Below are 57671 nucleotides of genomic sequence, written 5' to 3'. Positions count from 1 at the left end.
GCGGGCGTTCCTGCGCAACCTGGCCCGGGGTGAGGCGTACCAGGCCGAGGCGCCGACACTCTGGGACGTCGGTTTCGCCACCGCCGTGGCGCAGGCCGAACTGGAGGACCGGGAACGCCCCGGCGCGTACCACCGGTTGCGCTTCCACGCGCCCGGCGGGCGGGCGGTGCTTATCGACACCACCCGGCCGGAGCTGCTGCCGGCCTGCGTCGCGCTGGTCTGCCACCCCGACGACGAGCGGTACGCGGACCTGGTCGGCACGGCTGTGCGTACGCCCGTGTTCGGGGTGCAGGTGCCGGTGCGCGCGCACCCGCTGGCGGACCCGGCCAAGGGCACCGGCATCGCGATGGTCTGCACCTTCGGTGACCTGACCGACGTGACCTGGTGGCGGGAACTGGCCCTGGACACCCGGGTGGTGATCGGCCGGGACGGCCGGCTGTTGCCGGAGCCACCGGCCGGTGTGCCCCCGCAGCCGTACGCGGCGCTGGCCGGGCAGACCGTGAACGGCGCCCGACGAACGGTCGTGGAACAGCTGACCGAGGCGGATGACCTGGTCGGCGAGCCGCGCCCGATCAGCCACCCGGTGAAGTTCTACGAGCGGGGCGACCGGCCCCTGGAGATCGTCTCGACCCGGCAGTGGTATCTGCGCAACGGTGGCCGCGACACCGACCTGCGGGAGGAACTGCTGGCGCGTGGCCGGGAGTTGCGCTGGGTGCCGGAGCACATGCGGCACCGCTACGAGCACTGGGTGAGCGGCCTCACCGGCGACTGGCTGGTCAGCCGGCAGCGCTACTTCGGGGTGCCGGTGCCGGTGTGGTACCGGCTCGACGACGCTGGCGAACCGGACTGGGCCCAGGCTCTCACGCCGGATGAGTCCGCGCTGCCGATCGACCCGTCCGAGGACGCCCCGTCGGGGTACGACGAGTCGCAGCGCGGCGTGCCGGGCGGTTTCATCGGCGACCCGGACGTGCTGGACACCTGGGCCACTTCGTCGCTGACCCCGCAGATCGTCGGCGGCTGGGAACGGGACCCGGATCTGTACCGGCGGGTCTTCCCGATGGATCTGCGCCCGCAGGGGCACGACATCATCCGCACCTGGCTGTTCGCCACCGTGGTCCGGTCACACCTGGAGCACGGCGCGCTGCCCTGGCGGACGGCGGAGCTGTCCGGCTGGATCCTCGATCCGGACCGCAAGAAGATGTCGAAGTCCAAGGGGAACGTGGTGACCCCGATGGCGCTGCTGGAGCAGCACGGCTCGGACGCGGTGCGGTACTGGGGGGCCAGCGGCAAACCCGGCACCGACCTGGCCTTCGACCCGGCCCAGATCCGGATCGGCCGGCGGTTGGCCACCAAGCTGCTAAACGCGTCGAAGTTCGCGCTCGGGTTGGGCGCCGCCGACGCGCTGCGGGCACCCGCGACCACGCCACTCGACCGCGCCATGCTCGCCGAGCTGTCCGAGGTGGTGGCCACCGCGACAACGGCCTTCGAGGGGTACGACCACACGGCGGCACTCCAGGCCACCGAGTCGTTCTTCTGGCGGTTCTGCGACGACTACATCGAGCTGGTGAAGGAACGCGCCTACGGCAGCGGGGCCGGGGCCGACTCGGCCCGGGCGGCGCTGGCCACCGCACTGTCGGTGCAGTTGCGGCTGTTCGCACCGGTACTGCCGTACGCGACCGAGGAGGTCTGGTCGTGGTGGCGGTACGGTTCGGTGCACCGCGCGCCGTGGCCGACCACGTACGAGGTGGGTCGGACGATCCAGGGTGACGGCGACCCGCACCTGCTGCGGCTCGCCGGCGACGCGCTCGGGCAGGTCCGCCGGGCCAAGTCGGAGCGGAAGCTGTCGATGAAGGCGGAGGTGCCGCTGGCCGAGGCGCTCGGCCCGGCCGCGCTGCTCGACCAGCTCACGCTGGTCATCGACGACCTGCGCGCCGCCGGCCGCATCAACAAGCTCGACCTGCTACCCGACCGCACCCCGGAACTGGTAATCGCCTGCGCCTTCTGACCCACGCAAGCCCTCACGCAACGCGCAAGCCCCGCGCAACCGAGAGACTTGTGCGACATCGGGGGAAGTGCCGCCTCAACAGCCGGGGAGGCAGCACTTCCCCCGAAAGTGCTGCCTCCCGACGCCCGCCCACAGGTGGGTCAGCTGGTTTCGCCGGCTACCGAGAAGGAACGTAGACGGTCGATGGAGAGGAAGGTGGCGCCGATGATGATGAGCGAGGTCATCACTGCCGCCACCGACACGGAGACCGTGGTGCTGAGCAGGTTGGTCGGGGCTAGCCGGTCGGCCAGGGCGATCACGTAGTGCTGGATCGACAGCACCCGGGTGCCGGTGACCACGTTGCTGAGCAGCCCTTCCCAGATCAGCACGTAGACCAGACCGAGCAGTACCGGTCGCCGGGTGAGCAGGCTGGCCGCCACGAACAGCGCGGTGTAGGCCAGCGCACCGACCGACGCGGCGACGGCGAGTGCCACGCCGAGACGTACCGAGTCGGCCAGCAGGCCCGCCGCGAACAGCGGGACCGCGACGGTGACCGCGGTGGCCCCGGCCGCGACGGCCAGCTTCGGCAGGACGATCTGCCAGCGTGGCAGTGGCGTGGTGAGCACGTGCACCACGGTGCCGTCATCGATCTCGGCCCCGAGCACGCCGGTGCCGACGATCAGGGCGACCACCGGCAGCACCACGGCCAAACCGAGACCGACGAGCACCGGCGGCCCCCAGTCGGCGGGTGCCACCCCGAGCCCTCGGGAGAGCACGGCCAGCCCCACCAGCAGTACCGGCAGTGGAAGCAGCAGCAGGAACCGGCGACGGCCGAACAGGCCGCGCACGGTGATCCAGGAGACAGTGGACATCAGGCCTCCACCAGGTAGGAGAAGACGCTCTCCAGGGACTCGTCCTCGGGCACCAGTTGCTGGACCCGTATGCCCCGGGCCAGGGCGACCTTCGGCAGCATCCGGGTGAAGGCGCCGTAGTCACCGGCGCGTACGGTCAGGCCGTCCCGCCCCAACTCGACCCCGCTGACCGACGTCTCGGCCATCAACGCGACGGCCAGCGCCCGGTCGTCGGTGGAGCGGATGGCGAAGACGTGCGGCCGGTTGGTCATCAGCCGCCGGATGGTCCGGAAGTCGCCGGAGGCGGCGAGGCGGCCGGCGACCATCACCTGGACCGTGCCGGAGACCTGCTCGACCTCCTCCAGGATGTGCGAGCTGAACAGGATCGTCCGGCCCGCGTCGCCGAGGGAGTGCAGCAACTCCATCATGTGCAACCGCTGGCGCGGGTCCATGCCGTTGAACGGCTCGTCCAGCAGCAGCACCTGCGGGTCGTGCACCAGCGCCGCCGCCACCCGGGTGCGCTGCCGCATGCCCTTGGAGTACGTGCCGATGCGGCGGTCCTGGGCGTCGGCCATCTCCACCAGGTCGATGGCGCGGCGGGCGGCGGCCTGCGGATCCGGCAGCTTGTGCAGCTTCGCGGTGGCCAGCACGAACTCGTAGGCGGTGAGGAAGCTGTGCACCGCCTCCCGCTCGCTGACCAGGCCGAGTAGGCGGTAGACCTCCGGGTTGCGCCAGGTGGGCCGGCCGTCCAGGGTCACCTGCCCCCGGGACGGGGTGAGGAAGCCGGCCATCATGTGCAGCAGGGTCGTCTTGCCCGCCCCGTTGGGACCGAGCAGCCCGGTCACCCCGGGCCCGAGGCTCATGCTCACGTCGTTGACCGCGACCACGTTGCCGTACCAGCGGGAGACCCCGGCGAGGTCGAGGGTGCTGGTGGTGGCGGTGGCCGCCGGTGCGGCGGTACTCGTCGTGGTCATCGTGCGGCCACCTTCTTGTAGCGGGCCAGCAGCAGGGCGACGCAGCCCGCCACGAGCGCGACGGCGACCAGCGCGTACACCGGGCCGAAGGCCCCGAGGTCGAGGTCGGCGCTGTTGGATTCGGTGACCAGCAGGTCGCGCATCGTCCAGAGGCCGACGCCCTGCACCAGGGTGGGCGGCGAGGCGATGCCGGCGAGCTGGTTCGCCGCCTGCGAGGGCAGGACCGACAGGATGCCGACGATGGGCGTGGTCATCAGGAACACGGCGACGATTCCACCGGCGGCGAAGGCGCGCTTTCCGGTCATCGAGGCGATCAGCAGGCCGACCGAGGCGAAGACCACCGCCCACAGTCCGGCGTAGAGCAGCCCCGGCAGCAGGTCGAGCAGTTCGTCCCAGACCGCGCCCATGCCGTCGGCGGTGAAGGCACCGCCGAGGAACATCAGCAGTTGCGGCGCGCCGAGCAGCAGGAAGAGCGCGGTGACCAGGGCAAGCAGCTTGGCCAGCGGGTAGTCGGCGTGCGGCAGGGGCCGGGAGAAGTACAGCGGCAGCACACCGCTGCGCATGTCCCGGGAGACCAGCTCGGGCGCGGCCACCGCGACGAAGAAGATGACCAGCCAGCTCATCGCGTCGGCGAACTGGGCATACGTCATGATCACTTCGCCGATCTGGCTGCGGATCGCGGTGACCGCAGCGGCCACCATCAGCACGATGCCGACCACCAGCCAGGGAAAGATCTTGGCTTTGGCGCTGCGGCCCAACCCGAAGGTGGTCCGCAGCCCGTGCAGGTACAGCGCGCCGAAGACGTGCCGGCGACCGAGCCGAGGACCGGTGTAGCGCTGGTAGCCGATGTCGTGGATGACGCCGGTCGGCTCAGGCATGGCTGTGCTCCCTCCGGGCGAAGAGTTCGGCCACCCGGTGCCGGCGCTGGTCCAGCCGGTGCAGGGGTAGGTCCAGTTCGGCCACCGCACCGAGGATCTGGTCGTAGGTGCGCTCGTCGGCCAGCGGCACCAGCAGCAGCCTTCCCTCCCGGCCCACCGGCAGGTCGAGCGCGGCCAGCCGGGCGGCCAGCGCCTCGGTGCCCTCGCTGACCTCGACCGCGAGCACGTCGGTGGCCGAGGTCATGGCGGCTATGTGGTCGGCCCGCAGCAGCCGGCCACCCTCGATGGCGACCAGGGTGTCGCAGATCCGCTCGACCTCACCGAGCAGGTGCGAGCAGACCAGTACGGAGATGCCGAACTCGGTGCCGATCCGCTGCACCAGAGCGAGCATCGCGTCCCGGCCGGCCGGGTCGAGGCCGTTGGTGGGCTCGTCGAGCAGCAGCAGGTCGGGATCGTGCACCAGCGCCTGAGCGAGCTTGACCCGCTGCTTCATGCCGGTGGAGTAGCCGCCCACCGGCCGGTGGCGCTCCTCGTGCAGGCCCACGTGGCGCAGCGCCTCGGAGGCCCGTTCCCGGGCGACCGTGCGCGGTAGGCCGCTGATCCGCCCCAGATGGGTGACCAGTTCGGCGGCGGAAAGGTCGGGCGGCAGGCAGTCGTGCTCGGGCATGTAGCCGACCCGGGCCCGCACCGCCGCCGTGTCGGCGGTCGGGTCCAGGCCCAGCACCTGTATCCGGCCGCGGGTGGGAGTGAGCAGGCCGAGCAGCAGCTTGATCAGCGTCGACTTGCCGGCGCCGTTGGCGCCGACCAGACCGACGATCCCTGGTTCCACCGCAACCGTCAGATCGGACAGTGCGGTGACCCCGCCGCCGTAGACCTTCGTCAACGACTCGGTTGCGATCAGTGTCACGTCGTCAGCCTAGAGGTGTCGGACAATGCGCCGCGCTCCGGAAGCAACCCCCGTTTCCCCTGATACCGGTGCGCCCACGCCCCCTAGGGAGATCGGCCACCACGCCCCGGCAAGTCGGTTCGCAGTTCGTAAGATTTGCGCGGCTGACACGGTGCGATCATCCGCGACAGACTGGGACATGCTCAGTCGCCGCCTGTTCCGTACCCCGCTGACGTGGATCGCGATCACCGTGCTGGCCGCCGGTTCGGCCTTCGGCCTGTACTGGTTCCAGCCATGGAAGCTGCTGACCGACGCCGAGGTGGCCGAGCGGCTGACCACGGTCGCCACCCCGGCGAGCTCCGCCGCACCGACCAGTTCCGCCACGCCGACCAACTCCGCCGAGCCGACCAACTCCGCCACGCCGGCTTCCCCGGCAGGCCCCGACGCCGCGACGGCGACCCTGGTCAGCTCCGGTGACTTCATCAGCCACGAGCACGACACCTCCGGGAGCGCGCGGATCGTGCGCACCGCCGACGGGCAGCACCGGCTGGAGTTGGTCGGTCTGGACACCTCCAACGGCCCGGACCTGCGGGTGTGGCTGACCGACCAGCCGGTGATCGAGGGCCGGGACGGGTGGCACGTGTTCGACGACGGCCGCTGGGTCGAGTTGGGGCGGCTCAAGGGCAACCGCGGCGACCAGGGTTACGCGATCCCGGGCGATGTCGAGCTGTCGGACCTGACAAGTGTTTCCATCTGGTGCAAGCGGTTCGCGGTCTCGTTCGGGGCGGCCGCGCTGGGCTGAGCGGTCGGGCGCGTACGACGTCGCGAAGCGGCGGGTCCACAGCGGCCGGCAGCAGGGTGCCGCCAGCCCGGTTGCCGCCGCTGCACGCAGCCGGTTCGCGGGTCGGCAGGTGACGCCGTCGACAGCAGTGGCCCGGCGGGCGTGGTGGCGCTCTCGACCGATCGGCGACCGGCTGCGAAACTGTGTGCCGGTCGCCGGAGTTGGGGGTCTGATGAGCAACGGGTGGGTGCTGCCCGACGAGGTGCTGCGGGAAGCACCGACGTACACGCCGCGTCCCGGTGAACTCGCGGATCTCGAGCTGCTGTTGATCGGTGCGTACGCGCCATTGGCCGGGTTCATGACCCGGGCCGATCTGGTCTCGGTCAGCCGCCGAGGCCGGCTCGTCGACGACGCCCCGTGGCCGGTCGCCGTCCCTCTCCAGGTGCCCGCGACGTTGGTTCAGCAGCTCGACCTCGCCGACCCGGGCCGCCGGACGCTGGTGCTCACCGACAGCGAGGGCGCACCGATGGCGGCCCTGGAGGTGGCCGACGCCTGGACGATCCGCGACGGGGTGGCCGGGGTCGGCGGCACCGTGCGCCGGCTGGGCGACGGCGCTCACGGTCCGTTCCAGCGGCTGCGGCGTACGCCTGAGGAGATTCGCGCGTTGCTGCCGCCCGGCCGGGTGCTCGGGGTGGTCGCCGACCGGCCGCTGCACCGGCCGCAGCTGGCGCAGATCGCGCACGCCGTACGCACCCTGAGCGCCCATCTGCTGATCATGATCCCGGTGGGCGAGGACGGCACCGGTGGACTACCACCGGAGGCGCTGGTCCGCAGCGTGTTCGCCGCCCGGGACCGGATGCCTCCGGCGACCCTGGTCGCCGTGCCGTTCTCCCGGCGACGCGACGAGATCAGTGACGCCCTGCTGCTGGCCAGGGTCTCCGCCGCGTACGGCGTCACCCACCTGCTCTCCACCGGCGAGATGCTCTCCGGGGCCGGGCTGCGGGTGCTGGTGCCCCGCGAACTGGCCTACGACAACCGGGACGGCCAGTGGCGCTGGCGCGATGACATCCCGCCCCGCAACCGGCGACTGGCGTTGAGCCAGGCGGAGATCGAAGACCTGCTGGACCGGGGTTTCCCGCTGCCCGAGTGGCACACCCCTCCGGCGGTGGCGAAGGAGCTGAGCCGGGCCCGACCGCCCCGGCGGCACCGCGGCCTGGTGGTGTTCCTGACCGGGCTCTCCGGTTCCGGCAAGTCGACGGTCGCCCGTGGGCTCGCCGACGCGCTGCGCGAGGAGGGCGAGCGTACGGTCACGCTGCTCGACGGCGACGTGGTACGTCGCGAGCTGACCGCCGGGCTGGGCTTCAGCAGGGCCGACCGGGACACCAACGTGCGTCGGATCGGGTGGGTCGCCGCCGAGATCGCCCGGCACCACGGGATCGGCATCTGCTGCCCGATCGCCCCGTACGCCCAGGCCCGGGCGACCGCCCGGGAGATGGCCGTGGCGGCGGGCGCGGGGTTCGTGCTGGTGCACGTCGCCACTCCGCTGGAGGTCTGCGAGAAACGCGACCGCAAGGGCCTGTACGCCCGGGCCCGGGCGGGGCTGCTCACCGGGATGACCGGCATCGACGACCCGTACGAGGAGCCGACCGACGCGGATCTGGTGCTGGACACCACCGATCTCACCGTCGACGAGGCGGTACAGCGGGTCCTGCACCATCTGACCGAGACCGGCTGGGTGGAGCCCCGCCTGCCCGCGCTCTGACACCGGAGCACCTTCCCTTCCGGTGGTCGCTCCTGGCCGCTAGTGTTTGTTTCTGTTCGGATCTGTTCGCTCACGTGGAGTCTGGAAGGGGCCGATGCTCGCGCGGCAGCGCCATGCGGCGATCCTCGACCGGGTCCGCGTGACCGGCGGCGTACGCGTCGGCGAGTTGGCCGCCGAGTTCGGCGTCTCCGACATGACCATCCGCCGCGACCTGGACCTGCTGCATGAGCGTGGCCTGCTCGCCAAGGTGCACGGCGGCGCCACCGTAGCCGGCGCCACCGACGAGCCGGGCTTCCAGGCGAAGTCGGTACGCCAGCAGGCCGAGAAGGCGGCCATCGCGGCGCATGCCGCGAAGCTGGTCCGGCCCGGGGCCGCGATCGCGCTCTCCGCCGGCACCACCACCGCCGAACTGGCCCGGCAACTGGTCGACGTGCCGGCCCTGACCGTGGTGACCAACTCGCTGCCGGTGGCCGACATCCTGCACCAGCGGGGCCGCGCCGACCAGACGGTGGTGTTGACCGGTGGGGTGCGCACCCCCTCGGACGCCCTGGTCGGGCCACTGGCCGTCGGCGCCGTCCGCACCCTGCACCTGGACCTGCTCTTCCTCGGCGTGCACGGAATCACCGAGCGGACCGGTTTCACCACCCCGAATCTGACCGAGGCCGAGACGAACCGGGCACTGGTCGCGGCGGCGGACCGGTTGGTGGTGCTCGCCGACCACACCAAGTGGGGAACGGTCGGCATCTCGGCCATCGCCGACCTGGGCGCGGCCGACGTGCTGGTCACCGACGACCGGTTGGCACCGGAGGCCCGACGACTGCTCACCGACCGGGTCGGCGAGCTGATCGTCGTGCCGGTCACCGAAGGCGGGACATTGCGATGAAGCGTACGGCGATCAGCCTGGCCGACGGCCGCGAACTGATCTACTTCGACGAGCGTGACGACGCCGTCCGGGACCAGCCGGACCGGCGCCCGTTGCCGCCTCCCCCACCCGCCTCCCAACTGCGCTACGACCCGCTCACCGACGAGTGGGTGGCGCTGGCGGTGCACCGGCAGACCCGGACCTTCCTTCCGCCGGCCGACCAGTGCCCGCTCTGCCCCTCGACGGCGGACCGGCTCAGCGAGATCCCGGCCCCGGAGTACGCGGTCGCGGTCTTCGAGAACCGGTTCCCGGCGCTGAGCGGGCGGGTGGTGGCGGAACCGGCCGCGATCACCCCGTTCACCGCGGCCCGGCCTGGGCAAGGGCGCTGTGAGGTGGTCTGCTTCACCGACGATCACGACGCCTCGTTCGCCGCGCTACCGCCGCGCCGGGTGCGTACCGTGCTGGACGCGCTGGCCGACCGGACCACGGTGCTCGGCGGGCTGCCCGGCGTCGAGCAGGTCTTCTGCTTCGAGAACCGGGGGGTGGAGATCGGGGTGACGCTGCACCACCCGCACGGGCAGATCTACGCGTACCCGTTCGTCACCCCACGGACCCGGTCGCTGCTGGGCGCGGCCCGTCGGCACGCCGAGCGCACCGGCGGCAGCAACCTCTACGCCGACGTGCTGGCCGCCGAGCGCGCCACCGGCGAGCGGGTGGTGGCGACGAACCCGCACTGGACGGCGTACGTCCCGGCAGCCGCCCGGTGGCCGTTCGAGGTGCACATCGCGCCGCACCGGGCGGTGCCCGACCTGCCGGCGTTGACCGACGCGGAACGCGACGCGTTCGGACCGCTCTACCTGGACCTGCTGCGCCGCTTCGACGGGCTGTTCGACAGTCCCATGCCCTACATCGCCGCCTGGCACCAGGCACCGGTTCGCGTCGAGCGTGAGCTGGGGCATCTGCACCTGCAACTGTTCAGCGTCCGGCGGGCGGCGGACAAGCTGAAGTACCTGGCCGGCTCGGAGTCGGCCATGGGAGTCTTCATCAACGACATCGCCCCGGAGCGGGCCGCCGAGTTGCTACGCGCGGTGTGACGGACGGCCCTCGCAGGTCGCCACGCCGGGCGCGGCATCGGGCAGCAGGAGACGGGACAGCAGGGCGCGGGGGGCCCGGGACAGGGCCCCCCGCAGGGAAGGGACGGCTGGCTGTACTCGACAGCCGGGAAGGCTGGCTGCTGGGCACGCGCGTCGCGCGGTGGCGACGGTCAACCTTCCAGGACGGGACTGGCATCTCGTCCACCCGGGTCAACGAGGCGCGCCGGACGAAGTGACGCCGACTGGCGCGTCCGGTCGCGACACGCCGCTGTTCCGGTACGGAAACACCGAACCCGCCGGCGCTCGGGCCGGCGGGTTCGGTGAATGGGTCTCAGGCAGCGAGGCGGCGAGCCAGGTTCTCGTCGAGCGTGTTCATGAACTCGTCGGTGGTCTGCCACGGAGCGTCCCGCGAGATGAGCAGCGCGAGGTCCTTGGTCATCTGGCCGCTCTCGACGGTGTCGACGATGACCTGCTCCAGCGTGTTGGCGAACTCGCTGACCGCCGGGGTGCCGTCCAGCTTGCCCCGGTGGGCCAGGCCACGGGTCCAGGCGTAGATCGAGGCGATCGGGTTGGTCGAGGTCTTCTCGCCCTTCTGCCACTGCCGGTAGTGCCGGGTGACCGTGCCGTGGGCGGCCTCGGCCTCGACGGTGCGACCGTCGGGCGAGAGCAGGACCGAGGTCATCAGGCCGAGCGAGCCGAAGCCCTGCGCGACGGTGTCGGACTGCACGTCACCGTCGTAGTTCTTGCAGGCCCAGACGTAGCCACCCTCCCACTTGAGCGCGGCGGCGACCATGTCGTCGATGAGCCGGTGCTCGTAGGTGAGGCCGGCGGCGTCGAACTCGGCCTTGAACTCGTTCTCGAACACCTCGGCGAAGATGTCCTTGAACCGGCCGTCGTACGCCTTGAGGATGGTGTTCTTGGTGGACATGTAGACCGGGTAGTTGCGGTCCAGGCCGTAGCGGAACGAGGCCCGGGCGAAGTCCCGGATCGACTCGTCGTAGTTGTACATGCCCATCGCGATGCCGCCGCCGGGGAAGTTGGCGACCTCCATCTCGACCGGCTCGGAGCCGTCGGCGGGGGTGTAGGTGATGGTCACCGTGCCCGGTCCGGGGACCACGAAGTCGGTGGCCTTGTACTGGTCGCCGTGGGCGTGCCGGCCGATGATGATCGGCTTGGTCCAGCCGGGGACCAGCCGCGGCACGTTGGACATGATGATCGGCTCGCGGAAGACCACGCCGCCGAGGATGTTGCGGATCGTGCCGTTCGGCGACCGCCACATCTTCTTCAGGCCGAACTCCTCGACCCGGGCCTCGTCCGGAGTGATGGTGGCGCACTTGACGCCCACGCCGTGCTCCTTGATGGCGTTCGCGGCGTCGACGGTCACCTGGTCGTCGGTGGCGTCGCGGTGCTGGATCGAGAGGTCGTAGTAGTGCAGGTCGACGTCGAGGTAGGGCAGGATCAGCTGCTCCCGGATCTGCTTCCAGATGATCCGGGTCATCTCGTCGCCGTCGAGCTCCACGACCGGGTTGTTTACCTTGATCTTCGCCATCGGCCGGCGCTCCTCTCAGGGGACATGCTCAAGCAGTACGAGCGTACTGGATCGGCTCGGACAAGGAACGCCGCGCCCACCGGTCGGCCCGCGCCGGCAGGCCGGCGACACGGACGTGCGCCGGGCCCGGCGGAGCAATACCCCACCGCGCCCAGCGCACACCAGCACGCGGACCGCCTGGTTCAGCCGGCGGCCTCCGGCCCGTGCACCCACTGCACGAGTTGGAGGATCACCCCGTTGGGGTCTGCGACCTGGAAGAAGCGCTCCCCCCACGGCTCGGTCTGGATCGGAGTGGCGATCGGCACACCGGCGGCGGTGAGCCGGGCGTACTCGGCATCGATGTCGTCGACCACGAAAGCGACGATCACACCCTCGGTCCGCTGCGTCCGCAGGCTCTCCGGCTGAAGGCTGGCCAACCCGGTACGCAGAAAGATCAGGTTGAAACCGACCCCGTCCCGGGCCAGCGAGACGAAGCCCTCGGCCGACATCTGCTCCTGGAATCCGAAGTGCTGCTTGACGAACGCGGCCGAGGCCGGCACGTCCTCGACGTTGAGCGAGATCGCCGATGCAGTGATGTGCACGCGCACCCCCTGTGCGGAGACAATAACTACGTACATTGTACAACGTACTGCGTACGGCGATTCGACCTGCGAAGATCGGAGGGTGCCCGACCACCGCACCGGAGGCGGAGACCCCGCTCACACCCTGCGCCTGCTCTGGCGGCAGACCGACGATGTCCCTCGTCGTGGCCCCCGCCAGGGCCGCTCCCTGGACGACATCGTCACAGCCGCGATCGAGTTGGCGGACGCCGAAGGGCTGGACGCGGTGACCATGCGAGCGCTCGCCCAGGCCATCGGCGTGGCACCGATGACCCTCTACACCTACGTTCCGGGCAAGGCCGAACTGCTCGACCTGATGCTTGACGCGATCTACACCGGCATGCCCAGGCCGGACCGCTCCGGCGACCCGTGGCGGGCGCGGGTGGCGGCAGTGGCGACGGACAACCGGGACCTCTTCACCGCCCACCCCTGGGCCGCCGAGGTCGCCACCGGCCGCCCGCCGCTCGGGCCGGGTCAGATGACGAAGTACGAGTACGAACTGCGCGCCTTCGACGGCACCGGGCTGGACGACGTGACCCGCGACGCCGCATTGACCTATGTCCTCGACTTCGTCCGGGCTGCCGCCCGCTCGGCGGCCGAGGCACGCTCCGCCCAACAGGAGAGCGCCTGGACGGACGAACAGTGGTGGACGGCGAACGCGCCCCTGTTGACGCAGGTGCTCGACGAGCGACGCTTCCCGACCGCCGTCCGGGTCGGCGCCGCGGCCGGAGCGGCTCAGAACGCCGCATACCACCCCGACCACGCGTACGAGTTCGGCCTGGCCCGGGTCCTGGACGGCCTGACCACCCTGATCGCCGCCACCCCCACCACCCCACCGGCCCACCCCGCCGGGCAACCGCCACATTGACCAAGAGGTTTGCGTCTCGGATCAGCTTTCCCGAGACGCAAACCTCTTGATCGACTCAACTCGGTGCGGTCACATGGACGCGACGTCGGCCTGCTTGGCGCGGACGGCCTCGGCGGCCTCCTTGAGCGCGGCCAGCTCGTCGGCGTCGAGGTCGGTCTCCACCACGCGGTTGACGCCCTGGGCACCGATTTCGGCCTCGACACCCAGGTAGACACCGGAGATGCCGTATTCGCCGTCGACCCAGGCGCAGACCGGCATGACCTCGCCGGAGTCCTCCGCGACCGCCTTCGCCATCCGGGCCGCCGCCGCCGACGGGGCGTAGTACGCCGACCCCGTCTTGAGCAGCGCCACCACCTCGGCGCCACCGTTGCGGGTACGCACGACCAGGTCCTCGATCTGCTCGGCCGGCATCACCTCGCGCAGCGGCTTGCCGTTCACGCTGCTCTGCGACGGCACCGGAACCATGGTGTCGCCGTGCGAACCCAGGGTCAGCGTCTTCACCGACTTCACCGGCACCTGCAACGCCTCGGCGACGAAGTTGGTGAACCGGGCGGTGTCCAGCATGCCGGCCTGGCCGAGCACCCGGTTGCGCGGGAACTGGGTGGCGATCTGGGCCAGCGCGGTCATCTCGTCGAGCGGGTTGGAGACCACGATGACGACGGCGTTCGGGGCGTACTTGGCCACGTTCTCGGCGACCTGGCGGACGATCTTGGCGTTGGTCTCCAGCAGGTCCATCCGGCTCATCCCGGGCTTACGCGGCAGGCCGGCGGTGATGACGACCACGTCCGAGCCCTCGATGCCCTCGTAGCCCTCACCGTTCGGGCCGGTCGTGACCCCGACGACCTTGGTCTCGAAGCCCTCCACAGCACGCGACTGGTTGAGGTCGAGGGCGATGCCCGCGGGCTTACCCTCGATGATGTCGGTGATCACGACGGTGTCGAAGACGTCGTACTCGGCCAGGCGCTGCGCGGTGGTAGAGCCGTAGAATCCGGCCCCGACGACAGTGACCTTCTTACCCATGGTCGTCCCACTCCCTGATACCAGTCGGTTTTCCGGACCGTATCAGCCATCCTGGCACCGTTCGGGCCAGGGGCGGACGGTTATGGGCGTTCGGCCCGCTCCACGACGTTGGTGAGCAACATGGCGCGGGTCATCGGCCCGACCCCGCCGGGCATCGGCACCAGCTTGCCGGCCACCTCGGCCACCTCCGGGTCCACGTCGCCGGTGTAGCGGCCCTTGCCGTCGGGGCCGATCACCCGGGTGATGCCCACGTCCACCACGACCGCACCCGGTGTGATCATGTCCCCGGTGAGCAGACCGGGTACGCCCGCCGCCACGATCACGATGTCGGCGGCCCGGGTGTGCCCGGCCAGGTCAAGGGTGCCGGTGTGGCAGAGGGTGACGGTGGCGTTCTCGCTCCGCCGCGTCAACAGCAGCCCCAGGGGGCGCCCGACGGTGTTGCCCCGGCCCACCACCGCCACGTTGGCGCCGCGCAGCGGCACGTCGTGCCGGCGGAGCAGCTCCACGATGCCGCGCGGAGTGCAGGGCAGCGGCGCGTCGTAGCCGAGCACCAGCCGACCCAGGTTGACCGGGTGCAGACCGTCGGCGTCCTTGTCCGGGTCGATCAGCTCCAGCACCCGCTGCGTGTCCAGGTGTGCCGGCAACGGCAGCTGGACGATGTAGCCGTGGCAGGCCGGATCGGCGTTCAGCTCGGCGAGGACCTGGTCGACCTGCTCCTGGGTGGCGTCGGCCGGCAGTTCCCGGCGGATGGAGGCGATGCCGACCTCGGCGCAGTCCCGGTGCTTGCCGTTGACGTACGCCTGCGAGCCCGGATCGGACCCGACCAGCACCGTGCCGAGCCCTGGCACGGTGCCCCGTTCCGCAAGCGCCTTGACCCGCGCCCGCAGCTCGTCCTTGATCTCGGCCGCGGTCGCCTTGCCGTCCATAAGCGTCGCCGTCACGAGCAGATCGTCTCACGCCCGCCGCCACCGGCTCCCCCGACCTCGACGACCCGCCCGATCGGCCGAACAGACTACTTTGCGTGAGGTGTCATTAGTCACTTAGCGTAACATCTTGTGCAGCAGAGCACAGCAAATCAGGACGTCAGGACACAAATGCCTGCAATCCGGCGATCATGACGAGCAACCCCAGGCACCCCAGCGCCCCCCTGGTGCACCCCAACCAGCCACATCTCCGCACGTCAAGGCGGGGTATCGGCAGTGCGCGTAGCACGCGGGTGTCAACCCGACAAGGCTGGGGGTGGCGTTCCGTTACCCCTTCGCAACCGCTACGTTGCCGATTCGCGGCATACGACCTACCGTTGCCGGTCGTTGCGCAGCGTCACCCAATGCCGGGCCCGACTGCGCAGCGTAATGGAGATGAGGAGGCTAGATGCGCGTTCGTAGGCTTGCCGCCTGGACCGCCCTCCCGCTCGCGGTGACCCTGGGCCTGGTGGCCTGCGGCTCGGGCGGCGACGGTGGATCCGGCGAGAGCGACCCCAACGCGGCCGTGCGGATCGAGATCGCCGAGCCGCAGCACCTGGTGCCGACAAACACCAACGAGACGAGTGGCTCCCAGGTGCTCGCCGCCCTGTTCAGCCCGCTCGTCGACTACGACGAGGCCCACAAGCCGTACGAGGTGGCCGCCGAGTCGATCACGTCCGAGGACAACACCACCTGGACGGTCAAGCTCAAGGACGGCTACACGTTCCACAACGGCGAGAAGGTGACCGCCGACAACTACATCGACGCCTGGAACTACGGCGCGTACGCGCCGAACGGGCAGAACTCCAGCTACTTCTTCGAGAAGATCGCCGGCTACGACGACCTCCAGGGCGAGAGCCCGAAGGCCGACACGCTCAGCGGACTGAAGCAGGTCGACGACCTGACCTTCACCGTCACGCTCTCGCAGCCGTACAGCGAGTTCAAGTCGATGCTCGGCTACACCGCCTTCTACCCGCTGCCCGAGGCCGCGTTCAGCGCTCCCGGCGAGTTGGCTGAGGGTTACGAGCAGGCGCCGATCGGCCAGGGCCCGTTCAAGATGAAGGGCACCTGGCAGCACGACGCCAAGGTCGAGGTCGAGCGGTACGACGCCTTCCCCGGCGAGCAGCCGAAGGTGGCCGGCGTCGAGTTCCGGATCTACCAGCAGCTGACCGCGGCGTACGCGGACGTTCTGTCGGACAACCTCGACGTGATCAAGACCATCCCGACCGAGAACCTCTCCACCGCCGGCACCGACCTGGGCGACCGCTTCCTGCAGAGCCCGGCGTCCTCGCTGCACTTCCTGGCGTTCCCCACCTTCCAGGACGAGTTCAGCAACCCGGACGTGCGCAAGGCCATCTCGATGGCGATCGACCGCGAGGAGATCACTCGGTCGATCTTCAAGGATTCGCAGCAGCCGGCCCGCGCGTTCGTCTCCCCGGCCGTCGCCGGCTACCGGGAGAACACCGTCGGTGCCGCGGGCGAGTTCGACCCCGCCAAGGCCAAGGCGCTCTACCAGACTGCCGGCGGACCGTCGAAGATCACCCTGTCCTACAACGGCGACGGCGGTCACAAGGACTGGATCGACGCCACCTGCAACCAGCTCAAGGCCAACCTGGGCGTGGACTGCGTCGGCAGCGCCGAGCCCAAGTTCGCCGACCTGCTGACGAAGGTCAAGGCGAAGCAGCCGGTGGGCCTGTTCCGGATGGGCTGGATCATGGACTACCCGTCCATGGAGAACTACCTGGGCCCGCTGTACAGCACCAACGGCTCGTCGAACTACTACGGCTACAGCAACCCGGACTTCGACCGTCTGCTCGCCGAGGGCGCCAGCGCCCCCAGCGAGGAAGAGGCGATCAAGAAGTACCAGGAGGCCGAGGACCTGCTGGCCGAGGACCTGCCCGTCGTACCGCTACGGTTCGGCCAGAACAACTTCGGCCACTCGACCAAGGTCAAGAACGTCGAGATGGATCTCTTCGACCGGGTCAACCTGACCAAGATCGAAGCGATCAAGTAACACCCACGCCGGCGGGTCGGGTCATCGCGAGGTGACCCGACCCGCCACGCGGTTCGCCCCTTTTCAGGGAGACTGCCAATTATGTTCCGCTTCGTCGTGCGGCGTCTGCTCCAGATGGTCCTGGCCTTCTTCGGGACCACGCTGATCGTCTACGCGCTGATGTTCGCCGGTCAGGGTGACCCGATCCAGGCACTCGCCGGGGAACGCCCGGTCACCGCCGCGCAGCGGGCGTACCTCACGGAGAAGTACCACCTCGACGCCACCGGGATCGGCGGCTTCTTCTACCGGTACTTCGACTACATCTCGAATCTGCTCCGCGGCGACCTGGGCGAGTCGCTCACCGGACGGTCGATCGGCGACATCCTCGCCGCCGCCTGGCCCGTCACGATCAGGCTGGCCCTGATCGCCATCGCGGTCGCGGTCATCTTCGGTGTCACCGCAGGCGTGCTCGCCGGCATCCGGCGGGCCAGCATCTTCGACAACGCCACCCTGCTGCTGACCCTCCTGGTGCTCGGTATCCCGACCATCGTGCTCGCCCCGCTGGCGCAGTACTTCCTGGGTGTCAAGTGGCAACTCTTCCCGCCCACCGCCGGCGCCGACCCCGACTTCTTCGCGCTGCTGTTGCCGGGCATCGTGCTCGGCTCGCTCTCCCTGGCCACCGCGCTTCGGCTGACCCGTACCTCGGTAGCCGAGAACCTGCGCGCCGACTACGTGCGTACCGCGCGGTCGAAGGGCCTGCCGAATCGGCGGGTGGTAAGCGTGCACGTGCTGCGTAACTCGCTCATCCCGGTGATCACCTTCCTCGGCGTCGAGGTCGGCAACCTGATGAGCGGCGCGATCATCACCGAGGGCGTGTTCAACATTCCCGGCGTCGGCTTCAACCTCTTCCGCGGCATCCGCACCGAGGACGGCCCGCTGGTGGTGGGGATAGTCAGCGTGCTCGTCGTGGTCTACCTCGTCTCCAACCTGGTGGTCGACGTCCTGTACGCCGTCCTGGACCCAAGGATCCGCTATGAGTGAGCGCACCCTCAGCAGGTCGATCATGAAGTTCTTGCCCCGCCACGCCGCAGCGGCTGGCAACAACTTCATGATCGACGCTCGTGGTGGGGTCGACGGGATCGAGGTGGCGGCGTGAGCGACTTTGAGACGGTGGCGGCGTCGGAGAACCAGGCCGCCCGGCGCGGGCCCTCCGGGGAACCGGGTACGCCGAACCAGGTGGGTCAGCCCCGCAAGCCGCGCAGCCTGGCCGGCGATGCCTGGCGCGACCTGCGCCGCAAGCCGATCTTCTGGATCAGCCTGATCCTGGTGCTGCTGGTGACCGCGATGGCCGCCGTGCCGGGCCTGTTCACCAGCAACGACCCCGCCGACTGCATCTTGTCCCGGCAGCACGCGGCACCCTCCGGCGGAGCCATCTTCGGGTACGACTTCCAGGGCTGCGACACGTACGCCCGGGCGGTCCACGGCGCTCGCGCGTCGCTGCTTGTCGGCGCCCTGAGCGCGCTGTTCACCGGCCTGATCGCGCTGGTCGTGGGAATGCTCGCCGGATACTTCGGCGGCTGGGTCGACGCGGTGCTCTCCCGGGTGATCGACATCGTGCTCGGCATCCCGCTGCTGCTGGCCGCGATCGTCCTGCTCAAGCGCATCGGCAGCGACAGCGCCACGGTACGCGTCGCCGCGGTCATCTTCGTGTTGGCGGTGCTCGGCTGGACCACCGCCGCCCGGGTGGTCCGTTCCTCGGTGATCACCGCTCGGGAGCAGGACTACGTGGCCGCGGCCCGGATGCTGGGGGCCGGCAACGGGCGGATCATGTGGCGGCACATCCTGCCGAACGCGCTCGCCCCGGCAATCGTGGTGCTGACCATCGCGCTCGGCTCGTTCATCGCCGCCGAGGCGACGCTGTCCTTCCTCGGCATCGGGCTGCGGGAGCCGACCATCTCCTGGGGCATCGAGATCAACAACGGTCGGGTGCACATGCGGGAATCGGCGACCCCGCTGGTGGTTCCGTCGACCTTCCTGGCGCTGACCGTCCTGGCCTTCATCATGCTCGGCGACGCGATCCGCGACGCCTTCGACCCGAAGCTGCGGTGAGGCGATTCATGCGAGCGCGAGGAGTGAGCGCAGCGAGCCCCGCAGTCGCGAGCGAAAGGCAGGCACCGTGAGTCAGCACGCCGTCCGGCCGACGCCGGCCTCGCCCACCCCGCCCGGCGGGCACCTGCTGGAGGTACGCGACCTGCACGTCGAGTTCCGCACCGGCGAGGGTGTGGCCAAGGTGATCAACGGGGTCAGTTACCACCTGGACCCGGGCGAGACGCTCGCCGTGCTGGGCGAGTCCGGCTCGGGCAAGTCCGTCACCGCCCAGGCCATCATGGGCATCCTGGACACTCCGCCGGCCCACATCAGCTCGGGCGAGATCTGCTACTCCGGCCGTGACCTGCTGAGTCTGCCGGAGGAGCAGCGCCGGCAGATCCGGGGCAAGGAGATCGCGATGATCTTCCAGGACGCCCTCTCCGCGTTGAACCCGGTCTTCCCGGTCGGCTGGCAGATCGGCGAGACGCTGCGCCAGCGACTCGGAATGTCCCGCGCGGACGCCCGTCGTCGCTCGGTGGAGCTGATGGACCTGGTGCAGATCCCCGCGGCGGGGCGGCGTCTCGGTGACTACCCGCACCAGTTCTCCGGCGGCATGCGGCAGCGGGTGATGATCGCGATGGCCCTGGCGATGGAGCCGAAGGTGCTCATCGCCGACGAGCCCACCACCGCGCTGGACGTCACCGTGCAGGCCCAGATCATGGATCTCCTCGCCGACCTGCGGCGGGACCTGGAGATGGCGATGATCCTGATCACCCACGACCTCGGCGTGGTCGCCGACGTCGCGGACCGGATCGCGGTCATGTACGCGGGTCGGATCGTCGAGCACGCCGATGTCCGATCGCTGTACCGGGCGCCCGCCCACCCGTACACGAAGGGTCTGTTGAACTCGATTCCGCGCCTGGACCAGCGGGGCGGGAAGCTGTCCACGATCCGCGGCCTGCCGCCCAACCTGATGCGGATCCCCAGCGGTTGTCCCTTCCACCCTCGGTGCCCGTACGCGCAGCAGGTCTGCGTGGACGTGGTGCCGCACGATCTGGTCCTCGGTGACGGCCGGACCAGCGCGTGCCACTTCGCCCAGGAGGTACGTGATGACCGCGCCGGCTAGCCCCACCACCGTCCGCGGCGAGACCCTCCTCGACGTCAACCACGTGGTCAAGCACTTCCCGATCACGCAGGGCGTGGTTCTCAAGAAGAAGACCGGGGCGGTCAAGGCCGTCGACGGGGTGAGCTTCCAGCTGCGCCGGGGCGAGACGCTGGGCATCGTCGGTGAGTCGGGCTGCGGCAAGTCCACCCTGGCCCGGCTGCTGATGCGGCTGGAGAAACCCACCGCCGGCCGCGCCACCCTGGCCGGTCGAGACCTGTTCGCCGCCTCCGGCGGTGAGCTACGCCGGATCCGGCGCAACATGCAGATGGTCATGCAGGACCCGTACACCTCGCTTAACCCGCGGATGACCGTCGGCGACATCATCGGCGAGCCGTTCGAGATCCATCCGGAGGCGGCCCCGAAGGGCAGCCGCCAGCGGCGTGTCCAGGAACTGCTCGACGTCGTCGGGCTGAACCCGGAGCACATCAACCGGTATCCGCACCAGTTCTCCGGTGGCCAGCGGCAGCGGATCGGCATCGCCCGGGCGTTGGCGCTACGGCCAGAGGTGATCGTCTGTGACGAGCCGGTCTCCGCGCTGGACGTCTCCATCCAGGCGCAAGTGATCAACCTGCTGGAGGAACTTCAGGACGAACTGGGCCTGTCCTACATCTTCATCGCCCACGACCTGTCGGTGGTGCGGCACATCTCCGACCGGGTCGCGGTGATGTACCTGGGCCGGATCGTGGAGATCGGCACCGAGGACGAGATCTACGATCGCGCCACCCACCCGTACACGCAGGCGCTGCTCTCGGCGGCACCGGTGCCGGACCCGGACGCCCGGGAACACCGCAGCATCATCCGGCTGCGCGGCGACGTGCCCAGCCCGGCGGACCCGCCGAGCGGCTGCCACTTCCGCACCCGGTGCTGGAAGGCCCAGGACATCTGCGCCACCCAGGACCCGCAGGCGGTGCTACGCGCCGCCGACCCGCACCCGTCGGCCTGCCACTTCGCCGAACTACGCCCGGGAGGGTGAGCACCGAACCTCCCTCCCTAGTGGATACTGCGGCATCGAAGAAGCACCCGATGACGGATGGCGATCCCCTGCTCACTCACTAGGGTCTACAGCCGTGACGCAGGTGGCGCTACGGCCGACGACAGGCCCCACGGTCGGGGTCGCCGCGACGAACAGCCGGATCGCCGTCCGGTACGTGCAGGCCACCGTCGCGGTCATCGCCCTCGGCATCGTCTGGTGCGTCGCGAACTTCACGGTCGGCGCCGGCACCGAGGCGCTCGCGTACACCTTCGTTCCCGTCGGCGGGGTCTTCGCCGCCGGGTCCGTCGTGCACCTGCTCCGCCACGCCGACCTCGACCCGGTCACCCGACGCTTCTGGCGCGCGCTCCTCGTCGCCGCGGTCACCATCACGATCGGGTACGGCTGGCTGGCGCTGGACATGCTGACGCACGCCGCCGAGGCCCGTACCCGAAGCATGCCGTTGCCGGCGGCGGCCTGCGTGGCGATCGGATTCGTCGTCGCCAGCTGGGCGGTGGCCCGGGTGCCGATCGCCGAGACCGGCGGTGTCGAGCGGTGGCGCATCCTGCTCGACCGCATGATCGCGTTCCTCGGCTGCGCGGCCCTGCTCTGTTACGTCGGGCTGGCCCCGATGCTGACCGCCGACGAGCCGTGGAGCCCGCAGGCGATGGCGCTGGTCGGGCTCGCCTTCCTGGTCGCGGTCGGCGCCGCGACAAAGGTGTCCTTCGTCGCTGGCGGCCCGGTGGATCGCGTCGCCCTACGATTCGTCGCGGCCAGCGGCGGCGTCACCGCCGGGATCGTCGCCGTACTCGCGGTCCGGTTCGGGTACGTCGCCGGCATCCCCGTCCAGGCGATCGTGATGCCGTTGACCCCGGTGTTCTTCACGCTTGGCGTCAGGGCGCAGTGGCGGGCCGGTCTCGGTGTCCGCCGCGATCAGGCCCGCAACGGCGTGCTCCTGCCGTACCTGGCGGTAGTGGCGGTCGACGTGCCACTGCTCGCCGTCGCGTTCGGCGCCCCCCTGAACTGGCCGGTCCGGGTGGTCCTGATCGCCGCCGTGGTGGTGACCGCGCTGGTAAGCGCCCGACAGTTCATCGCCTATCGAGAGAACGCCCGGCTGCTGCGCAACACCCGCCTTCAGGAGGAGCGCCTCCAGTACGAGGTCAGCCACGACGGCCTCACCGGGCTGGCCAACCGGGTGCTCTTCCGGGACCGGCTCGCGTCCGCGCTCACCGCCACGACGCCCGCGTCGGTGCTCCTGGTCGACCTGGACGACTTCAAGACCGTCAACGACCTGCTCGGCCACGGCGTCGGTGATCGGCTGCTCGTCTCGGTCGCCCAACTGCTGCGGGCCGAGGTCGGCGACGAGGGCCTGCCGGTGCGGGTCGCCGGTGACGAGTTCGCCGTCCTGCTCACCGGCGCGGACGCCGACCCCGAGGAGTTGGCCGGCCGGCTGCTGGCCGCCCTCGACCAGCCGATCAGTAAGCACCGCCTGCTGGTGCAGGCCAGCATCGGCATCGCCGACGCCGCACCCGGTGCCACCGTCGACTCGGTGCTGCGAGACGCCGACGTCGCCATGTACACGGCCAAACAGCGTGGGAAGGCGAGCTTCGTACGGTACGTGGACGGCATGGGTGAGCCGGTACTGGCGCACATGCAGCTCGGCGGCGAGCTGCGGCGGGCCCTGGACGACAACGAGCTGCGGGTCGTCTACCAGCCGATCCTGCGGCTCGACGACAACTGGTTGGTCGGGGTCGAGGCGCTGGTCCGTTGGCATCACCCGACGCGCGGGGTCGTCGGCCCAGCCGAGTTCATCCCGGCCGCCGAGCGGACCGGTCTGATCGTGCCGCTGGGCCGGTTCGTACTGCGCGAGACGTGCCGCCAGGCGGCGGCGTGGTCACGGGAGTTCGGGCCGGACGCACTCCGGGAGGCGGGCCTGAACGTCTCCGCGCGGCAACTGCACGATCCCGACTTCGTCTCCGACGTGACGGCCGCGCTGGCCGAGAGCGGGCTGCCCTGCGAGCGGCTGGTGCTTGAGGTGACCGAGTCGGCGGTGCTCCGCGGTCAGCAGGTCTCCCGAACCCTCTTCGAACTCGACCGGATGGGCATCCGCCTCTCGCTTGACGACTTCGGCACCGGCGAATCGTCGCTCAGCCTGCTGCGGGCCTTCCCCGCCGCGATCGTGAAACTCGACAGGTCCTTCGTCGAGGGAATCGAGATCGACGACGGCCAGGCCGCGGCGGCCGACGCCCGACAGGCGGTGGCCCGCGCGGTGATCCAACTCGCCCGCGCCCTCGGCCTGGAGACAGTCGCCGAGGGCGTCGAGAGCGCCGAGCAGGTCGCCGTGCTCCGCGACCTCGGCTACACCCGTGGCCAGGGCTATCACCTGGCCCGACCGATGACCGCCGACGGCATCTCCTGCCTGCTGGCCCGACAGCGGACCGTGACAGCCATCCGACCGCCGACCTGACCGGATGACCCCCGGCGATGCAGTTTCCAGCTACAGGTTCGGTCCAAATCTTGGACGATTTCCGTTAGCGGCTAACAGTTAGCGGCTAACGGAAATCGTCCAAGATTTAGCATTGGCATCTCATCCGGTGAGAACAGGACCGCGCCGCGAGCTAGTGGAAGAAGTGGCGGGTGCCGGTGAGGTACATGGTGACGTCGGCCTGCTTGCAGGCGGCGATCACTTCTTCGTCGCGGATGGAGCCGCCGGGCTGGACGATCGCCCGGATGCCCGCGTCGATGAGGATCTGCGGGCCGTCGGCGAACGGGAAGAACGCGTCCGAGGCGGCCACCGCGCCGCGTGCCCGGTCGGCGCCGGCCCGGCTGACCGCGAGACGGGCCGAGTCCACCCGGTTGACCTGCCCCATCCCGACGCCGACCGTGGCGCCGTCCTGCGCCAGCAGGATCGCGTTGCTCTTCACCGCGCGTACCGCCCGCCAGGCGAAGGCAAGGTCGGCCAGGGTCGCCGTGTCGGCCGGCTCCCCGGTGGCCAGCCGCCAGGTGGCCGGGTCGTCGCCCTCGGCGTCGATCGCATCGCGCAACTGCACCAGTACGCCGCCGCTGACCTGCCGCCACTCGGTCGGACGCGGCTGGAAGGCGGGCGCACGCAGCAACCGGATGTTCTTCTTGGCCTGGAGCGTCTCCACCGCACCGGGTGCGTAGTCGGGCGCCACCACGACCTCGGTGAAGATCTCGGCGATCTGCCCGGCCAGCTCGACCGAGACCGGCCCGTTGACGGCGATGACTCCGCCGAAGGCGGAAACCGGGTCGCAGGCGTGCGCCTTGCGGTGCGCCTCCGCCACGTCCGCGCCGACCGCGATGCCGCACGGGTTGGCGTGTTTGATGATGGCAACCGCGGGCTGGTCGGCGAAGTCGTTCGCGGCCCGCCAGGCGGCATCCGCGTCGACGTAGTTGTTGTAGGACATCTCCTTGCCGTGCAACTGCTCGGCCTGGGCCAGCCCGACCGGCCCGGCCGGGTCGGTGTAGAGAGCGGCGCTCTGGTGCGGGTTCTCGCCGTAGCGCAGCACCGACTGCCGACGCAACGCCAGGCCGGCGAACTCCGGCATGCCGTCGGCCGCCGGGGCGACCGACGCGGCGAACCACTCGGCGACCGCCACGTCGTACTCGGCGATGTCGGCGAAGGCGCGGGCGGCCAGCGCCCGACGCTGCGTCAGGGTGAAGCCACCGCCGTCGAGGGCTGCCAGCAGCATCGGGTACGCGCCCGGGTCGGTGACCACGGCCACCGAGGCGTGGTTCTTGGCGGCCGCCCGCACCATCGCCGGGCCACCAATGTCGATCTGCTCGACACACTCGTCCTGACCGGCACCGGAGGCGACGGTGTCCTGGAAGGGGTACAGGTTCGACACCAGCAGGTCGATCCCGGCGATGTGGTGCTCGTCGAGCTGCGCGGTGTGCGCGTCCTTACGCAGGTCGGCGAGGAGCCCGCCGTGGATGGCCGGATGCAGGGTCTTCACCCGCCCGTCGAGGATCTCCGGGAAGCCGGTCACCTGCTCCACCGGCGTCACCGGCACCCCCGCCGCGGCGATCGTCGACGCGGTGCTTCCGGTGGAGACGATCTCCACACCGGCGGCGTGCAGGGCCTGGGCCAGTTCGGCCAGGCCGGTCTTGTCGTAGACGCTGACAAGTGCCCGCCGGATCGGGCGCCGCCCGTCCTGGATGGAGTCCACTCCGACCGTGACCTTTCTTCCAGTGATCGTCCAACCTTCACGGACCAGCCGGCCCACCTGCTCGACGAGCTGGCTCCGTTCCGCTTCCTTGATGCGCTCGGTGAGCGTGTCGACGTCGTCGTCGTCGCGTACCGGCACCGCCACCTGCGCGACGATCGGGCCGGTGTCCATCCCGGCGTCGACGAAGAAGAGGGTCGCCCCGGTCACCTTGACCCCGTAGGCGAGGGCGTCACGCGGGCCGTGGATGCCGGGAAACGCCGGCAGCAGGGTGTTGTGCGTGTTGAGGTACCGGTCGCCGAAGGTGGCGAGGAAGCGGGGTCCGACCAGCTTCAGAAACCCGGCCGAGATGACCAGGTCGGGTCGGTGCTCGGCGACCCGCGCGGTGAGCGCGGCGTCCCACTGTTCGCGGTCCGAGTGGTCCTTGACCCGCTCGACGAAGGTAGGCACCCCCGCGGCGACGGCCCGGTCCAGGCCCGCGATCCCGTCACGGTCCGCCCCGACCGCGACCACCCGCGCCCCGTACGCCGGGTCGGCGGTCGCGTCCAACAGAGCCTGGAGGTTGCTTCCGGAGCCGGAGACAAGGACGACGATACGGGCGGACTGGGTCACCGGCTCACCCTATCCGGCCGCCGACCGGTGCCCATCCGCTGGGCAGCGCGGTGTCGCGCGACCACCCGACTGGCCGGAACCGGGTACGCTGCCGGTCGCTTGGGACCGGCGCATGTCCGGTCCCGCACCCGTCAGCGAACAACCGTGAGGAGCACGTCGTCATGCAGCCCGAATACCAGTCTCAGCCACCGCAGTCGGTCGACAACAACATGACAATGTCGATCGTCGCGATCTTCCTGTTCTGGCCGCTGGCCATCCCGGCGATCATCAACGCCTCGAAGGTCAACCCGCTGCTTCAGCAGGGTGACTACGCCGGTGCCCAGGCCGCGGCGGCCGAGTCGAAGAAGTGGTCCAAGTGGGCCCTGATCGTCGGTATCGCCTGGCTCGCGATCGTCCTGGTTTGCTGCCTCGGCGGCGGCCTGCTGGGCTCGTTGAGCAGCAACAACGCCAGCGGTTACTGAGCACCGGATGCAGCCCGGTCACCCCGGTCAGGACCCGTACGGCCAACAGCCGCCGTACGGGGACCCGACCACACCCCAGCCGGCAAACCCGTACGCGCCGCCCCCGGCGAACCCGTACGCGCCACCGCCGGCCAACCCGTACGCCCAGCCGACCGACCCGTACGGCCAGCAGCCCCCGGCCGACCCGTACGGTCAGCAACCCCCGGTCCCGGGTCAGCCGGAGCCGCCGGCCTCGCCGGCGCCCTACGATCCGTACGCACCGCCGGCCGGTCCTCCACCGGCCGCCGGGCAGCCCCCGGCGTACGGTCAGCCGGGCTACGGCCAGCCGGGCTACGGGCAACCGGGCTACGGGCAACCGGGCTACGGGCAGCCCTACGCCGACCCGTACGCCCCGCAGCCCTACGGCGGCACGCCGATGTACCCGAACGCGGGCTTCACCGGCGCGCAGGGGCAGCAGAACACCCTCGGTCTGGTCGCGATGATCCTCGGTATCGCGTCGATTCCGCTGAGCTGCTGCTACCTCGGAATCCCGCTGGGACTGGCCGCACTCGTCACCGGCTGGCTGGGCAAGCAGAAGGCCGACCAGGGCCTGGCCGGCAATTCCGGTCAGGCACTCGCCGGTCTGATCTGCGGCGCGGTGGGGCTGCTGCTGGGTCTGCTCCAGATCGTGGTAGTCGCACTGAACGTCGGCGGGTCGATGTATCCCTGACAAGTACCTGCCCACCGCCAGGGGCGTCCCGGTGCATCCGGGACGCCCCCTGGCTCGTCAGAGTCGCCCCACTTCTCCAGAATCCCCCCACCTACCGCAGCTTTGCCGCCTCCGGCGCCAGCGTGCACCGACAACATCAGGGATGTAGCCGCCTCCCGCCCCCAGGCAGGCCACAACATGGGGGATGTTGTGGCCTCCCCGGCGCGAGATGCAACCACGGTCTAGGGAAGGTGCGGTTTCGGGCGCGGGGAACGAGAGCGCGACGAAGGCTGGGAGCGGAAGGGGACGGGGCGCGGCGGGAAGCCCAGGCGGCACCCCGTCGGATCTCCGGCTGCGCGAGCCGGGCGGGCCAGGGTGCGGCAGGACGCTCAGGTCGCGAGCCGGGCGAGCCAGCGGGTGGCGGCGGCACCGAGCAGCGCGCCGGCACCGGTGACCAGCAGCGCCGCGAGCGCCACCTGCCAACCGACCGGCCCGACCTCCGCCAGCCGGCCGGCGCCCAGCGGCCCGCCGGACGCCTTCGCCGCCGCGCCGAGCAGCACGCCGGCCACCGGTCCGGCGAGCGCCGCCGGTACGAGCAGCCGCCGCCACGACAGGGTCGTCCGTTCGGCGATGGCCAGGCGCAGCAACCGGCGCGCGAGCAGCCAGCCGGTGGCCATCCCCACGAGGACGGGCAGGGCGAGAACGGTGACCGCGCCGGGCCCGTCGACCGGCCCGCTGGGCAGGCCGGCGAACAACGGCAGAGCCGGTAGCGCGCCGACCGACACCTCGCTGGTGCGTACCGCCGTGTCGGTGCCGACCGCGAAGCCAGGGCCGAGCAGATAGCTGGCCGACCACACGCTGACATTGGGCGCGTACGCGAGGCTGACCAGGGTGATGCCGGCCTGGCCGGCGACACCGGTGCGGTAGGCGCCGATCAGGTCGGCCGCGTCACCACCACCGGTCGCCACGGCGAGCCCCGCCACGGCGGCCCCCGCGCCGAGCAGCACCAGCGCGGCGACCAGGCCGGCACGTACGCCCTCGCGCAACGGCATCGGCGCCTGCCCGGCGAAGACCTCCGCCACCCCGGTCGTACGGGCGGCACCGACACCGGCGGCGAGGGTGCCGACGGTCACGAACGTCAGCCCGGCACGTACCGGCGACACGCCGGGGCCACCCGCACCGACCACGATGGCGGCGAGCGTTCCCAGCAGCCCGTACGCGACGCCGACGGCCGTCGCGGCAGCGAGCGTACGGCCCGGGGACCGGCCGCCGCGGGCACCGATCGCGCGGCTCGCGTGCACCCCGGCCCGGGTGAGCCGCCACACCGCCAGCGCGGTCACCGCGAGCGGTGCCAGGCCCAGCGGGCCGGTGGCCGTGGCCAGGGGCACCCCGTGACCGAGGAGCCAGCCCGCCGCCCCCGCGCGGGCGGCGTCGAGCAGGCTGCCGGCACCCTCGCTGAGCTGGAACAGCCAGAGCGCCAGTGCCACGGGAAGCCAGGTGGTGACGGCCGCCCCGCTGGCCGCGACCAGTGCGGCGACCGCGAGCGGCGCGTGGCTGCGCCCCGTGGGCGCCGCCCGCGCAGCCGGCACCCGGCGCGGAGGGCCGGCCCGGCCGGGTGGCCGGGCGCCGGCACCGCGGGCGTCGGTCGCCCGGCGAGGCTGGTCAGGGGTGACAAAGGACATCGGCTCTACTCTGGCATGCCGTGCCGGCCCTGGCTGCCCGAGACCCGCCCGCAGCCGCACCCGGTACGCCGGACGCACCAGTTCGCCTGATCCGACGTGGGCAGGGCGTCGGCTCCTCTAGCCTCGGCTCAGGGGCCGTGACCGACGTCGCGGCAGCATGTGACCGGAAGGGGAGTCGTGAACGCTCCGTATCCACCGCCCCCGCCACCACCGGCCGGCCGGGACCGCACGACCCTCTGGGGAGTGCTCGGCATCGTGACCGGTGTGCTCTGCTGCGGCATCCTCGGCATCGTCTTCGGCTGGCTGTCGATCCGCGACGCGCGTCGGTACCGCCAGTCGCCGGTGCTGGGCTACGTGGCCATCGCGCTGGGCGTGCTGAACATCGTCGTCAGCCTGATCCTGCAGGCGACCGGGAACTACCCGTACTGGAACCGCTGAGGGGCCGACCTTTCGGTCGGCCCCTCGATGCGTGGTCCGCTCAGCCCGCGGACATGATCTCGCGCATCAGCTTGGCCGTCTCGGTCGGCGTCTTGCCGACCTTCACGCCGACCGCCTCCAGCGCTTCCTTCTTGGCCTCGGCGGTGCCCGCCGAGCCGGAGATGATCGCACCGGCGTGCCCCATGGTCTTGCCGGGCGGGGCGGTGAAACCGGCGATGTAGCCGACCACCGGCTTGCTGACGTTGGCCTTGATGAACTCGGCCGCCCGCTCCTCGGCGTCCCCACCGATCTCACCGATCATGACGATGGCGTCGGTGTCCGGGTCGGCCTCGAACGCGGCCAGCGCGTCGATGTGGGTAGTCCCGATGATCGGGTCGCCGCCGATGCCGACACAGGTCGAGAAGCCGATGTCCCGCAGCTCGTACATCATCTGGTAGGTCAGCGTGCCACTCTTGCTGACCAGGCCGATCCGGCCGGAGCCGGTGATGTCGGCCGGGATGATGCCGGCGTTCGAGGCACCCGGCGAGGCGATGCCGGGGCAGTTCGGGCCGATGATCCGGGTCCGCTCCCCCTTGGCCACGTTGTACGCCCAGAAGGCGGCGGTGTCGTGCACCGGCACCCCCTCGGTGATCACCACGGCCAGCGGGATCTCGGCGTCGATCGCCTCGATGACCGCGGCCTTGGTGAACTGCGGCGGTACGAAGATGACCGTGACGTCCGCGCCGGTGTCCTTCATCGCGTCGGCGACGCCGGCGAAGACCGGCAGTTCGGTGCCGTCGAAGTCGACGGTGGTGCCGGCCTTGCGCGGGTTGACGCCGCCCACCACGTTCGTACCGGCGGCGAGCATCCGGCGGGTGTGCTTGGAACCCTCGGAGCCGGTCATCCCCTGGACGATGATCTTCGAGTCCTTGGTCAGCCAGATAGCCATGTGTCAGACCCCCGCAGCCGCCAGCTCGGCGGCCCGCTCGGCCGCGCCGTCCATGGTGTCGACCCGCTCGATCAGCGGGTTGTTCGCGCCGTCGAGGATCGCCCGACCGGCCTCGGCGTTGTTGCCGTCAAGACGGACGACGAGCGGCTTGGTGACCTGCTCGCCCCGCTGCTCCAGCAGGCCCAACGCCTGCACGATGCCGTTGGCGACCGCGTCGCAGGCGGTGATGCCGCCGAAGACGTTGACGAAGACGCTCTTGACCGACGGGTCGGAGAGCACGATCTCCAGACCGTTGGCCATGACCGCGGCGCTCGCGCCGCCGCCGATGTCGAGGAAGTTGGCCGGCTTGACGTTGCCGTGCCGCTCCCCGGCGTACGCGACCACGTCGAGGGTCGACATGACCAGGCCCGCGCCGTTGCCGATGATGCCGACCTCACCGTCGAGCTTGACGTAGTTGAGGTCCTTCTCCTTGGCCGCCTGCTCCAGGGGGTCCACCGCCGCCTGGTCGACAAGTGCCTCGTGGTCGGGGTGCCGGAAGCCGGCGTTCTCGTCCAGCGACACCTTGGCGTCGAGCAGCAGCAGCTTGCCCTCGGCGGTCTTGGCCAGGGGGTTCACCTCGACCAGGGTGGCGTCCTCCGCGACGAACGCCCGCCACAGGCTGACCGCGACGTCGACGACCTGGTCGGCGACGTCGGCCGGGAAGCCGGCCGCGTTCACGATCTCCCGCGCCTTCGCCTCGTCCACGCCCTTGACGGCGTCGATCGGTGCCTTGACGACCTTCTCCGGGGCCTCGGCGGCGACCTGCTCGATGTCCATGCCACCGGCGACGCTCGCGATGCAGAGGAACGTGCGGTTCGCCCGATCGAGCAGGTACGAGAAGTAGTACTCCTCGGCCACGTCCGCGGTCACGGTGATCATGACCTTGTGGACGGTGTGGCCCTTGATGTCCATGCCGAGGATGTCGGTGGCGCGGGCCACCGTCTCCTCCGCGCCCTCGGCCAGCTTGACGCCGCCCGCCTTGCCTCGGCCGCCGACCTTCACCTGTGCCTTGACGACCACCCGGCCGCCGAGGCGTTCGGCGATCGCGCGGGCCTCCTCCGGGGTCGTGGCGACGCCGCCGGCGAGCACGGGAAGCCCGTGCCGCTCGAACAGGTCCCGCCCCTGGTACTCGTACAGGTCCACGATTGCGCGTCCCGTCCCGTCTCTGCGGCGCACCGTCGCGCCGCCACCAGCGTATGGAAAGAAAACAGTGTGATGCCCGACATCAGTTGAAGTTGACGCAGGCCGTCGAACCCTCGCCACCGCGACCACGCGCCGCAGCCGACCTGACGGTCCGGCTCGCGGAGGGAGGTGGGAAAGGGTTCATTGGGCGCAGCCTAGCGATGCCGGCACCTCCGGCAACCGAGCGGGTGCGCGGTGTGCGGTAATGCACAGCCCTGGCCGACGCTGGGTCACCGGCAGGGCACCCGTCAGGGCGGCGGGCCGAGCAACGTCACCCGTTCGAGCGATCTTGTCAGGGCGGCGACGGTTCTCGACGGTCCCGCGTAACCCCGCAGGAAGGGCGTCGTTGAGTCAGGTGTCGGAGCGCTGGAAAGCGCGAAGACGGAAACGGCCGATGCCCTGTCGGTCGAGGGGTGGCGGCGGGGCATCGTGCATAGAGGGGCCGGACGTGTGAGGGGTGCGTCCGGCCCCTCCCCTGTGCTCAGGCCACCGGCTGGGCGACGTTGTCGCGGACCCATTCCACGATGGACGCGGTGGTGGCGCCCGGGGTGAAGATCTTGGCCACGCCGAGCCGCTCCAGCTCGGGAAGGTCGGCCTCCGGGATGATGCCTCCGCCGAAGACGACGATGTCCCGGGCCTCCCGCTCGGCGAGCAGTTCGAGGACCCGGCGGAACAGCGTCATGTGCGCCCCGGAGAGCACTGAGAGACCGACGGCGTCGGCGTCCTCCTGGATCGCGGTCTCCACGATCTGCTCCGGGGTCTGGTGCAGGCCGGTGTAGATGACCTCCATGCCGGCGTCGCGGAGAGCGCGCGCCACCACCTTGGCACCACGGTCGTGGCCGTCCAGGCCCGGCTTGGCGACGACGACCCGAACACGAGAGCTCATCTGGGCATCCCTTTCACCGGCTCCGCGGCATTCACCTGAACGAACGGTAACCCGACCGGCCGGGGCCGGGGAACCGGGGCCGGCAGGACGAGCGGTAAACAGCCTTCGCCATCCGGACCCGCCGTGGCATCCGGTCACCTCACGCAGGCATCACCGGCACTTCACGCAGAGACACGACCGACGCGCGACGCGTCAAGCGGGACGACTCCGCCGATCGGTCACGGTGTGCGACGAACGGAGGATAACGAGGGCACCCCACTGCACCCCCGAGCCATGACAATCTCGGACGGAACCGGACAGAACGTTGCAGGCAATTCGGCGCTTCGGCTTGTGACAGGACTGACGGTTGGCTACCGTGTCCACGGTTGTCATCAGGTCTACGGACGGGTGACGACGCGACCAGCCGACGCACGGTCACCAGATCCGGACGACGGCTGATCCGCATCGGAACCCCGACAACGGAGGGTATGCGTGCGCCAGCGCCTGTCGTCTGAGCCCGACCGATATCGCGGCCGCCGCCGCGTACCCACCCCCCCGCGCAGCCGCTACGCCGCGGTTGTCACCACCGCTTTCGTCGGCGCCGGTGTGGTGGCACTGGGTGCCAGCGCGATGCCGGACGCCAAGAGCGTCAGCCCGACGGTGCTCGACGAGCTGAAGCAGGCGTCGATCAGCAACCAGGGCGCGGCCGAGCGGGCCGACGCCGCCGAGCGGGCCTCCCGGGACAGCCGCAGCGGCCCGGAGAGCGCCGAGGAGACCGGCGTCTGGCTGCTGCCCCTCCAGGGCTACGACTTCAACTCCCCCTACGGCATACGCTGGGGCAAGCTGCACACCGGCGTCGACCTCGTCGCGCCGGAGGGAACCCCGTACGTCGCCATCCACGAGGGCACCGTCACCAAGGCCGGCTGGTTCGGCGGCTATGGACACGCGGTGATCGTCCAGCACGCCGACGGCAGCGAGGCCATCTACGGCCACTCCTCCGCGCTCAACGTGCGCGAGGGGCAGCAGGTCAAGGCCGGTGATCAGCTCGGTCTGGTCGGCAACACGGGCCACTCCTACGGCTCCCACCTGCACCTGGAGATCCATGTCAAGGGCGAGCCGCTCGACCCGGTGCCATGGCTCCAGGAGCGCGGAGTGGACATCAAGCTACAAGTCGAGGCAATCTACAGCGAGGTAGCCGCGTCCTGACCGGCCGTGACGCCCGTTGACCGCCCGGATCTGTCGATCCGGGCGGTTTTGCTTGACCCCTCGCGGCCGTAAGTGTCCCAACTCACACCCGCGATTGTGACGGGCGGCACACCAGTCGACCGGGTCAGCATCGGGCAGTCGAGAACAGCCAGGCACGAACGCGGACAGCGGAACCGACCACCGTCCGCGCCGCCCGCACCCCCGGTACCCACCGACGCCCGGACCGACACCAGGATTTCGAGGTCACGTACCACTCGAAACCAATGAGGTCCCTACCCGTGCAGGACGACAGCCCCACCCCGACCCGCAGGATCCCCCACGCCCCGGCTCGACACCGGCGACGCCTGAGCCGGCACTCCCGTCTCCTGGCCATCGGTGCGGTCGCCCTGGTGGGGCTCGGTGTCGGCGGTGTCGTCATGACCGACCGCGATGAGCGGCCGGCCACCAGCCCGGTCGCCCTGGATGCTCAGACCCGGGCCGAGGCCGCCGAGCGCGCCGACCGTTCGGCCCGCGAACCTGCCGCCTCGGGCAGCTCGTCGCCGAGCCCGTCAGCGAGCGCCAGCCCCACCGCGACGCCCAGCCCCAAACCGAAGCCGAAGCCGAAGGCCAGCCGAACGGCCACCGCCAAGGCGAAGCCGAAGAAGAGTACGAAGCCGAAGTCGTCCTGGGTCCTGCCGATGGCGGGAGGCGGCATCACCTCCTGCTACGGGCCCCGGTGGGGCACCCTGCACGCCGGCATCGACTTCGCCATGCCCGCCGGCACCCCCGTACGCGCCGCCTTCGGTGGCACCGTGACGAAGGCCGGCGACGTCGGCGACGGGTACGGCATCTCCGTGGTCATCGACCACGGCAACGGCTACCTCACCCACTACGCCCACCTGAGCACGGCCAGGGTGAGCGTGGGCGAGAAGGTCGGTACCGGGCAGACGATCGGCCTGGAGGGCTCCACGGGCGACTCCACCGGCCCGCATCTGCACTTCGAGGTGCACCAGGGCCAGATGTGGAACCAGATCGACCCGGCGCCGTTCCTGCGCGCCCGCGGCATCGACGTGGCCTGCTGAGCCTGCGGATCCGCCGGAACGTCGGGGCTGAGCTGCCGTCTCAGATCTTCTCGATCGGGGCGTGTCGCAGCACCAGCCACAGCGTCTGGTCGCCGAAGTCGATCTGCGCCCGGGCGCCCGGGCCGTGCCCCTCCACGGCCACCACCCGGCCGAGGCCGTACCGCTGGTGGTTCACCCGGTCCCCGGCGGTGACCTTGGGCCCCTGCGGCAGCTCGCTCGCGGTGGCCAGCCGGCTGCCGTCCACCCCGAGCTTGCGGGCCAGCTGAACCGCCCGAGGCGTGCCGCCGGCGAACCCGCCGCGACCGCCGGGGGTCCGGTCCGCGCGACCGCCCACGCCGCCACCACCGCCGCCCCAGGAGGTGTACGAGCCCTCGGTCCGCTCCCAGCGCACCAGTTCGGGCGGCAGCTCCTCGACGAACCGGGACGGCGGGTTGTAGGACGGCTGGCCCCACGCCGAGCGGGTCACCGCCCGGGAGAGGTAGAGCCGCTGCCGGGCGCGGGTGATGCCCACGTACGCCAGCCGGCGCTCCTCCTCCAGCTCCCGGGTGTCGCCCAGCGAGCGCAGGTGCGGGAAGACGCCGTCCTCCAGGCCGGTCAGGAACACCACCGGGAACTCCAGGCCCTTGGCGGTGTGCAGCGTCATCAGAGTGACCACGCCCTGATGCTCGGGGTCGTCGGTGGGCACCTGGTCGGCGTCGGCGACCAGCGCGACCTGCTCCAGGAAACCGGCCAGGGTGGCCCGCTCCCCCTCCGCGCCGGTCGCCTCGATCCGCTCGGTGTACTCGCGGGCGACGCTGACCAGCTCCTGGAGGTTGTCGACCCGGCCCGCGTCCTGCGGGTCGAGGCTCTCCTCCAGCTCGGTCAGGTAACCCGAGCGGGTCAGCACCGCCTCCAGCACGTCCTCCGGGGTGCCGTCGACGGCCAGCTCACGGGCGGCGTCGAGCAGCGCCACGAAGTCGGCGATGCCGTTGGCCGCCCGGGTCGAGATGCCGGGCGCGTCACCGGCCCGCCGCAATGCGGCACCGAAGGAGATCCGGTCCCGGCTGGCCAGCGCCTCCACACAGGCCTCGGCGCGGTCGCCGATGCCCCGGCGCGGGGTGTTGAGGATCCGCCGCAGGCTGACCGTGTCGTCGTCGTTGACCACCGAACGCAGGTAGGCCAGTGCGTCCCGGACCTCCTTGCGCTCGTAGAAGCGCACCCCGCCGACGACCTTGTACGGCAGACCGAGGCGGATGAACACCTCCTCGAAGACCCGGGACTGCGCGTTGGTGCGGTAGAAGACCGCCACGTCGCCCGGGCGCGTCTCCCCGTCGTCGACCAACCGGTCGATTTCCCGGGCCACCCAGTCCGCCTCGGCGTGCTCGGTGTCGGCGACGTACGCGACGATCGGTTCACCCTGGCCGGCATCGCTCCACAATCGCTTCGGCTTACGAGACGTGTTGCGGTCGATCACCGCGTTCGCGGCGTTCAGGATGGTCTGGGTGGAGCGGTAGTTCTGCTCCAGCAGGATGGTGCGGGCGTTTGTGAAGTCGCGCTCGAACTCCAGGATGTTGCGGATCGTCGCGCCCCGGAAGGCGTAGATCGACTGGTCCGCGTCGCCGACCACGCACAGCTCCGCCGGGTCGAGGCCCTCGGTGCCGGAGACCAACTCCTTGATCAGGACGTACTGCGCGTGGTTGGTGTCCTGGTACTCGTCGACAAGCACATGCCGGAAACGACGGCGGTAGCTCTCCGCGACGTGCGGATGCGACTGGAGCAGATGCACCGTCGTCATGATCAGGTCATCGAAGTCCAGCGCGTGGGCCTCGCGGAGCCGTCGCTGGTAGAGGGCGTACGCCTCGGCCAGGGCGCGTTCGTTGGGCCCGCTGGCCCGCGCGGCGAACGTCTCCGGGTCGACCAGCTCGTTCTTGAGATTAGAGACCTGGGCGGCCAGGCCACGCGCCGGATACCGCTTCGGGTCCAGGTCGAGTTCCCGGGCGACGAGCTGCATCAGCCGGCGGGAGTCGTCCGCGTCGTAGATCGAGAACGTGGACTTCAGGCCGGCCTGCTCGTGCTCGGCACGCAGGATCCGCACACAGGCGGAGTGGAACGTGGAGACCCACATCAGCCGGGCCCGTGGGCCGACCAGGGCGGTGACCCGGTCCTTCATCTCGCCGGCGGCCTTGTTGGTGAAGGTGATCGCAATGATCTCACCGGGGTGCACGTCCCGCGCGGCGAGCAGGTACGCGATCCGGTGGGTCAGCACGCGGGTCTTGCCCGACCCGGCGCCGGCCACGATCAGCAGCGGCGAGCCCGCGTGGGTGACCGCGTCCCGTTGCGGGCCGTTGAGTCCCTCCACCAGCTGCGCCGGGTCGAGGCGGCCGGGCGCGGGCCGATGGGGCGGCAGCGCCCGGGCAGGCTCGGGCTCGGGCGGGGACGCGGGGATGTCGAAGAGAGGATGCATCGCACGGCGAGTCTATGCCGCCGGCCGGACATCACCCGCCGACGGCACCGCCCGGTGGCGTAACCCGGCAGCACCAGCGGGAGGGGTTCTTCCCGACAGGTGAGCGGATGACAGCCTTCTCCGGCCTTTCCTTGCGCGCCGGCCCCGTCCGGCGGCATACTCGGCAGCGTGTTCGACAAGCGCTTCTACTTTTACTACGGCTCCGGGAGTCCGGCAGCCGTAGGTCGCGCCTGATCGATCAGACCTACGAAAAGCCCCGGGCTCTCGGAGCCCGGGGCTTTTCGCGTCCCGGAATCCGGGCAACGGGCACCACATCGCGAGGGGTACCTGAAGATGGCAGACGTGATGGAGCAGAACGGCGGCGCGACCGGGTCCGGCACGATCTCGAACGGCGCCGGTCCCACCGGGCCCGAGGGGGGCAACCCGGCCACCGGCACCGCTGAGCCGGACGCCGCCAGCCGAATCGCCGAGATCCGGGTACGGATCGACGAGATCGACCGTGCGCTGATCGAGTTGTGGCAGGAGCGGGCCGCGCTCTCCCAGGAGGTCGGCGCGACGCGGATGGCTTCCGGCGGCACCCGACTCGTCCTCTCCCGCGAGCAGGAGATCCTGGAGCGGTTCCGGTCGGCCCTGGGCGCGGACGGCACCCAACTCGCCCTGCTGCTGCTCCGCGCCGGCCGCGGCCCCCTCTGACACTCACCCCCTCCCCAACGCATCCACACCTGCGTCCCGCCCTGTTGATCAAGAAGTTTGCGTCTGGAATCGCGCTGTTCCCGGCGAAAACTTCTTGATCAACCCGAGGGGCTGGGCCGGCGGGGGTGAGGGGAGTCGGGTGGGGTGGGTGGGTGTGGACCGGGGCGCCGGCTGCTGGTGACGGCCGACGCCCCGAATCACTGAGGAGGCACTACCTTCACCGCTGCTTCCGGTACGGATGGACGGAGCGGCGGCGTCTGTGGGGCTACTCCGTCGCGTGTACCACGTCGCGCACCTCAGCGAAGTGGCAGGCGCTCGGGTGGCCCGACTTGTCGCGGACCTCCAGCGCCGGCTGCTGCTCGGCGCAGATGTCCTGGGCCTTCCAGCACCGGGTACGGAACCGGCAGCCCGAGGGCGGGTTGGCCGGCGACGGCACGTCACCGGTCAGCACGATCTGGTCCCGATGCCCGCGCAGCTTCGGGTCCGGCACCGGCACCGCGGACAGCAGCGCCTGCGTGTACGGGTGGGTCGGCTTGTCGTAGATCTCGTCCTCGGTGCCGATCTCGATGATCTTGCCGAGGTACATGACCGCGACCCGGTCGGCGATGTGCCGGACCACCGACAGGTCGTGGGCGATGAAGATGTACGACAGCCCGAGCTCCTGCTGGAGCTTCTCCAGCAGGTTGATCACCTGGGCCTGGATGGAGACGTCCAGCGCGGAGACCGGCTCGTCACACAGGATGATCTCCGGGTTGAGCGCCAGCGCCCGGGCGATGCCGATGCGCTGCCGCTGGCCGCCGGAGAACTGGTGCGGGTACCGGGTGATGTGGTCCGGGTTGAGACCCACCAGATCGAGCAGTTCCTGCACCTTGGCCCGCCGCTTGCCCTTCGGCAGAACGTCCGGGTGCACCTCGAACGGCTCCCCGACGATGTCACCGACGGTCATCCGCGGGTTCAGCGAGGTGTATGGGTCCTGCATCACCAACTGGATGTTGCGCCGGCCCCGACGTCGCTCCTCGGCGCTGACCTTTGACATGTTCTTGCCCTGCACGAACAGGTCACCGGAGGTCGGCGTCTCCAACCCCACAAGCATCCGGGCCAGCGTCGACTTGCCGCAGCCGGACTCGCCCACGATGCCGAGCGTCTCGCCGCGCCGCAGCTGCAGGTTGACCCCGTCGACCGCCTGAACCGCTCCGTACTGCTTCTTGAAGACGATGCCCCGGGTCAGCGGGAAGTGCTTGACCAGGTCGCGGGTTTCCAGCACCACGTCACTCATCGCCCTTGACCTCCTTCCAGAAGTGGCAGGCGGCCGTCCGGCTCGGCGACACCTGGTACAGCGGTGGCGCCGGGTCCTGCCGGCAGACCTCCTGCGCGTACCGGCACCGGGGGTTGAAGGCGCAGCCCGGTGGGATGTTCGTCAGCATCGGCGGCAGGCCCTTGATGGCGCTGAGCTCGTGACCCTTGAGGTCCAGGCGCGGGATCGACTCCAGCAGACCCTTTGTGTACGGGTGGGCGGGGCTGGCGTAGATGTCGTTCACGCCGGCTTCCTCGATGACCCGGCCGGCGTACATGACCGAGATCTGGTCCGCCACGTCGGCCACCACACCCATGTCGTGGGTGATCAGCACGAGGCCCATGTTCCGTTCCCGCTGCAACTCGGCGAGCAGCGCCATGATCTGCGCCTGCACGGTCACGTCCAGCGCGGTGGTCGGCTCGTCCGCGATCAGCACCTCGGGATCGAGCGCCAACGCCATGGCGATCATGACGCGCTGCCGCATACCACCCGAGAACTGGTGTGGGTAGTCGTTCACCCGCTGCTTCGCCGCCGGGATCTTCACCAGGTCCAGCAGCTCGACGGCACGAGCCTTGGCGTCCTGGCGGGACATGCCCCGGTGCTTGCGGAACAGCTCGGCGAGCTGGAACCCGACGGTGAAGACCGGGTTCAACGCGGAGAGCGCGTCCTGGAAGATCATCGCGATCCGGTTCGCGCGCACCTTGCGGCGCTCGGACTCCGGCAGCTTGAGCAGGTCGACCCCCCGGTAGAGGATCTCGCCGCCGGTGATGAAGCCGGGCGGGGTGTCCAGGATGCCCATGATCGCCTGAGCGGTCACGCTCTTGCCGCAGCCGGACTCACCGAGGATCGCCCGGGTCTCGCCCGCCCGCAGGTCGAAGCTCACGCCGTTGACGGCGCGGGCGATGCCGTTGCGGGTACGGAACTCCACGTGCAGGTCCTTGACCTGCAGCGGCAGCGCGTCCGGGTCGACACCCGCCAGCGCCTCCATCTTGACGTTCACATCAGTGCTCATGCCGGCACTCCGCTCGCTCCGTGCCCTCGTGAGGCACCGTCGCCCTTGGCTGATGATTCGCTCGCTGAGACTCGCTCATCGGACTCACCGGAACTTCGGGTCGAGGGCGTCACGCAGGGCGTCACCCATCAGGATGAAGGACAGCACCGTGCCGACCAACAGACCGCAGGGGAAGAGCAGCAGCCACGGGTCGTCCAGGAAGTAGACCTGGTGAGTGCTGATCATGATCCCCCAGGACTGCGCGGGCTGCTGGAGCCCGACACCGAGGAAGGTAAGCGTGGCCTCGGCGGCGACGAACGAACCGAGCACGATGGTGGCGTACACAAGCATCGGGGCGATCGCGTTCGGCAGGATGTGCCGGAACATCAACCGGGAGTTGCGGGCGCCGACCGCCTTCGCGGCGTGCACGTAGTCCAGGTCCTTCGAGGAGATGACGCTGCCCCGGATGATCCGGGCGATGGTCGGCCAGGCCAGCAGGAACAGCACCGCGGTGATGGTCCAGATGTTCTGCCGCTTGATCACGGTGAGGAACACGATCGCGCCGAGCAGGAACGGCAGCGAGAAGAAGATGTCCATCACCCGGGAGATGACCGCGTCGACCCAGCCGCCGTAGTAGCCGGCGAGCAGGCCGAGCACCCCGCCGAACAGCACGATGCCGCTTGTCGCCATCACCGCGATCACCATCGACGGGCGGGCGCCGTAGATCGCGTGCGCGTAGTAGTCACAGCCCAGCACGTCGAAGCCGAAGGGGTGCTCCCAGCTCGGCGAGACCCGGGACCGGTCGGTGCTGCACGCCCGCGGGTCCTGGCTGGTCCAGAGCTTCGGGAAGGCCGCCATCGAACCGACCGCGAGGATGTAGAGAAGGGCGATCACAAAGACCGGGTCGCGCAGCAGCTGCCGCCGGGCGTCCGCCCACAGGCTCGCGCTGCGCTCCTTGCCGCCCGGCGCGTCAGTCGTGGGGCCGTCACCGGCCACCGGCGCACCGCCGACGGCGGCGCCCGCGCTCGTCAGGTCACTCATGTCCACACCTCGTTTCGCTCCACCCGGCCATCAGAAACGGTCGGAAAACGGCGTCCGCCACTGTGATTCGGTCACTCATAGCGGATCCTCGGGTCGAGCACGGCGTAGAGCAGGTCGACCAGCAGGTTGGCGACCAGGACGACCAACACCAGCATGGTCACCACCCCGACCACCACCGAGGACTCACCGGTACGCGCCGACATCGTCACCAGTCGGCCGATGCCCGGCACGTTGAAGATGGTCTCGGTGACGACCGCGCCGGCCATCGCGGCGCCGATGTCGACGCCGAGGAAGGTGATCACGGGGATCAGCGAGTTGCGGAGCGTGTGCACGCCGATGACGCGCTTGTTGGTAAGACCCTTGGCCTTGGCGGTACGGACGTAGTCCGCCCGGATGTTCTCCATGATGCTGGTCCGGGTGAGCCGGGCGGTGGTGGCGAGCGAGACCGCGCCGAGCACCATGCCGGGAATGATCAGGCTGGCGAACGGATAGTCGGGCTTGAATCCAGGCGTGAAGACGCCGACGGAGATCAGGTCGGGAATCCAGTCCTGGCCCCGCAGCACGTTGCCGAACTTGACCCCGACGAACTCCCGGACCACCAGGCCCAGCACGAAGATCGGCACCGAGATGACGAAGACCGTGCTGATCTTCACCATGTAGTCGGTGAAGCTGCCGCCTCGCAGACCGGCCAGCACACCCGCCGCGATGCCGACGACCGCCTCGAACACGATCGCGATCACCAGCAGCTTCAGGGTGAACGGGATGGCATCGGCGACCAGTTCGGTGACCTCCCGCTGGCGCAGGTTGATGCCGAAGTCGAAGTGGAAGAAGATGTTCTGCAGGCGGTCCAGGAAGAGCCCGAAACAGGGGTTGCCCCGCTGGTCCAGACAGGGGTCGGCGTAGCCGAGCCGCTCGGTGATCGCCGCAAGCAGCGCGGGATCCGGCGTCCGGTCCCCGAACAGCGCCCGGACCGGGTTCCCGCTGAACTGGATCGCCAGCGAGGTCATGTAGTGCAGTAGGAACATGGTGCCCAGCACGGTGGGGATGAACTGGAGCAACCGTCGAATGACGTAGCGCCCCATGACGGGGTCTCCTCTCGGCGCTGACGTGGCGGCAACGATCACCCTGGTGGGGTCACCGTTGCCGCCACGTCGTATTACGGCAGGATCAGGAGTCTGAAGCTCAGTTCTGCTTCAGCGAAATCGCACCGTAGTCGGCATCCGAGACGGCGTTCCAGACGAACTGGTCGACGTTCTCGCTGTAGACCGCGCCAACCTTGTTCCACCACATCGGGATGACCGGCAGGTCCTCGCCGAGGATGTCCTCCGCCTGCTGGTACGCCGGGATGGCGGCCTGGATCGACTCGGCCGAGTCACCCTGCTTCATCAGGTTGTCGAAGGCCTCGTTCGAGTAGCCCGAGTTGTTGCTGCCGGCACCGGTGCCGTACAGCGGGTAGAGGAAGGTCTCCATGAACGGGTAGTCCGGACCCCAGCCGAGGCGGAACCCACCGGTGAACTTCTTCTGGTCCGCAGTCTCGAGGTACTCGGCGAACTGCAGGTTGACCTTGAGCTCGTAGTCGATGCCCAGGGCCTCCTTGATCTGGTCACCGACCGCCTGCAGCCACAGGTCGTGGCCGGCACCGGCGTTGGCCCACAGGATCAGCTTCTCACCGGCCGGCCAGCCGCCGGCCTCGGCGAGCAGCTGCTTGGCCTTCTCGACGTCCTTGGTGCAGTACTTGCAGACGCCCTCGCGAGCACCCTCGAAGGTCGGGGCCACGTAGCCGCTGGCCGGGGTGAACCGACCGTCGAAGACGGCGTCGATGATCGACTGGCGGTCGATCGACAGCGACAGCGCCTGGCGGATCCGCTTGTCCTTGAAGGCGTCCTGGTACAGCGGCATACCGACGTAGGTGAAGCTGTCACCCGGCTGCTCGTACATCCGGTCGCCGTACTGCGCCTGGGCCTCCTTGTAGCGGGCCGGGGGCAGGGTGTAGAGCACGTCCAGCTCGCCCGCCTGGAAGGCGGCGTAGCCGGCGTCGATGTCGGCGAAGATCCGGTACTCGATGCGGTCCGGCTTGCCCGGCTCGCCCTTCCAGCTGTCGCTGCGGACCAGGTTGATGGCAACGTTGTGCTGCCAGCTGCCATCGATCTTGTACGGGCCGTTACCGATCGGCGTCTCGTTGCACTTCGCGATGTCGTCGACGCAGGCCTGGGCCATCGGGAAGAAGCCCGGGTAGCCGATCGTGGTCGGGAAACCGGAGAACGGTGCGTCCAGCTCGACGGTGAAGGTCAGGTCGTCGACCTTCTTGAGACCCGACATGGTCTCGGAGGTCGGCTCCGGAGCCTTCTTCGGGCCCTCGCCGTCCGGGTCCGCCGGTGCCACGTCCGCCTTACCGGCGATCCGCTTCATGAAGTAGCCGTTGTTCTGGGCGTTCGGCCCGTAAGCGGCGTAGTTCCACGACCGGAGGAACGCGTCGGCGTTGACCGGCTCACCGTTGTCGAAGGTGTAGCCGCTCTTGAGCTTGATCGTCCAGAGCTTCTGGTCGTCCGACTCGACCGACTCGGCCAGGTCCATCTCGACGGCCGAGGTCTCGGCGTTGTACTTGACCAGACCGCGGTACAGCTGACGGATCACGTACAGCGACGGCTCGTCGTCGCCACCGGACGGGGTCAGGAACGCCGGCTCGGCGTTGTACACCCGCAGGGTGCCGCCGGACTCGCCGGCTGGCTCGTTGTCGTCGCCACCGCTACTACAAGCGGTAGCCAACATGGCGGTGGCGGTCGCCGCGACCGCCACCTTCAGGAATTTCCCGCGCATGGGAGTGCCTCCTCAGGGCGCTCGGCTCACGAGGGGGTTGTGAGGTGCCTGCAACTGTGACACTCAATGCGCCCAGGCGGGAAGGCGTGTTATCAACCCGATACCCGCCCGGGACGGTGCCGACATCGACCCGCAGGCGCCGCTCCGACGCCCCGGAGGCATGGTATGAGCTGCTCGTCAACCACATTTCCACGCTCGGCCGGCCATCGGATGACGCGGAGGCGACGACTCCGCGAACCCACCGGAGTGTCGACGTGAATCCCGCCACTCCTTTCGCAATCCTATCCGAAAGTATGAGTCTGATTCCAGACCAGCGGTCGACCGTTCTGGTCGGGCGAAGGACTCCTGCCCCCGAAGACGGTCCGGCCCCGGATCCGCGTGCTGCGGGATCCGGGGCCGGACGGGGTGTCGCGGCGTGGTGATCAGGCCGTGAAGTGGATCCTGCGACGACGCAGCACCAGGACGGTGACCGCGCCCGCGACCAGGAGCACCAGCCCGGCGGCGATCGCGGTGACGATCGGCGCACCGGTCAGCGGCAGACCACCGTCGTTCGAGGCCGGCGAGGTGGAAGGGGCGGGGCTCGCCGGCGACTCCTCGGGGGTGCTCGGCGAGGGCTCCGGCGACTCCGTCGGGGTGGACGGGGTCGGCTCCGGCGTCGTCGGCTCGGGCTGAGGGCTGGTCGGCGTCGGCGACGGCGCCTCGGTGAAGGTCGCGGACGCGTTGGCGGTCACCGTGGCACCGGTGCTGCCGCCCAGGATCAGCTTCTGCGCCGCCTTGGGCCCGGTGTAGAGGAACACCCGGCCGAAGGAGACCGAGTCGGCGGCGGACGCGGTCACGGTGACCTCGCCCGCACCCTCGGCGGTGAGCCAGAACTGGCCCTCGTTGCTGGTCGTGGTCAGCGGCGTGCCCTCGGCGTCGACGGCCGAACCGCCGGTGACCGCCAGCGTGATCTCGCCCGCCGGGCCCTTCACGGTGAAGGGTCCGGCCTTCTCGCCGACCGCCGCGGTGGCCGTGGTCGGATCGATGCTCAGCTCAGCCTTCGGCTCGGGCTGGTCGGTGGCGTTCGCGACCAGGTAGTCGTGGACCTTCTTGATCACGTCGTACTTCGCCTTGCCGATCAGGCCACGTCCAGCGACCCAGTCGCCCAGCTCGATGCCGTCGCTGAAGTGCCAGACGGCGGTCTGGGTGCCGAAGTAGAGCAGGTTGCTGCGTGCCTTCTCGTTCGTGCCGGCAGGCACGGTGGCGCCGGCGGCGGCCAGCAACGCGGCAGGGTCGGCGTTGGGGTACCCGTGGGTCAGCACCCACTGAACCTTCGCGAGGTTCTTCACCTGGGACTCGTCCCAGGTGCCCTCCTGATACTTCCCGTCGAGCGCGACCCGGGTGTGGTAGTCGATGCAGAAGGCCGGAAGCTGCTTGCCGTCGATCTTGATAGCCAGCGCCGAGGTCTGCTTGACCTTGCCGTCGAGCAGCAACTTGACGCTGCTGCCGGGCACCGACTTCGCCACGCCGGTGGCCGGGTCCTCGGCAGCGGCAGGGGCGGCGGCACCGAGCGCCAGCGCGCCACCGGTGACGGCAGCGAGCGCGATCCGCGCCCAGCGCCGTCCTCGTTGTCCGATCATGAGTTTCGTGCACCTCTCGGGCAGGGAGTGACCCGCGTACGCGCGGGCGGCCGGAGTCGCCGTTCCCGCGGGATGAGCGGCATCCGCACGCGGGAAAGGCGAGGGGAATTATCGACCGCAACTTGATCACATGTCACGCCGAGGAGCCGGAATAGCCGCTTATGCCAGAAAGGTCGGTTATACCAAGCGCCGGTCCGCCGCCCAGCGGGACAGCTCGTACCGGTTGGACATCTGGAGCTTGCGCAGCACGTTGGAGACGTGAGTCTCGACTGTCTTGATCGAGATGTACAGCTCCCGGGCGATCTCCTTGTACGCGTACCCCCGGGCGAGCAGCCGCAGCACCTCGCGTTCCCGGTTGGTCAGCTGGTCCAGCTCCGGATCGGCGACCGGGGCGTCCGGACGGGCCGCGAAGGCGTCCAGCACGAAACCGGCCAGGCGCGGGCTGAACACCGCGTCGCCGTCGGCCACCCGCCGGATCGCCGCGGCCAACTCGTCCGGCGAGATGGTCTTGGTGACGTAACCACGCGCACCCGCCCGGATCAGCCCGATCACGTCCTCGGCGGCGTCGGAGACGCTGAGCGCCAGGAACCGGACCTCGGGATGGCTACGCCGCATCGCCTCCAGCACCGCCCGGCCACCACCGTCGGGCATGTGCACGTCGAGCAGGACCACGTCCGGCCCGGTGGCCGCGATCCGGCTGACCGCCTCGGCCACCGTGCTCGCCTCGCCCACCACCTCGACGTGCGCACCGAGTTCGGCGCGTACCCCCGCTCGGAACATGGCGTGGTCGTCGACCAGGAACACCCGCAGCCGTCCGGGCGCGGTGCTCTCCGGTTCGACCGGTGGTGTCGACTGCTCGGCCATCATCTGTCCCTCTCCGCAGTGGCCGACTCCCGGGAGATCGGCAGGATCAACCGGACCTCGGTCCCCTCTCCAGGCCGGGAGCGGATCTCCGCCCGGCCACCGTGCCGTTTCATTCGCCCGACGATCGAACCTCGGACACCATGCCGATGGTCCTCCACGGTATCCGGGTCGAACCCGACACCCCGATCCCGTACGAAGACACTCACCTGCTCGGGCTCGACCTCGGCGTAGAGCGAGACGGTCTGCACCCCGGCGTGCCGAGCAGCGTTCACCAGCGCCTCGCGCGCCGCGGCCACCAGCGCACCGACCCGCTCGTCGGTCTCCCGGTCGCCCACCACCACCGCCTCCACCGTCATCGCGAAGGTGTCCTCCACCTCGGCCGCGGCCTGTTCCAGCGCGGCGGCGAGGCGCTCGGTGGGTGACGCGGTGGGCTTGTAGAGCCAGTTGCGCAGCGAGCGCTCCTGGCCCCGGGCGAGCCGCTGCACCGTCTTGACGTCGCTGGCGTTGCGCTGGATCAACGCGAGGGTGTGCAGCACCTGGTCGTGCACCATGGCCGCCAGCTCGGCCCGTTCCTGCTCGCGGATGCGGCCCTCGCGCTCCGAGCGGAGCTGGTTCCAGGTACGCCAGAGCACCGGCGCGGCCACCACTCCAACCCCGGCCAGCCCGACCAGCGCGAAGATCACTCCGTTGATCACGGCGTCGAGGTTCTGTGCCGGTGAGTAGACCGCGGCCACACCGATGATGCCGACCGCGACCAGCACCCCACCCCCGACGAAGCGCAGCACGAAAGCCCGCCGGTCGCTCTCCTCTATCACCGCGCCGAGCCAGGGCACGGGCATCGAATCGCCCCACTGCCGTCGCCGCTCGGGCGCGGACTGGTGCCAGATCACGCCGGCGCCGACCGCGATGATGGCGACCAACCAGCCCGCCGTGCCGGCCGCGCCGACCGAGTCGAAGACCATCACCTGGATCAGCAGTACGCCGAGCCCGATGGCCACGAAGGGCAGCAGCTGGCCGACATCGCGGCGCGCCGGCACGGCGTTGTCACCGGGTCGCAGCGGCACGACCGCCCAGAAGGCCGCATAGAGCAGCAGACCCAACCCGCTCAGCCCCAGCAGCACCATGAAGGCGATCCGGACCCGAACCACCGGGACGCCGAGATGCTCGGCGATGCCGGCGGCCACCCCGGCGGCCATCCGGTGCTCCGGAGCGCGGTAGAGGCGGGGTGGTTGACTGATGCTGCTGATCGCGGGCTCCCTGGTCAGGATGGTCGGGCCGGAGGAGTGGCGAGGGTTCCCGGCGCCGGTTCGATCGTCACACGCGGCGTGGTGGTCCGACCACGGGGACGCCCCCGACATTCGGGCGGGCCGGATCTCAGGGTGGGGTCAGGGTCGTCTCCGGAGGACGCTCAGGCGTCGGGCGCAGCAGGATCGAGGCATGACCGACGACGCTGCCCAGCCGCACCGGCCGGGGCCGACCGAACCGGAGCCGACGCCTCCGGCGGCCACCGGGCCGGCCGTACCCGCATCCCCCGGTGCCGCCACGGACGGCCCGGCCGCACCGGCCGCCGGACGGGCGCCGACCGGCGGGACGGCGTGGGACGACACACCGCCACCCGTCGCCACCGCGCCACCGCCCACCGGCGAGACGGCATGGGACACCACCACCGCGCCACCGTCCGCCGGGCCGGGGGGGCCGGGCGGACCAGGGGGGCCAGGCGCACCAGGGGGACCGGGCCGACCCGGCGGACCGGGGTGGTGGGGCGGGCCGCCGCCGGGGGGTGGCCCGGGCGCTCCCTTCGGCGGCGCCGGCTTCACCTCGCGGTACGGCCTGGTCCGGCCCCGCGAGGGCCGTTACCTGGCGGGCGTCTGTGCTGCCGTCGGCCGAGCCACCAACACCGACCCCGTGCTCTGGCGGGTGCTGCTGGCGGTCCTGGGCTTCTTCGGCGGCGTCGGCATCCTGGTCTACGTCGCCGCCTGGTTGATCATCCCGGGCGAGGGTGACAGCGCCTCGCCCATCGAATCCATGCTGGGCCGCGGGCGTTCCAGCATGTCCCCGGTCACCGTGATCGTCCTCGGCGTGGTGGTCGCGGTGGGTTTCGGCTTCGTCGTCACCGACGCCTTCCGCGCGGTACTTCTCGGCGCGGCCATCCTGGTCGGCGGCGCGCTGCTGCTGAACCGTCAGCAGCGCGAGTCCCGACCCGAGCCGGTACCGACCGCACCGGGTACGCCGGATGCGGGTGTCGCCGCGAATCCACCTCCGCCACCCGGTCCGGTGCCACCGGTCAGTTACCCCGGGCCGACCGCCTATCCCGCGGCGTACCCGGAGTTCGGCCGGACCGCGACCGTCACGCCGCCCGCCTTCCACCCACCCGGCTCGACGTCCGGCGTTCCCTCGGCGCCGGGCGGGCCTGAGGAGCCAACAATGCAGACGTCAGCGTGGCCGACGAGCGCCGCCGCGTCAGGCCCACCGGTCGGCCAATCGACCTACCGTCCCCCGTTCGCCCCGCACGGCCCCTACGCCGGTCCACCGAAGGTGGCTCCGCCGCCACCACCACCGCCCAGTGCGAAGCCGCCCCGCAAACCCCGGGAACGATCAGCCCTGGGCGCGGTGACCTTCTCGTTGATCTTTGTCGCGTTGGGCCTGGTCGGCGTCCTCGACCTGCTGGACGTCTTCGGGATCGGCGCGTCGGCCTACTTCGCCGCGGCACTCGCGGTGATCGGCCTCGGCCTGCTCGTGGGTACCTGGTTCGGGCGGGCCCGCTGGCTGATCGCGCTCGGGCTGGTGACCGCCGCCGCCCTGGCCGTGGTCACGGTCGTCGAGTCCTACGACCGGGTCCGTGGTGTGGACGGCGCGGTCACCTGGGCACCGACGAGTCAACGCGACCTCGCCAACAGGTACGAACAGAGTTTCGGCGACGCGGTGCTCGACCTGCGGGCGATCGACTTCGACCAGCAGGAGACGGAGATCACCGTCGCCGTCAACTTCGGCGAGGCCACCGTGGTGCTGCCACCGAACGTGGACGTCACGGCGGTGACCCGGGTGACCGCTGGCGACGCGAACATCCTCGGCCAACGAATGCAGGGCGTGGACAACCGGCCCACCGACGTCGTCGATCTGGGTCCGGACGGCGCCGGGGGCGGCAAACTGCGCCTCAACCTGCACGTCAACGCCGGACACATGGAGGTGACCCGGTGAGGACCCACCGCACCGACCTGGTGTCGTTCGCCTTCGGACTGCTCTTCCTCGCACTCGCCGCCTGGTGGCTGCTCGCCCAGGTGCTCGGTCTCGTGCTGCCGCCGGTCGGCTGGTTCCTGGCCGGTGGACTGATCCTGGTCGGCGGGCTCGGTCTGATCGGCGCCCTGCGCTCCAGCCGATACAACGGTCGGCCCGCACCGGTCGACACCCCTGACGACACCGGCCGGGACGTCTCGGCACCGGGCGCTGGGGACACCACCGCCGATCCGCTGGCGGACCCGGCGCGTCCCGACACCCCGACGGGTGAGCCGGCCCTGGACAGCTCGACAGCGGAAGTCGACCCGGAGCCGCAGGCGGACCGCACGCTGGATCTGTTCGGCGGGGCGGACGAGACGCCGCCGCCCGGACGGCCGGGGCGCGACGCCTGACCGTGCGGCCACGGTCGCTCGCCGCCTATGCTGGCCGGTGTGCTCCCGCCAGCGCTGGCCGGCCCGCGCCGCAGGGCAACCCCCGCGGGTCGTCGGCGCGCGCGGGTCGTCCGTGGCCGGGCCGACCTCGCCGCCGGCGGTGACCATCGCGTCAGTCGCCTCTACCCGTCAGGAGCCCGTTCGACATGACCCAGTCTCCCGCCGTGCGTACGCCCGACCGATCCGGTCCGGTCCGCCTCGGCGAGCGCGCCGCCCGTACCCTCGTCTCCGAGCTTGCCCGGATCAACGAACCGAAGGCCGCCCTACTGGTCGGCGCGGCTCCGGAGTCCGCGGTGCTGACCGCGGCGATCGAAGCGATGCTGCCCGGCGACACCCTCACCGTGGTACCCGCCGAACGGGTCAGCGCCACGGCGCTGCGGGAGCACATCACCGCCCAGGGCCGCTGGGTCGCCGAGCGGGTCCGGGTCGTGGACAGCCTCGCCGAGGCGGAGGCCGCTGTGGTGGTCATCGCCGCCGAGGCGTTCACCGGCACCGCGGACGAGGCCCGCGCCACCATCGGGGCACTCACCAAGTACCTGGCCGACGGCGCGGTGCTCAGCGTCGCCACCGCCGTCGCCCGGACCGCCGGCGCAGCCGCCGAGTTGGATCGGCAGGGCGCGCTGTACGGCGTCGGCAACGACCTGGTGCTGCGCAACAACCCGCCGGTACGCGTGTACCGGCTCCGCTTCACCCCGGCCGACGCCGCAGTGGCGGAGCAGCTCGCTCCCGCGTACCGGCCGTCGAGCGTGCCGCTCAGCCGCGACATGCACATCGACTCCAACGGGGTCGCCGCCGCCGGCATCGCCCTCGGGCTGGCCGCGCTGACCCGACTGGCCCGACCGAAGTCGAAGCTCTGGCTGCTGCCCGCGCTGGCCGCCGCGCCGGTGGCCGCCTTCTTCCGGGACCCGCAGCGGGATGTGCCGGAGGACCCTTCGGCCGTGGTGGCCGCCGCCGACGGGCAGGTGTTGTCGGTGCAGCGGCTGACCGACGAACGCTTCGGCGACAGCGAGTTCCTGCGGATCGCAGTCTTCCTGTCGGTGCTGGACGTGCACGTCAACCGCTCCCCGGTGGCCGGCAAGGTGGTCGACTACTTCGTCGCCGACGGCGGGTTCGTCAACGCGATGAAGCCGGACGCGGAGCACAACGTGGCCGCCTACACGGTGCTGGACACCACCCACGGCACCGTGGTGGTGGCTCAACGGACCGGCCTGATCGCCCGCCGGATCGTGCAGCGCGCTCCGATCGGCGCGTTGCTGGCCCGCGGCGAACGGTTCGGGCTGATCCGCTTCGGCTCACGTACCGACGTCTACCTGCCGGCCGAGGCCGCGGAGCCGCTGGTCGGGCCGGGCGACAAGGTCATCGGCGGATCGAGCGTGATCGCCCGCTGGCGCTGAACCCGGGCACCCGCGCAGGCGGCGGCCCGGCTACAGCGGCACCCAGGCCCGAGGCCCGGCACAACGACACCCAGACCCGAGGCCGGGTGCAGCGGCACCCGGGTTGCGGTAACCCGGGCCCTCAACCGGCCCGGACACCGCGAGATGCCGCGAGCCGGGTCCCACCCGTCGGGTGAGGCCCGCCGGTTGACAGCTGAGGTGCTTACGAAAGGGGCGTCGCGGCCTGGCCGCGACGCCCCTTTCCAGCAGCGGGTCAGGGTCAGACGATGGTGCGACGCTGGCGCAGCCAGAGCACCGGACCGCTGACCAGGTATCCGACCACGATCAGGCCGAAGGTGAGCCGGACGTCGATCAGGGCGCCGATCACCGGCGCGAGCCAGACCCACGGCGGCAGCTTGACCAGGCGGGCGAGCTTGGCGTACGGGAAGCTGCTGACCATGGTGAAGGCGAGCAGGGCCACCCCGGCGATCTGCACCGCCCCCGGCACCGGCATGCCGATCACCACCATCAGGGCGAGCACGGCGGCCGCCATCGTGGTGGGTACGCCGGAGAAGAACCGTCCGTCGTTCGGTGAGACGTTGAACCTCGCCAGCCGGATGGCGGCGCAGGCGGCGACGAGCGCGGCGGCCACCGCGGCGGCGGCCGTCGGTGCGGAGCCGGCCAGCGACGCGTAGACCACCACGGGGGCGGCGAGCCCGAAGGAGCACATGTCGGCCAGCGAGTCCATCTGGGCACCGAACGGGCTGGACACCCCGAGCTTGCGGGCCAGCGCGCCGTCCAGGCCGTCGAACGCGACGCAGGCGATCAGGAGGAGCGCGGCCAGCCGCACCTCACCCTGCATGGCGACGAAGATCGCGTTGATGCCGAGCAGCAGGCTGGCCAGGGTGCAGGCGTTGACCAGGGCGAACTTCATCCGTCGTGCCGGGGTCCGCTCACCCGGCAGCAGCGGCGCAGGTGTCGCTGTCGACGCACCCGGCGCCGGAGCCGGCACGACGGGTGTATTGACCGTGACCGGGCCGACAAGCGGGCTAACCGGGGAGATGGTCTCCATCCCGGTGCGGTGGAACCGCTTGAGGCCGTACCGGCGACGCGGGCGGTCCTGATACCGGGGCTCGGGCAACACGTCGGTCGCGCCGTGCAGTTCCGCACCTCGGCGGCCGACGCGAACCAGCAGGACCTGGCGGGCGAGGGTGCCGCTGCGGCGCAGCGGGCCCGTCCAGCTTCGCCCTGCGGGACGCGGGCTGTCAGTCGTACGACGCCGGCGCCATGGGGCTCTCGGCACGTTTCCTCCATCACCGGATCGGCTTACCGCCGCATGGCGGGCGTCCGGCTGTCTCGTGCCGGACCTTCCTGGCCCGGCAGCCGTTTTGCGGAGTACACCATCGCACAGGGGGTGGGGGAATGGCGATAGCTGCCGGCGGTACTTATATCTCCCTTAACCGCGCGAACCGCCGTCTTATTCCCATCCGGGACACCATCGCCCGTTTTCTACGCCTGTCCTGCCTCGACTGTACCGGAGGTCGTCCGCACCGGCTTGGCGGTGAGATCGGCCCGGCATCGCCACCGTGGGTTACCGCGACGGTTCCAGGGCTGTCGCGGCGATCTCAGTCATCGGAAGATTCCGCAGCTCAGATGGGGTGAACCAGGCGGCACGGGCGGTGGAGCCGCCGGCCAGTTCGGTCACCGCCGGTTCGGTCGGCACGTCAACCTGCACCCGGTAGACGACCCGGATGCCGTGCCAGTCGAGGGGGTACCCCTCCGGGCCCAGGGCCGCCGGGTTGTACAGGTTGTCCACACCGATCAGCTCGGTCACCCGGCCCAGTTGGCCGGACTCCTCGACCAACTCCCGCAGCAGGGCGGTGACGGGTTGTTCACCGTGATCGGTGCCCCCACCGGGCAGGTGCCAGCGCCCCGCTCCGGGATAGCCCTCGGCGATCAGGGTCAGCAACACCCGTCCGCTCGGATCGGTGACCACCCCGTACGCCCCGAAGCGCTGCCGGCGGTCGGCCCCGGGGCGGGGGAACGGCTCTCGACGACGCAGGGCACCGGACGGCAGCGGAACGACCGGCAGACCGACAGCTTCGGCGGTGAACGCCAGCAGCGGCAGTTCGGCCGCCTCATCCAGGGTCAGCCAACGGGCCAGGTCGGTGCTGCCGTCGCGCTCGGCACGCAGCCGTCCACCGACGGCCGTCACGTCGAACAGCATCCGATCGGTGTGCAGTGCGACTCCGAGGTCCGGGTACGGCGTCACATCCGCGACGACCGCGCGCAGCCCGCTCACCTCGACGGTCAGCCCGGTCTCCTCGCTGACCTCGCGGACCACCGCGTGCGCGGGATGCTCGGCATGTTCCAGCCCACCACCGGGCAGCGACCAGACCCCGGGAAAGTCCGCCAACGCGGAGCCCCGCACCAGCAACACCCGCCGCTCGGCGCCCCACAACACCCCGTACGCCCCCACCCGCCGCACCTGCTCCACAACCCCACCCTCGCCCCGCCCTCGCCCCGACGCCCGCCGCCCCACGCAGGCCCTACGCCGCGCCGATCATGAAGTTATCGCCGTCGCCATCGGCGTGTCCCGACAATAACTTCATGATCGACGCGCGCACGGGGGTAGGGGTGCGCGGGCACAGGGAGGTGGGGGGGTGGGGGGTCAGGTTAGGTGGGCGGCTTGGACGGCTTCGGCGGTGACCTCGGTGAGGCGGTCGGTGGGGAGAGCACCCAGTTCTTCCCGGGCGAACCAGCGGGCCTCGCAGGTGGAACCCCCGACGTCACCGACGGTGGGCGGTGCCGGCTGGTCCACCACCACCCGGTAGAAGGCACGCACTCCGTGCCAGTCGATCGGGTAACCCTCCGGGCCGAGCGAGGCAGCGTCCCGGTGACTGGCCACCCCGAGCAACCCGACGAGCCGACCGGTCTGCCCGGTCTCCTCGACCAGTTCCCGGATCAGCGCCGCGCCCGGCTGCTCGCCGTAGTCGGTGCCGCCTCCGGGCAGGTGCCAGCAGCCGGCACCCGGGTAGCCGTCGGAGACCCGGGTCAGCAGCACCCGACCTGCCGGGTCGGTCACCACGGCGTACGCGGCGAAGCGCTGCGCCCGGTGCAGCCCGTCCGGGCCGGGTACCGCGTAGAAGGAGGGGAACTCCGGCGGCTCGTCCGGGACGATGTCCGCCGACGAGGCGGGCAGCCCGAGAGCGCGGGCGGTGAACGAGCGAAGTGGCAACCGCGCCGCCTCCTCCCGGGTGAACCAGCGGGCCAGGTCGGTGGGCCGGTCGACCCGGTCGGTGAGTAAGCCGCCCCGGACCGACACCCGGTAGACCAACCGGTCGGTGTGGATGGTGATGCCCCGCTCGGGAAGTGCCCGCATGTCGGCCAGTACGTCGTGCAGGCTGGCGACGGCCACCGACAGGCCGGTCTCGGCGGCGGTCTCGCGGACGACGGTGTGGTGCGGGTCCTCGCCGTGGTCGACCGCCCCGCCGGGCAGGGACCACGTGCCGGGGGTGCCGGAGCGCTCCGATGCGCGGACCAGCAGCACTCGGTCTACGGAATCAGTACAGACTGCGTATGCCGCGATCCTGCGCAGCGGCTCGAGCATGGTGGTCACGGAGCCAAATTCTCCCCGTCCCCCGTTGCCGACGCGGAAAAGAGTCGGATTCCTGACTGATGACTCGCCCCTGAGAGCTGGTTCAGGGTAAGGATCCGGGCGGTCACCGAGGTCGATACGCTGCGCGACGGGGACCGTGGAGACATGACTTCCACACCTCACGCTCCGTACCGGCAACTGCGCCGCCCCACCACCGACCGGATGATCGCCGGTGTGGCCAGCGGTCTCGGCCGCTACTTCGGCGTCGACCCCACCCTGATCCGGGTGGCATTCGCCATCGTCACGCTGGTGACCGGCGGGATCGCCGCCCTCGCGTACCCGATCATGTGGTTCCTGATGCCCGAGGAGCCGGCCGGCGCACCCGCCTGGCCGCACCCGGCGCCCGGCGCGCCGCACGGACCCACCGGCACGCCGCCGCAGCCGGCCACCACACCACACCCCGCCTGGCCGTTTCCCGGGCCGACCGGACCGGTGCCGCACGCCGGGCCGCCGGCGCCAGCCACCTGGCCGCCGGCAGCCACCCCGCCCGCGCCCGCCCCGCACCCCGACGTCCCGCCCGCACGACCTGAACCGTCGGCACCTGCCGACACCGGGCCGATCCGGCCCGAGGGCCCGTCGGTTCAGCCCGGGGCCACGCCAGCGAATCCCGACGGCCTGCCGGCACAGCCCGCGACCGGCCCGGCCGGAGCAGACGCCGGACCGGAACGTGCGGACATCACGCCGGAGGCCGGGACGACGCCGGAGCCGGCGCCGCGACCGGCGCCTCAGCCGCCCGCGTGAGGCGTCGCTCCAACGGGGTACGGCGTCACTCCCACTCGATGGTGCCCGGGGGCTTGCTGGTGACGTCCAGCACCACCCGGTTCACCTCGGCCACCTCGTTGGTGATCCGAGTGGAGATCCGGGCGATCACGTCGTAGGGCAGCCGGGACCAGTCGGCGGTCATCGCGTCCTCGCTGGAGACCGGGCGCAGCACCACGGGATGCCCGTAGCTGCGCCCGTCACCCTGGACACCGACGCTGCGCACGTCGGCCAGCAGCACCACCGGGAACTGCCAGACGTCCCGGTCGAGACCGGCGGCGCTGAGTTCCTGGCGGGCGATGAAGTCGGCCCGGCGGAGCACATCGAGCCGCTCCCGGTCTACCGCCCCGATGATCCGGATGGCCAGGCCGGGGCCGGGGAACGGGTGGCGCCAGACCATCGCCTCGGGCAGCCCGAGTTGGAGGCCGAGCGTACGGACCTCGTCCTTGAACAGCGTGCGCAGCGGCTCGACCAGGGCGAACTTCAGGTCCTCGGGCAATCCGCCGACGTTGTGGTGGCTCTTGATGTTGGCGGTACCGGTGCCGCCGCCGGACTCGACCACGTCCGGGTAGAGGGTGCCCTGCACCAGGAACTCGACGTCACCGTGCGAGGCGATCTCCCGGGCGGCGGCCTCGAAGACCCGGATGAACTCCCGGCCGATAATCTTGCGCTTCTGCTCCGGGTCGGTCACCCCGGCCAGCGCGCCGAGGAACCGGTCGGCCGCGTCGACCACCTTCAGCTTGATGCCGGTGGCCGCGACGTAGTCCTTCTCCACCTGCTCGGCCTCGCCCGCGCGCAGCAGCCCGTGGTCGACGAAGACGCAGGTCAACTGGTCGCCGACGGCCTTGTGGACGAGCGCGGCGGCGACCGCCGAGTCCACCCCGCCGCTCAGGCCGCAGATGACCTCCTTGTCGCCGACCTGCTCGCGGATCCGGGCCACCTGCTCGTCGATGATGTTCTCGGCCGTCCAGGTCGGCTCGATCCCGGCGATCTCGTAGAGGAAGCGGGTCAACATTTCCTGCCCGTGCGCGGTGTGCCCCACCTCGGGGTGGAACTGCACGCCGGCCCGCCGGCCGGTCACATCCTCGAACGCGGCCACCGGCGCACCGGCCGACTCGGCGGTCACCGTGAAGCCCTCCGGCGCCTCGGTCACGCAGTCTCCGTGGCTCATCCACACCGGCAGGTCGGCCGGCAGGTCACGGAGCAGTACGCCCGGTTCGAGCAGGCGGGGGCGCAGCGGGGTGCCGCCGTACTCGCGGCCGCCGGTGCGGGCCACCGTGCCACCGAGGGAGCGGGCCATCGCCTGGAACCCGTAGCAGATGCCGAAGACCGGCACGCCCGCGGTGAACAGCCCGTCGTCGACCTGCGGAGCGCCCGGCTCGTAGACGCTGGCCGGGCCGCCGGAGAGGATGATCGCGGCGGGATCGCGGGCCAGCATCTCGGCCACGGGCATGGTGTGCGGGACGATCTCGGAGTAGACCTTCGCCTCGCGTACCCGGCGCGCGATCAGCTGGGCGTACTGGGCTCCGAAGTCGACCACGAGGACAGGACGCGGCAGGCTCATAGCCGGCAATCCTACCGAGCGTGACGCCCCCTCCCCCGCCCACCGCCCCCATCGACACTCCCGCGCCGATCTTGCACTTTCGGTCGCCGTTATGACCGCTATACGACGTTATGCACGGACACCAAGTGCAAGATCGAGGAGACGGGGGGTGGGGGTGGGGGGTGGCTCAACCCACCACCGCCCCGGTGGGACGACCTCACCCGTCCGCCCCCGCACCCGGCGGGCACGGCGAGGGCGCGGTGACCACCACGTACC

The 57671-nt window shown here is 70.6% G+C and carries 47 protein-coding genes and 3 pseudogenes (1 of these 50 running past the window's edge); 23 read left to right on the top strand and 27 right to left on the bottom strand.

The genetic code is table 11. From position 1 onward, the window contains the following. Positions 1–2005, top strand: the 3' portion of a protein-coding gene (gene valS, locus AB0J93_RS16570) for a valine--tRNA ligase (RefSeq protein ID WP_363922642.1). 560 nt of this gene lie to the left of the window's left edge; 2005 of the gene's 2565 nt are visible here — the last part of the coding sequence; the start codon falls outside the window, past its left edge; the stop codon is at positions 2003–2005. Between the two features lie 140 nt (positions 2006–2145). Here the strand turns inward: valS and AB0J93_RS16565 are convergent, their stop codons facing one another. From AB0J93_RS16565 to AB0J93_RS16550, 4 genes are read right to left on the bottom strand one after another with little or no spacing between them, the layout of a single operon-like run. Continuing rightward, positions 2146–2856 (bottom strand): ABC transporter permease subunit, encoded by a 711-nt coding sequence (locus tag AB0J93_RS16565; protein ID WP_363922640.1) that lies wholly within the window; start codon positions 2854–2856, stop codon positions 2146–2148. Beyond that, positions 2856–3809, bottom strand: a complete 954-nt coding sequence (locus tag AB0J93_RS16560) for an ABC transporter ATP-binding protein (RefSeq protein ID WP_363922638.1) — start codon at positions 3807–3809, stop codon at positions 2856–2858. Before AB0J93_RS16560 ends, AB0J93_RS16565 begins: the two co-directional genes overlap by 1 nt. Continuing rightward, positions 3806–4687 (bottom strand): ABC transporter permease, encoded by an 882-nt coding sequence (locus AB0J93_RS16555; protein ID WP_363922636.1) that lies wholly within the window; start codon positions 4685–4687, stop codon positions 3806–3808. The genes AB0J93_RS16560 and AB0J93_RS16555 overlap by 4 nt, the downstream gene beginning before the upstream one ends. Next, entirely contained in the window at positions 4680–5594 is a 915-nt protein-coding gene (locus AB0J93_RS16550) for an ABC transporter ATP-binding protein (RefSeq protein ID WP_363922634.1), read from the bottom strand. The genes AB0J93_RS16555 and AB0J93_RS16550 overlap by 8 nt, the downstream gene beginning before the upstream one ends. A 178-nt stretch (positions 5595–5772) precedes the next feature. Here AB0J93_RS16550 and AB0J93_RS16545 point away from each other — a divergent pair, with 178 nt between their 5' ends. The 4 genes from AB0J93_RS16545 to galT all read left to right on the top strand — a co-directional run bounded on the left by AB0J93_RS16545 (position 5773) and on the right by galT (position 10072). Continuing rightward, a complete protein-coding gene (locus AB0J93_RS16545; protein WP_363922632.1) occupies positions 5773–6375 on the top strand; it encodes a DM13 domain-containing protein in 603 nt (200 codons plus the stop codon). 211 nt (positions 6376–6586) lie between these two features. Then, the gene (gene cysC / locus AB0J93_RS16540; protein ID WP_363922630.1) at positions 6587–8116 is read left to right on the top strand and encodes an adenylyl-sulfate kinase; all 1530 of its coding nucleotides are present in this window, start codon (positions 6587–6589) and stop codon (positions 8114–8116) included. Between the two features lie 94 nt (positions 8117–8210). After that, entirely contained in the window at positions 8211–8999 is a 789-nt protein-coding gene (locus AB0J93_RS16535; protein WP_363922628.1) for a DeoR/GlpR family DNA-binding transcription regulator, read from the top strand. Then, a complete protein-coding gene (galT, locus tag AB0J93_RS16530; protein ID WP_363922626.1) occupies positions 8996–10072 on the top strand; it encodes a galactose-1-phosphate uridylyltransferase in 1077 nt (358 codons plus the stop codon). Before AB0J93_RS16535 ends, galT begins: the two co-directional genes overlap by 4 nt. Positions 10073–10403: 331 nt before the next feature. Here galT and AB0J93_RS16525 read toward each other — a convergent pair whose 3' ends face one another. Both AB0J93_RS16525 and AB0J93_RS16520 read right to left on the bottom strand, forming a co-directional pair. Then, positions 10404–11621, bottom strand: coding sequence for an NADP-dependent isocitrate dehydrogenase (locus AB0J93_RS16525; protein ID WP_363922624.1), 1218 nt, complete (start codon positions 11619–11621; stop codon positions 10404–10406). Positions 11622–11803: 182 nt separating this feature from the next. Continuing rightward, positions 11804–12202: a VOC family protein gene (locus tag AB0J93_RS16520; protein WP_363922622.1), complete on the bottom strand. Its 399-nt coding sequence runs from the start codon at positions 12200–12202 to the stop codon at positions 11804–11806. Between the two features lie 82 nt (positions 12203–12284). Here AB0J93_RS16520 and AB0J93_RS16515 point away from each other — a divergent pair, with 82 nt between their 5' ends. Beyond that, positions 12285–13088, top strand: a complete 804-nt coding sequence (locus AB0J93_RS16515) for a TetR/AcrR family transcriptional regulator (RefSeq protein ID WP_363922620.1) — start codon at positions 12285–12287, stop codon at positions 13086–13088. Between the two features lie 69 nt (positions 13089–13157). Here the strand turns inward: AB0J93_RS16515 and AB0J93_RS16510 are convergent, their stop codons facing one another. Both AB0J93_RS16510 and AB0J93_RS16505 read right to left on the bottom strand, forming a co-directional pair. Further along, a complete protein-coding gene (locus AB0J93_RS16510) occupies positions 13158–14108 on the bottom strand; it encodes a malate dehydrogenase (RefSeq protein ID WP_363922618.1) in 951 nt (316 codons plus the stop codon). Positions 14109–14188: 80 nt separating this feature from the next. Beyond that, a complete protein-coding gene (locus tag AB0J93_RS16505; protein ID WP_363922616.1) occupies positions 14189–15049 on the bottom strand; it encodes a bifunctional methylenetetrahydrofolate dehydrogenase/methenyltetrahydrofolate cyclohydrolase in 861 nt (286 codons plus the stop codon). 430 nt (positions 15050–15479) lie between these two features. Between AB0J93_RS16505 and AB0J93_RS16500 the strand changes: the two genes are divergently transcribed. From AB0J93_RS16500 to AB0J93_RS16470, 7 genes are all read left to right on the top strand, one after another. Beyond that, a complete protein-coding gene (locus AB0J93_RS16500) occupies positions 15480–17084 on the top strand; it encodes an ABC transporter substrate-binding protein (protein WP_363922614.1) in 1605 nt (534 codons plus the stop codon). A gap of 81 nt (positions 17085–17165) precedes the next feature. Further along, positions 17166–18104, top strand: coding sequence for an ABC transporter permease (locus AB0J93_RS16495; RefSeq protein WP_363922612.1), 939 nt, complete (start codon positions 17166–17168; stop codon positions 18102–18104). Next, complete coding sequence (locus tag AB0J93_RS16490; RefSeq protein WP_363922610.1) at positions 18097–18219, top strand: hypothetical protein; 123 nt, start codon at positions 18097–18099, stop codon at positions 18217–18219. Before AB0J93_RS16495 ends, AB0J93_RS16490 begins: the two co-directional genes overlap by 8 nt. Then, positions 18216–19172: an ABC transporter permease gene (locus AB0J93_RS16485; protein WP_363922608.1), complete on the top strand. Its 957-nt coding sequence runs from the start codon at positions 18216–18218 to the stop codon at positions 19170–19172. The genes AB0J93_RS16490 and AB0J93_RS16485 overlap by 4 nt, the downstream gene beginning before the upstream one ends. Before the next feature lie 67 nt (positions 19173–19239). Further along, positions 19240–20277 carry an ABC transporter ATP-binding protein gene (locus AB0J93_RS16480; RefSeq protein WP_363922606.1) on the top strand — a complete coding sequence of 346 codons (1038 nt, stop codon included), beginning with the start codon at positions 19240–19242 and terminating at the stop codon, positions 20275–20277. Then, positions 20261–21289 (top strand): dipeptide ABC transporter ATP-binding protein, encoded by a 1029-nt coding sequence (locus tag AB0J93_RS16475; RefSeq protein WP_363922604.1) that lies wholly within the window; start codon positions 20261–20263, stop codon positions 21287–21289. The genes AB0J93_RS16480 and AB0J93_RS16475 overlap by 17 nt, the downstream gene beginning before the upstream one ends. A gap of 94 nt (positions 21290–21383) precedes the next feature. Next, positions 21384–23753, top strand: coding sequence for an EAL domain-containing protein (locus tag AB0J93_RS16470; protein ID WP_363922602.1), 2370 nt, complete (start codon positions 21384–21386; stop codon positions 23751–23753). A gap of 151 nt (positions 23754–23904) precedes the next feature. Here the strand turns inward: AB0J93_RS16470 and purH are convergent, their stop codons facing one another. Then, positions 23905–25476 (bottom strand): bifunctional phosphoribosylaminoimidazolecarboxamide formyltransferase/IMP cyclohydrolase, encoded by a 1572-nt coding sequence (purH, locus tag AB0J93_RS16465; RefSeq protein ID WP_363922973.1) that lies wholly within the window; start codon positions 25474–25476, stop codon positions 23905–23907. Positions 25477–25479: 3 nt separating this feature from the next. Beyond that, positions 25480–26085 (bottom strand): annotated as a pseudogene (purN, locus tag AB0J93_RS16460) (phosphoribosylglycinamide formyltransferase); the annotation flags it as partial. A gap of 161 nt (positions 26086–26246) precedes the next feature. On the opposite strand from purN, the gene AB0J93_RS16455 reads away from it, so the two are divergent. Then, positions 26247–26546, top strand: a complete 300-nt coding sequence (locus AB0J93_RS16455) for a CD225/dispanin family protein (RefSeq protein ID WP_363922600.1) — start codon at positions 26247–26249, stop codon at positions 26544–26546. A 7-nt stretch (positions 26547–26553) separates the two neighbouring features. Beyond that, a complete protein-coding gene (locus tag AB0J93_RS16450) occupies positions 26554–27255 on the top strand; it encodes a DUF4190 domain-containing protein (RefSeq protein WP_363922598.1) in 702 nt (233 codons plus the stop codon). 368 nt (positions 27256–27623) lie between these two features. On the opposite strand, the gene AB0J93_RS16445 is transcribed toward AB0J93_RS16450, so the two are convergent. Further along, complete coding sequence (locus AB0J93_RS16445; RefSeq protein WP_363922596.1) at positions 27624–28916, bottom strand: DUF6350 family protein; 1293 nt, start codon at positions 28914–28916, stop codon at positions 27624–27626. Between the two features lie 177 nt (positions 28917–29093). Between AB0J93_RS16445 and AB0J93_RS16440 the strand changes: the two genes are divergently transcribed. Then, positions 29094–29354, top strand: coding sequence for a hypothetical protein (locus AB0J93_RS16440; RefSeq protein WP_093404994.1), 261 nt, complete (start codon positions 29094–29096; stop codon positions 29352–29354). A 40-nt stretch (positions 29355–29394) separates the two neighbouring features. Here the strand turns inward: AB0J93_RS16440 and sucD are convergent, their stop codons facing one another. The 3 genes from sucD to AB0J93_RS16425 form a co-directional block, all read right to left on the bottom strand. Further along, positions 29395–30282: a succinate--CoA ligase subunit alpha gene (sucD, locus tag AB0J93_RS16435; protein WP_363922593.1), complete on the bottom strand. Its 888-nt coding sequence runs from the start codon at positions 30280–30282 to the stop codon at positions 29395–29397. A 3-nt stretch (positions 30283–30285) separates the two neighbouring features. Then, positions 30286–31464 carry an ADP-forming succinate--CoA ligase subunit beta gene (gene sucC, locus AB0J93_RS16430; protein WP_363922591.1) on the bottom strand — a complete coding sequence of 393 codons (1179 nt, stop codon included), beginning with the start codon at positions 31462–31464 and terminating at the stop codon, positions 30286–30288. A gap of 520 nt (positions 31465–31984) precedes the next feature. Beyond that, a complete protein-coding gene (locus tag AB0J93_RS16425) occupies positions 31985–32389 on the bottom strand; it encodes a cobalamin B12-binding domain-containing protein (protein ID WP_363922589.1) in 405 nt (134 codons plus the stop codon). A 471-nt stretch (positions 32390–32860) separates the two neighbouring features. Between AB0J93_RS16425 and AB0J93_RS16420 the strand changes: the two genes are divergently transcribed. Beyond that, entirely contained in the window at positions 32861–33574 is a 714-nt protein-coding gene (locus AB0J93_RS16420; protein ID WP_363922587.1) for a M23 family metallopeptidase, read from the top strand. A 263-nt stretch (positions 33575–33837) separates the two neighbouring features. After that, entirely contained in the window at positions 33838–34635 is a 798-nt protein-coding gene (locus AB0J93_RS16415; protein WP_363922585.1) for a M23 family metallopeptidase, read from the top strand. 40 nt (positions 34636–34675) lie between these two features. Here AB0J93_RS16415 and pcrA read toward each other — a convergent pair whose 3' ends face one another. Further along, complete coding sequence (gene pcrA / locus AB0J93_RS16410; protein ID WP_363922583.1) at positions 34676–37078, bottom strand: DNA helicase PcrA; 2403 nt, start codon at positions 37076–37078, stop codon at positions 34676–34678. A 333-nt stretch (positions 37079–37411) separates the two neighbouring features. Here pcrA and AB0J93_RS16405 point away from each other — a divergent pair, with 333 nt between their 5' ends. Continuing rightward, entirely contained in the window at positions 37412–37771 is a 360-nt protein-coding gene (locus AB0J93_RS16405) for a chorismate mutase (protein WP_363922581.1), read from the top strand. 265 nt (positions 37772–38036) lie between these two features. On the opposite strand, the gene AB0J93_RS16400 is transcribed toward AB0J93_RS16405, so the two are convergent. The 8 genes from AB0J93_RS16400 to AB0J93_RS16365 form a co-directional block, all read right to left on the bottom strand. After that, positions 38037–39047, bottom strand: coding sequence for a dipeptide ABC transporter ATP-binding protein (locus AB0J93_RS16400; protein ID WP_363922579.1), 1011 nt, complete (start codon positions 39045–39047; stop codon positions 38037–38039). Continuing rightward, positions 39040–40077 (bottom strand): ABC transporter ATP-binding protein, encoded by a 1038-nt coding sequence (locus tag AB0J93_RS16395; RefSeq protein ID WP_363922577.1) that lies wholly within the window; start codon positions 40075–40077, stop codon positions 39040–39042. The genes AB0J93_RS16400 and AB0J93_RS16395 overlap by 8 nt, the downstream gene beginning before the upstream one ends. Positions 40078–40161: 84 nt before the next feature. After that, a complete protein-coding gene (locus tag AB0J93_RS16390; RefSeq protein WP_363922575.1) occupies positions 40162–41097 on the bottom strand; it encodes an ABC transporter permease in 936 nt (311 codons plus the stop codon). A gap of 71 nt (positions 41098–41168) precedes the next feature. Next, the gene (locus AB0J93_RS16385) at positions 41169–42179 is read right to left on the bottom strand and encodes an ABC transporter permease (protein ID WP_363922573.1); all 1011 of its coding nucleotides are present in this window, start codon (positions 42177–42179) and stop codon (positions 41169–41171) included. A 100-nt stretch (positions 42180–42279) separates the two neighbouring features. Next, positions 42280–43914 carry an ABC transporter substrate-binding protein gene (locus AB0J93_RS16380; protein ID WP_363922571.1) on the bottom strand — a complete coding sequence of 545 codons (1635 nt, stop codon included), beginning with the start codon at positions 43912–43914 and terminating at the stop codon, positions 42280–42282. Between the two features lie 422 nt (positions 43915–44336). Beyond that, complete coding sequence (locus AB0J93_RS16375; RefSeq protein WP_363922569.1) at positions 44337–45533, bottom strand: thioester domain-containing protein; 1197 nt, start codon at positions 45531–45533, stop codon at positions 44337–44339. Between the two features lie 177 nt (positions 45534–45710). Beyond that, entirely contained in the window at positions 45711–46397 is a 687-nt protein-coding gene (locus AB0J93_RS16370) for a response regulator transcription factor (RefSeq protein WP_363922971.1), read from the bottom strand. Further along, a complete protein-coding gene (locus AB0J93_RS16365) occupies positions 46397–47662 on the bottom strand; it encodes a PspC domain-containing protein (RefSeq protein WP_363922969.1) in 1266 nt (421 codons plus the stop codon). The genes AB0J93_RS16370 and AB0J93_RS16365 overlap by 1 nt, the downstream gene beginning before the upstream one ends. Positions 47663–47834: 172 nt before the next feature. On the opposite strand from AB0J93_RS16365, the gene AB0J93_RS16360 reads away from it, so the two are divergent. The 3 genes and pseudogenes from AB0J93_RS16360 to AB0J93_RS16350 all read left to right on the top strand — a co-directional run bounded on the left by AB0J93_RS16360 (position 47835) and on the right by AB0J93_RS16350 (position 51456). After that, positions 47835–49595 (top strand): PspC domain-containing protein, encoded by a 1761-nt coding sequence (locus AB0J93_RS16360; RefSeq protein ID WP_363922567.1) that lies wholly within the window; start codon positions 47835–47837, stop codon positions 49593–49595. Further along, positions 49592–49774 (top strand): annotated as a pseudogene (locus tag AB0J93_RS16355) (hypothetical protein); the annotation flags it as partial. The gene AB0J93_RS16360 and the pseudogene AB0J93_RS16355, both read left to right, overlap by 4 nt. A gap of 434 nt (positions 49775–50208) precedes the next feature. Next, positions 50209–51456 carry a phosphatidylserine decarboxylase gene (locus tag AB0J93_RS16350; RefSeq protein ID WP_363922565.1) on the top strand — a complete coding sequence of 416 codons (1248 nt, stop codon included), beginning with the start codon at positions 50209–50211 and terminating at the stop codon, positions 51454–51456. Positions 51457–51715: 259 nt separating this feature from the next. Here AB0J93_RS16350 and AB0J93_RS16345 read toward each other — a convergent pair whose 3' ends face one another. The 3 genes from AB0J93_RS16345 to AB0J93_RS16335 form a co-directional block, all read right to left on the bottom strand. Beyond that, positions 51716–52663, bottom strand: a complete 948-nt coding sequence (locus tag AB0J93_RS16345) for a CDP-alcohol phosphatidyltransferase family protein (RefSeq protein ID WP_363922967.1) — start codon at positions 52661–52663, stop codon at positions 51716–51718. Positions 52664–53026: 363 nt separating this feature from the next. After that, positions 53027–53932, bottom strand: coding sequence for an NUDIX domain-containing protein (locus tag AB0J93_RS16340; RefSeq protein WP_363922563.1), 906 nt, complete (start codon positions 53930–53932; stop codon positions 53027–53029). Between the two features lie 174 nt (positions 53933–54106). Then, entirely contained in the window at positions 54107–55054 is a 948-nt protein-coding gene (locus tag AB0J93_RS16335) for an NUDIX hydrolase (RefSeq protein WP_363922561.1), read from the bottom strand. Positions 55055–55198: 144 nt separating this feature from the next. Here AB0J93_RS16335 and AB0J93_RS16330 point away from each other — a divergent pair. Further along, a pseudogene (locus AB0J93_RS16330) lies at positions 55199–55540 on the top strand (PspC domain-containing protein); the annotation flags it as partial. A gap of 319 nt (positions 55541–55859) precedes the next feature. Here the strand turns inward: AB0J93_RS16330 and guaA are convergent. After that, entirely contained in the window at positions 55860–57416 is a 1557-nt protein-coding gene (gene guaA, locus AB0J93_RS16325) for a glutamine-hydrolyzing GMP synthase (protein ID WP_363922559.1), read from the bottom strand. Between the last annotated feature and the right edge of the window lie 255 nt (positions 57417–57671).

Source organism: Micromonospora sp. NPDC049374 (assembly GCF_040677165.1).
In the GTDB taxonomy this organism is placed as follows: Bacteria; Actinomycetota; Actinomycetes; order Mycobacteriales; family Micromonosporaceae; genus Micromonospora.
Note: the sequence above shows the minus strand (reverse complement) of the source record. Positions and strands in the feature narration are given on the sequence as shown.

What these genes read in the sequence shown, in the direction of transcription:
- AB0J93_RS16445 (WP_363922596.1), bottom strand. Translation starts at nt 28,916, where the DNA reads ATGTCCTTTGTCACCCCTGACCAGCCTCGCCGGGCGACCGACGCCCGC.
- AB0J93_RS16360 (WP_363922567.1), top strand. Translation starts at nt 47,835, where the DNA reads ATGACCGACGACGCTGCCCAGCCGCACCGGCCGGGGCCGACCGAACCG.
- AB0J93_RS16495 (WP_363922612.1), top strand. Translation starts at nt 17,166, where the DNA reads ATGTTCCGCTTCGTCGTGCGGCGTCTGCTCCAGATGGTCCTGGCCTTC.
- AB0J93_RS16425 (WP_363922589.1), bottom strand. Translation starts at nt 32,389, where the DNA reads ATGAGCTCTCGTGTTCGGGTCGTCGTCGCCAAGCCGGGCCTGGACGGC.
- AB0J93_RS16475 (WP_363922604.1), top strand. Translation starts at nt 20,261, where the DNA reads ATGACCGCGCCGGCTAGCCCCACCACCGTCCGCGGCGAGACCCTCCTC.
- AB0J93_RS16395 (WP_363922577.1), bottom strand. Translation starts at nt 40,077, where the DNA reads ATGAGCACTGATGTGAACGTCAAGATGGAGGCGCTGGCGGGTGTCGAC.
- AB0J93_RS16350 (WP_363922565.1), top strand. Translation starts at nt 50,209, where the DNA reads ATGACCCAGTCTCCCGCCGTGCGTACGCCCGACCGATCCGGTCCGGTC.
- AB0J93_RS16545 (WP_363922632.1), top strand. Translation starts at nt 5,773, where the DNA reads ATGCTCAGTCGCCGCCTGTTCCGTACCCCGCTGACGTGGATCGCGATC.
- AB0J93_RS16510 (WP_363922618.1), bottom strand. Translation starts at nt 14,108, where the DNA reads ATGGGTAAGAAGGTCACTGTCGTCGGGGCCGGATTCTACGGCTCTACC.
- AB0J93_RS16450 (WP_363922598.1), top strand. Translation starts at nt 26,554, where the DNA reads ATGCAGCCCGGTCACCCCGGTCAGGACCCGTACGGCCAACAGCCGCCG.
- AB0J93_RS16535 (WP_363922628.1), top strand. Translation starts at nt 8,211, where the DNA reads ATGCTCGCGCGGCAGCGCCATGCGGCGATCCTCGACCGGGTCCGCGTG.
- AB0J93_RS16375 (WP_363922569.1), bottom strand. Translation starts at nt 45,533, where the DNA reads ATGATCGGACAACGAGGACGGCGCTGGGCGCGGATCGCGCTCGCTGCC.
- AB0J93_RS16525 (WP_363922624.1), bottom strand. Translation starts at nt 11,621, where the DNA reads ATGGCGAAGATCAAGGTAAACAACCCGGTCGTGGAGCTCGACGGCGAC.
- AB0J93_RS16415 (WP_363922585.1), top strand. Translation starts at nt 33,838, where the DNA reads ATGAGGTCCCTACCCGTGCAGGACGACAGCCCCACCCCGACCCGCAGG.
- AB0J93_RS16555 (WP_363922636.1), bottom strand. Translation starts at nt 4,687, where the DNA reads ATGCCTGAGCCGACCGGCGTCATCCACGACATCGGCTACCAGCGCTAC.
- cysC (WP_363922630.1), top strand. Translation starts at nt 6,587, where the DNA reads ATGAGCAACGGGTGGGTGCTGCCCGACGAGGTGCTGCGGGAAGCACCG.
- AB0J93_RS16400 (WP_363922579.1), bottom strand. Translation starts at nt 39,047, where the DNA reads ATGAGTGACGTGGTGCTGGAAACCCGCGACCTGGTCAAGCACTTCCCG.
- sucD (WP_363922593.1), bottom strand. Translation starts at nt 30,282, where the DNA reads ATGGCTATCTGGCTGACCAAGGACTCGAAGATCATCGTCCAGGGGATG.
- AB0J93_RS16500 (WP_363922614.1), top strand. Translation starts at nt 15,480, where the DNA reads ATGCGCGTTCGTAGGCTTGCCGCCTGGACCGCCCTCCCGCTCGCGGTG.
- AB0J93_RS16565 (WP_363922640.1), bottom strand. Translation starts at nt 2,856, where the DNA reads ATGTCCACTGTCTCCTGGATCACCGTGCGCGGCCTGTTCGGCCGTCGC.
- AB0J93_RS16385 (WP_363922573.1), bottom strand. Translation starts at nt 42,179, where the DNA reads ATGGGGCGCTACGTCATTCGACGGTTGCTCCAGTTCATCCCCACCGTG.
- AB0J93_RS16490 (WP_363922610.1), top strand. Translation starts at nt 18,097, where the DNA reads ATGAGTGAGCGCACCCTCAGCAGGTCGATCATGAAGTTCTTGCCCCGC.
- AB0J93_RS16380 (WP_363922571.1), bottom strand. Translation starts at nt 43,914, where the DNA reads ATGCGCGGGAAATTCCTGAAGGTGGCGGTCGCGGCGACCGCCACCGCC.
- galT (WP_363922626.1), top strand. Translation starts at nt 8,996, where the DNA reads ATGAAGCGTACGGCGATCAGCCTGGCCGACGGCCGCGAACTGATCTAC.
- pcrA (WP_363922583.1), bottom strand. Translation starts at nt 37,078, where the DNA reads ATGCATCCTCTCTTCGACATCCCCGCGTCCCCGCCCGAGCCCGAGCCT.
- AB0J93_RS16390 (WP_363922575.1), bottom strand. Translation starts at nt 41,097, where the DNA reads ATGAGTGACCTGACGAGCGCGGGCGCCGCCGTCGGCGGTGCGCCGGTG.
- guaA (WP_363922559.1), bottom strand. Translation starts at nt 57,416, where the DNA reads ATGAGCCTGCCGCGTCCTGTCCTCGTGGTCGACTTCGGAGCCCAGTAC.
- AB0J93_RS16560 (WP_363922638.1), bottom strand. Translation starts at nt 3,809, where the DNA reads ATGACCACGACGAGTACCGCCGCACCGGCGGCCACCGCCACCACCAGC.
- AB0J93_RS16405 (WP_363922581.1), top strand. Translation starts at nt 37,412, where the DNA reads ATGGCAGACGTGATGGAGCAGAACGGCGGCGCGACCGGGTCCGGCACG.
- AB0J93_RS16370 (WP_363922971.1), bottom strand. Translation starts at nt 46,397, where the DNA reads ATGGCCGAGCAGTCGACACCACCGGTCGAACCGGAGAGCACCGCGCCC.
- AB0J93_RS16455 (WP_363922600.1), top strand. Translation starts at nt 26,247, where the DNA reads ATGCAGCCCGAATACCAGTCTCAGCCACCGCAGTCGGTCGACAACAAC.